The organism is Microbacterium sp. M1A1_1b (genome assembly GCF_053345565.1).
Window position 1 is genome coordinate 733121 of the sequence record NZ_JBKFAJ010000001.1, and the last position, 57671, is coordinate 790791.

Genomic DNA, 57671 nt, shown 5'->3' on the forward strand with positions numbered 1-57671 from the left:
CACGGGCCCGTCGATGCCCCGAGCGGTCAGGACGCTGACGAGCAGCCCGAGCAGGACGGCGACCGACACGTCGGTGACGATCTGGACGCGCAGCAGGGGACGGAACACCCGTCCACGGTACGTCGAGCCGGTCACCCGCGCGTCGTTCGCCGGGATGACCCGCACCCGCCGGTCAGAAGCCGAGCCGACCGAGCTGCTTGGGGTCACGCTGCCACTCCTTGGCGACCTTGACGCGGATGTTCAGGTAGACGTGGCGACCGCCGAGCAGCGCCTCGATCTCCGCGCGGGCCCGGGTGCCGACGTCCTTCAGGCGTTCGCCCTTGTGGCCGATGACGATGGACTTCTGGCTGTCCCGCTCGACGAACAGGTTCGCGAAGATGCGCAGCGGACCGTTCGGGTCGTCGTCGGGGTCCGGCTCGACCATGTCCTCGATGAGCACGGCGAGCGAGTGCGGGAGTTCGTCGCGGACACCCTCGAGCGCAGCTTCGCGGATGAGCTCCGAGATGCGTTCCTCGTCGGTCTCCTCGGTGATCGCCTCGGCGCCGTAGAGCGCCGGGGACTCGGGCATCAGCTTCGTGATCTCGCCGAGCAGGGCCTCGAGCTGCGTCCCCTTCGTGCCCGACGTCGGCACGATCGCGTCCCACTCACGCAGGGCGGACACCGCGAGCAGCTGCTCGGCGATCTTCTCCTTGCCAGCGCGGTCGATCTTGGTGACGATCGCGACCTTCTTGGCGCGCGGGAAGTGATCGAGGGTCTCGTTGATGAACCGGTCACCCGGGCCGATCGGCTCGTTCGCCGGCACGCAGAACCCGATCACGTCGACGTCGCCGAGCGTGGACTGCACCAGGTCGTTGAGCCGTTCACCGAGCAGGGTCCGCGGGCGGTGCACGCCCGGGGTGTCGACGATGATGACCTGCCCGTCGGGACGGTGCACGATCCCGCGGATCGCCCGCCGCGTGGTCTGCGGCTTCGACGAGGTGATCGCGACCTTCTCGCCGACCAGGGCGTTCGTCAGCGTGGACTTGCCGACGTTCGGCCGACCGACGAACGAGACGAAGCCGGCGCGGAAGACGGGGGTGGAGGCGGAGTCGGAGTCGGGGGTGCTCATGCGTGCGTCGTTCCTGTCGTGGTCGGTGCGGTGCCGTCGAACGCCCGCTCGGCGCCGGAGAGGGCGTCGGTGCGCTCGGCGAGCACGGAGATGAGGTGGCGGCGTTTGCCCTCGACGCGATCGGCCGTCAGCACGACGCCGGACACCGTCACGGACTCGCCGGCCGTGGCCAGGTGGCCGAGCTCCTTGGTCAGCAGGCCACCGGCGGTGTCGACGTCGTCGTCGTCGAGGTCGACACCGAACAGGTCGCCCAGGTCGTCGATCGGCATCCGGGCCGAGATGCGCCAGAGGCCGGCCGAGACCTCGACCCGGTCGATCACGGTGCGGTCGTACTCGTCGGAGATGTCACCGACGAGCTCTTCGATGAGGTCCTCCATCGTGACCAGCCCGGCGACCCCGCCGTACTCGTCGACGACCAGCACCAGGTGGTTCTTTGCCGCCTGCATGTGCCGGAGCGTCTCGTCGGCGTGCTTGGACTCCGGGACGAACTCGGCCGGGCGCAGCAGCGAGGTGACGACCCGTCCGCCGGCGTTCTTGCTCTCGTACAGTGCGCGGGCCAGGTCGCGCAGGTACACCACGCCCAGGACGTCGTCGCTGTCGCGGCCGGTGACGGGCATGCGCGACACACCGGTGGCCAGGAACTGCTCCATCACGGCGGACAGGGTGTGCGCGGCGTCCGCCGTGACCATGTCCGTGCGCGGGACCATGACCTCGCGCACCAGGGTGTCGCTGAACTCGAACACCGAGTGGATCAGTTCGCGGTCGTCGGCCTCGAGCACGTTGCTCTCGGTGGCTTCGTCGACCAGGGACAGCAGCTGCTCTTCGCTCGAGACGCTCGACGTGCTGCCGTTGCGCCCGGGGGTCACCCGGTCGCCGATCAGCACGAGCAGGTCGGCGAGCGGTCCGAGCACGATGCGCACACCGTGCACGAGTCCACCGGTCGCCCCGACCAGGGCGTCGGCGTGCGCCCGGCCGACGCTGCGCGGGCTGGACCCGACGAGGACGAACGACACCGCGGTCATGATCGCCGCGGACACGATGAGCGCGACCCACCAGGTGTCGAGCACCGTGAACAACGCGATGGTCACCAGGACGGCCGCGGCCGTCTCGGCGAGCACCCGGAAGAAGTTGAGCGCGTTGACGTGCGCCCCGACGTCGTCGGCGATGGCCTCGATCGCCCGTCGGCGCTTGTGCCCGCGGGCGATCTCGTCGAGGTCGGCTCGGGAGAGCACGCCGAGCGCGGCGTCCGACGCGGCGAGCAACCCGCCGAGGACGACGAGCACGAACGCCACCGCGAGCAGGACGGCGACGAGCAGCACTGCGGTCACCGCCCCCGACGCTGGGCGGCGAACGCGGTCAGGATCTCCCCCTGCAGCCCGAACATCTCGGCCTTCTCGTCGGGTTCGGCGTGGTCGAACCCGAGCAGGTGCAGGATCCCGTGGCACGTGAGCAGCAGCAACTCGTCGGTGGTCGAGTGCCCGGCGGTCTTCGCCTGCGCCTCGGCGACCTGCGGGCAGAGCACGATGTCCCCGAGCAGTCCGGCGGGGGTGGGGTCGTCCTCGGTGCCCGGTCGGAGCTCGTCCATCGGGAAGCTCAGGACGTCGGTGGGCCCGGGTTCGTCCATCCACCGCACGTGCAGCTGCTCCATGGCGCCTTCGTCGACCAGCACGATCGCGAGTTCGGCGTCGGCGTGGACGTGCATCGCGTCGAGCGCGAAGGCGGCGAGCCGCTGGACGGCGTCGTCGTCGATCTCCACGCCGGACTCGTTGTTGAGCTCGATGCTCACCGGGGGCCTCCTCGGGTGTCGTCCGTCGGCCAGGGGCTGCCCTGGCGGTCCTGCGGCGGGCGTCCGCGACGTTCCGCGCGGTTCACACCGGCCGGGTTCGGCGTCGGTGGGGTGCCGCGTCCGCCCGGTCGGTGTCCGGCCTGTTCGGCGAGTCGCTGCTCGTCGTAGACGGTGTAGGCGTCGACGATGCGCCCGACCAGGGTGTGTCGCACCACGTCTTCGCTGCCGAGCCGGGCGAAGTGGATGTCGTCCACCTCGGACAGGATCTGCGTGACGATCCGCAGACCGGAGACGTTGCCGGGCAGGTCGACCTGGGTGATGTCACCCGTGACCACCATCTTCGAGCCGAACCCCAGGCGGGTCAGGAACATCTTCATCTGCTCGGGCGTCGTGTTCTGCGCTTCGTCGAGCACGACGAACGAGTCGTTGAGCGTCCGCCCACGCATGTAGGCGAGCGGCGCGACCTCGACCGTGCCGGCCGCCAGCAGCTTCGGCACGAGCTCGGGGTCCATCATCTCGTTGAGCGCGTCGTACAGCGGCCGCAGGTACGGGTCGATCTTGTCCGTCAGGGTGCCGGGCAGGAACCCGAGCCGTTCACCGGCCTCGACCGCCGGCCGGGTCAGGATGATGCGGGTGACCTCGCGCCGCTGCAGGGCCTGGACGGCCTTCGCCATCGCCAGGTAGGTCTTGCCGGTCCCCGCGGGTCCGATGCCGAACGTGATGGTGTTCTCGTCGATGGCGTCGACGTAGCGTCGCTGCCCGTCCGTCTTCGGGCGGACCGACTTGTTGCGGCTCGACACGATCGGCGCACCGAACACGTCGGCGGGGCTGCGCGCTTCGTCGATGATGCGCGCCGAGGTCGGGATGTCGCCCTGGCCGATGTCCTGGCCACGCTTGACCATGCCGACGAGCTCGTCGACGAGCGCGCGGGCACGGGCCACGTCGCGCTCCGGGCCGGTGAGGGAGACCTCGTTGCCACGGACCAGGACCCGGACACCCGGGTACTGGCGTTCGACGGTCTTGAGCAACCGGTCCTGCGGACCGAGGAGCTGGACCATCGCGATCCCGTCGACGCTGAGTTCCGAGACCGCTTCGGTCTCGGTGGGTGCGGATTCGTCAGCTGGCAAGGGTGCCTTCCTGCAGGTCGCCTGCGAGTACGTGCGCGTGCACGTGGAACACGGTCTGTCCGGCGGCTTCGCCGGTGTTGAAGACGAGACGGTACTGTCCGCCAGCGCGCTCGTCGGCGATGCGCTGTGCGGTGGCCACGATGTGGGCGAGGAGTCCGGGATCCCCGGCGGCGAGCTCGGTCACGTTGGCGTAGTCCTCGGTCTTGGGGACGACGAGCACGTGCACGGGCGCCTTCGGGGCGACGTCCTCGAACGCGATGACCCGGTCGTCCTCGGCGACGACGGTCGCCGGGATCTCACGCGCGATGATCTTCGAGAAGACGCTGCTCATGGTCCCATCGTAGGACGCGCCACCGACCGGCACACCGGGCGTCACCAGCGTCCGAGCCGGGCCTGCAGCACCGCGAGGGCGGCCGGACCGGCGGTGGAGGTCCGCAGCACCGTGTCGCCGAGCCGGACCCGGACGGCACCAGCGGCTTCGAGCCGGTCGAGCTCCGAGCCGTCGATGCCCCCTTCGGGCCCGACGACCAGGACGATCTCGGTCGCGTCGGACGGCGGTTCCCAGGTCGCGAGCCGCACCGTGGCGGTCGGGTCGAGCACGACCATGACGACCCGGGCCTCCAGACCGGACGCACCGGACGCACCGGACGCGCCGGACGGACCCGATGGACCGGGCGCACCGGACGCACCCGACGCACCATGACCACCGGCGGCCACCGACCCCGCCAGCGCTGCCGTCGTCACGGGCGCCGACACCGACGGCACCCGCGAGCGGATCGCCTGCTTCGCCGCCTCGTGCGCGATCGCCGCCCACCGGGCCTGCCCCTTCGCGACCTTCGGGCCCTCCCACCGTGCGACGCTGCGCGCGGCCGACCACGGCACCACCCGGTCGACCCCGATCTCGGTCGCAGCCTGCACTGCCATCTCGTCGCGGCCGCCCTTGGCCAGTGCCTGCACGAGCGTCAGCAACGGGACCGGCACCGGCGAGGTGTCGAGCGACGCGACGGTCAGCACGAGCGTGTCCCGGTCCACGGACGCCACCGGTCCCACCACGACGGTGCCCTGACCGTCCGAGATGCGCAGGGTCTCCCCGACGCGGACCCGGGACACGGTGACCGCGTGCCGGCCCTCGGCGCCGTCGAGCGTCACCGCGCCGCCGACGGTCGCGCCGTCGAGCGAGTCGACCAGGTAGAGCGATGCCATCAGAAGTTGAAGAAGCGGTCGCGCAGCTTGCCGAACATGCCCTGCTGGAAGCGGGCGAGCTGCGGTGGCGCGGCCTTGTGCGACTTCGCCAGCTGCTCCACCAGACCGCGCTCCTTGTGCGAGAGCTTGGTCGGCGTGACGACCTGCACGCCGACGCGCAGGTCGCCGCGGCCGTTCCCGCGCAGCTTCGTGACGCCGCGGTCCTTGAGCACGAGCACGTCGGCGCTCTGCACACCCGGACGGATCTCGAGCTCGACCGGTCCGTCCAGGCCGTCGATCGTCGTGGTCGTGCCGAGCACGGCGTCGGTCATCGCGACCTCGAGGGTGGCGAGCAGGTCGTCGCCGTCGCGGCTGAAGACGTCGTGGTGCCGCACGCGGATCTCGAGGAACAGGTCACCCGAGGGTCCGCCGGCGGGACCGACCTCGCCCTGCCCGGACATCTGCAGGCGCAGGCCGGAGTCGACGCCGGCGGGCACGTCGACCGGGATGGTCCGACGCGCGCGGACGCGCCCCTGGCCCTGGCAGGTCGGGCACGGGTTCGGGATGACCGTGCCGTAGCCACGGCAGGTGCCGCACGGTGCGCTGGTGACCACGTTGCCGAGCAGCGAGCGGACCTGACGCTGGATCGAGCCCGACCCGCCGCAGATGTCGCAGGTGCGCGGACCGGTGCCGGGCGCGCAGCACGAGCCGTTGCACGTCTCGCAGAGCACCGCGGTGTCGACCTCGACGTCCTTGTGCGTGCCGAAGACCACCTCGTCCAGGTCGACCTCGATGCGCAGCAGGGCGTCCTGCCCCCGCTCGGCGCGGCTGCGGGGGCCGCTGCCGCGTCCGCCGCCGGCACCGCCACCGAAGAAGGCGTCGAAGATGTCGCTGAACCCGCCGGCACCGCCACCACCGAAGGGGCTGTCGGCCGAGGGGCCGGCGTCGTAGCGCCGGCGCTGCTCGGGGTCGCTCAGCACGTCGTACGCGTGCGTCACGTCCTTGAAGCGCTCGGCCGCGTCGGGGCTCGGGTTCACGTCGGGGTGGAGTTCGCGCGCGAGGCGTCGGTACGCCTTCTTGATGTCGGCGTCGGCCGCGTCGCGCGGGACACCGAGGACGTCGTAGTGGTCTGCCACGTGTTCCTCAGGAGGTTTCGTCGGTCGTGTGGATGGATCGGTCTGGAGGCCCGGGGCGCGTCCGCCTGGTCGCGCCCGTCCCCGGGATGGTCGTCAATTCTCTCCGAGCAGCCTGGACAGGTACCGCGCGACCGCGCGGACCGCGGCCATGTTCGACCCGTAGTCCATGCGGGTCGGCCCGAGGACGCCCAGCCGGGCGACCTCGCCGCCGGCCGCGACGTACCCGCCGGCGACGATGCTGGTGGCATCGAGCCCGTACTCGGCGTTCTCGACGCCGATCCGTGCCGTGACGGCGGCGTCGTCGAGCTGCATCTCCCCGAACAACCGGAGCAGGGTCACCTGTTCCTCGATCGCTTCGAGCACGGGGAACAGCCCGCCGGAGAAGTCCGACTCGCTCTTGGCCAGGTTGGCAGCGCCCGCCATCAGCAGGCGGTCCTGCCGGTTGGCCGCGACCTGCTCGATGAGCGTCGCCACGACGACCCCGGCCAGGGTCTGCGACTCGGGGCGGATCTGCGCGGGGACCGCTCGGAGTGCCGCGGGGACGTCGTGCAGCAACAGCCCGACGGACGCACCGTTGAGCACGGCGCGCAGTTCGCCCAGGGCCGGTTCGTCGAGGCCGACGTCGGTCTCGAGCACGCGCTGCTCGACGCGGGCGGTGTCGGTGATCAGGACGACCATGAGCCGGGTGTCGCCGAGGCGGACGAGTTCGACGTGCTGGACCCGTGCGCGCGCCATCGACGGGTACTGCACCAGGGCGACCTGGTTGGTCAGCTGGCTGAGCAGCCGCACCGTGCGGCTCAGGACGTCGTCGAGGTCGTTCGACGCGCCCAGGAAGGTCTCGATGGCCTGACGCTGCGCGCTCGACAGGGGCCGGGCAGCGGCCAGGTGGTCGACGAACAGCCGGTAGCCCTTGTCCGTGGGGACCCGCCCGGACGACGTGTGCGGCGCGATGATGAGCTGTTCGTCCTCGAGCAGGGCCATGTCGTTGCGGATCGTCGCCGCGCTGACCCCGAACGCGTGACGCTCGACGATGGTCTTCGAGCCGACGGGCTCGCGCGAGGCGACGTAGTCACGCACGATGGCCTTGAGGACCTCGAGGGAACGTTCACTGACCATCGGGATCCTTCCTGTCGGACTGGCGGTGCACGGGCTCTGGCACTCGGACGTGTCGAGTGCTGATCCTACGCCCGGGCACCGACGTCCCCACACTCCAGCGCACCGGTGTCGATACGCTGTCGGCCATGAGCTACGGACAGCCGCCGAACGGACCCCAGGGCTACGGACAGCAGCCCGGCGGGGGGCAGTACCAGCCGCCGCAACCGATGACCCCGGAAGACCAGCGCCTCTGGGCGACGCTGACGCACATCGGCGGCATCTTCTTCAGCTTCGTCGCGCCGCTCGTGGCGTACCTCGTGCTGCGTGACCGGGGACAGTTCGTCCGCGAGCACACGCGCGTCGCGCTGAACTTCTACATCACGATGGCGATCGCCGACGCGATCGGTGCGATCACGAGCTGGCTGGGGATCGGCGTGCTGATCATCCTGGCCGTGCGCGTGGTCACGATCGTGTTCGGGATCATCGCCGCGGTCGCCGCCAACCAGGGCCGGCACTACCGCTACCCGCTGGCGATCGAGTTCGTCAAGCAGTGAGCCCGGCCCGCCGCTAGTCGAGCAGCTCGCGCACCACCGCGTCGGCGAGCAGCCGGCCCCGCAGGGTGAGTTCGAGCCGGCCGGGGGCACCCGGCCGGCCGAGCGCACTGCGGCCGTCCACGAGTCCCCGTGCGATGAGGCCCGCGACCCGGCCACGCGCCTGCGGGCGGAGGTCGTCGGTCGTCAGCTCACCGCGGACCCGCGCGGCGAGGAGCACGCGCTCGACGTAGCGTGTCTCGTCGTCGATGCTCTCGCGTCCCGCCGCCGGTGACGCGTCGGCGAGCACCCGGGCGGCGTACGCGGCCGGGTGCTTGACGTTCCACCAGCGGGTGCCCGCCACGCTGGAGTGGGCGCCCGGGCCGATGCCCCACCAGTCGTGGCCCTTCCAGTAGGACAGGTTGTGGCGGCTGGCGTGCGCGTCGCCGCGCGCCCAGTTGGAGACCTCGTACCAGCCGTAGCCAGCGTCCCCCAGGACCTGGTCGGCCAACTCGTACATGTCGGCGGCCAGGTCGTCATCCGGTGCCGGCAGGTCACCGCGCGCGACGGCACGCCCCATCGCGGTGCCGTCCTCGACGATGAGCGAGTACGCCGACACGTGATCAGGGGCGCAGGCGATCGCCGCGTCGAGCGAGGTTCGCCAGTCGTCCAGGGACTCCCCCGGCGTCGAGTAGATCAGGTCGAGCGAGACGTCGAGCCCCAGCTGCTTCGCGAGGTCGACGACGATCGGCACGCGCTCCGGGTCGTGGGTGCGGTCGAGGGTGGCGAGCACGTGCGGCACCGCCGACTGCATGCCGAAGCTCATCCGGTTGAACCCGCCGGCACGCAGGGTCTCGAGTGCTGACGCGTCGACCGAGTCGGGGTTCGCCTCGGTCGTGACCTCTGCCCCCGGCAGGATCCCCCACGTGTCGTCGATCGCCCGGAGGATCATCGCCAGGTCGCTCGCCGGCAGCATCGTCGGGGTGCCGCCCCCGAAGAAGACGGTCGACACCGGCCGCCGGGGCACACCGGATCGGTCGAGCACCGACGCCGCCCACGCGATCTCGCGCACGGCGTGCCCGGCGTAGTCGTCACGGCGCACCCCGCGCAGCTCGGAGGCCGTGTAGGTGTTGAAGTCGCAGTACCCGCAGCGCACCCGGCAGAAGGGCACGTGCACGTAGACGCCGAACGGCACGTCCCCCGCTTCGGGCCGCGGCACCAGGAGTCCGTCCGCGGGTGCCGGATCAGCGATCGGGAGAGCACTCGGCATGGAGACCATTCTCCGCCATGATGGAGCCATGGAGCACCACCCCGTCCCGACCACGGTGCTGTGGGACATCGACGGCACCCTCGTCCGCAACGCGACGTCGCCGGGCAACCTCTACCACCAGGCGCTCGAGCGTGCGACCGGCGCCGACCTCCCCCAGCTCGTCGGCCACCAGCACGGCCGCACCGACGCCGGCATCATCGCCGAGCACGTCCGCGCGCACGACCTGGGCGACGACGTGATCCCGCTGGTCAGCCGGCACCTGCGCGACCTGTCCGAGGAACGGCACCGCTCGGGTGAGCACCGCGTGGCTGCTCCCGGTGCCGCCGCACTCGTCGCACGCTTCGCCACCCTGGGGTGGCGCAACGGCCTGCTGACGGGCAACTCGGCCTACCGTGCGCGCGTGAAGCTCTCCGGCGCCGGGTTCGACGTCGACGCCTTCGACTGGGAGCACTCGTACTTCGGTGACGAAGAAGTGGAGCGTGCGGGCGTCACCGCGCTGGCCGCCGCGGACCTGGTGGGCACCCGTGCCGTGATCGTCGGCGACACCCCGCGGGACGGCAACGCCGCCGATGCCGCGGGGATCCCGTTCCTGGCCGTCGCGACCGGGGTCTACGACGTCGATGCCCTGCGGCACACGAACGCCGTCGCGATCGCACGCGACTGCGTCGCCGACGCCGCACTGATCGAGGACGCGATCGCGGCGCTGCCGCCGCTGCGCTGACCTAGTCCCCGCGCAGCGCCCCGAGGTACTGCTCGGCCATGACCCGCTGCTGCCGACGCAACAGCGGTGCGACGAACCGCCACTTCGCGCTGGCCGGCCGCGAGAACTGCCGGATCTGCAGCCACACCGAGCCGTCCGCGGTGCGCTCGACGACGAAGGACTCCTCGCCCGACAGCGGGTGGCCCTCGAGCGTGCCGTAGGCGAAGCCCTTGCGGTCGGCCTCGTCGATGATCGACACGACCCGGACCGGCGCATGGACCGTCTGGCCGAACGCGTGCATCGTCAGCACCGCGCTGGTCCCCGCGGTGACGAGCGGGGTGCCGTCCGCGGCGAACTGCTCGACCCGGGGTGCGCCGATCGAGGCCGGCTTGATCGGCACGCCCTGCTCGTCGAACGTGACCGGGTTGTAGCGGACCTCGTCGTCGTCCGGGGCCTGGTCGACCCGGACGCCGATGCCGCTGCGCTCCTGGATCTGCCACGTGAGCGTCTGCGTGACGGCGGTCTCGAACCGCTGGTCGCCGTGGCCGATCCGCGCGCGGGACTCGGCCGGCGTGAAGCCCTCGGGCGGGTAGGTCATCAGGTCGGGTGCCTGGGTCGCACCGACGGCGCCGTACGTCAGTGCGGTCAGGTAGCCGCCGCGGTTGCTCACTTCTTCTTCTCCTCGACGTCGCCCGACAGTGCCGCGATGAAGGCCTCTTGCGGGACCTCGACCCGGCCGATCGTCTTCATGCGCTTCTTGCCCTCCTTCTGCTTCTCGAGGAGCTTGCGCTTGCGGGTGATGTCACCGCCGTAGCACTTCGCCAGGACGTCCTTGCGCATCGCCCGGATGCTCTCGCGGGCGATGATCCGGGCACCGATCGCGGCCTGGATCGGCACCTCGAACTGCTGCCGCGGGATGAGCTTGCGCAGTCGCTCGGTCATCAGCGTGCCGTAGGCGTACGCCTTGTCGCGGTGCACGATCGCGCTGAACGCGTCGACCTGGTCGCCCTGCAGCAGGATGTCGACCTTGACCAGGTCGGCCGCCTGGTCGCCGACGGGTTCGTAGTCCAGGCTGGCGTAGCCCTGCGTCTTGCTCTTGAGCTGGTCGAAGAAGTCGAACACGATCTCGCCGAGCGGCATCTGGTAGCGGATCTCGACGCGGTCCTCGCCCAGGTACTCCATCCCGAGCAGGGACCCACGCCGCTGCTGGCACAGCTCCATGATCGCGCCGACGTAGTCCTTCGGCGCCAGGACGGCGGCGCGGACCATGGGCTCGCGGACCTCGATGATGCGGCCGGTCGGGAACTCGGACGGGTTCGTGACCTCGGTGACGGTGTTGTCCTCGTTCGTGACCTCGTAGACCACGCTGGGCGCCGTCGTGATGAGGTCGAGGCCGAACTCGCGGGACAGGCGTTCGGTGATGATCTCGAGGTGCAGCAGGCCGAGGAAGCCGCAGCGGAACCCGAACCCGAGCGCGACGCTGGTCTCCGGTTCGTAGACGAGCGCGGCGTCGGACAGCTTGAGCTTGTCGAGCGCTTCGCGCAGGTCCGGGTAGTCGGAGCCGTCGATCGGGTACAGGCCCGAGAACACCATCGGCTTCGGGTCCGTGTAGCCGGGCAGGGCCTGTGTCGCGGGTCGCTGGGCACTCGTGACGGTGTCGCCGACCTTGGACTGCCGGACGTCCTTCACACCGGTGATCAGGTACCCGACCTCGCCGACGGACAGGCCCTTCGTGGACTTCGGCTCGGGGCTCGACACCCCGATCTCGAGGATCTCGTGCGTCGACTTGGTGGACATCATCTGGACCTTCTCGCGCGGGGCGATCGAGCCGTCGATCATGCGGACGTAGGTCACGACGCCGCGGTAGCTGTCGTAGACGGAGTCGAAGATCATCGCGCGCGGGGCCGCGGCAGCGTCGCCGACGGGGGCCGGCACGGTGCGCACCACACGGTCGAGCAGCTCGGGCACGCCGACACCGGTCTTGCCCGACACCCGCAGGACGTCCTCGGGCTTGCCCCCGATCAGCTGCGCGAGCTCGGCCGCGTACTTGTCCGGCTCGGCGGCCGGCAGGTCGATCTTGTTCAGGACCGGGATGATCTCGAGGTCGTTCTCGAGCGCCAGGTACAGGTTGGCGAGCGTCTGGGCCTCGATGCCCTGTGCGGCGTCGACGAGCAGGATCGCGCCCTCGCACGCAGCGAGCGACCGCGACACCTCGTACGAGAAGTCCACGTGCCCCGGCGTGTCGATCATGTTCAGCGCGAAGGTCTCGCCGTCGAGCTCCCACGGCATACGGACGGCCTGCGACTTGATCGTGATGCCGCGCTCGCGCTCGATGTCCATCCGGTCGAGGTACTGCGCGCGCATCGCCCGGTCCTCGACGATGCCGGTGATCGACAGCATGCGGTCGGCCAGCGTCGACTTGCCGTGGTCGATGTGCGCGATGATGCAGAAGTTGCGGATCGCCGCGGCCGGAGTCGCGGCGGGCTCGAGCGGGGTGGCTGCTTGTGGGCTCACGGTTCCTCGTCGGTGGGTGCTGCTGGGTGGCGCGCCCGTGGGCAGGACGGCTGACGTCGATTGTCCCATGCCCCGGACCAGGACCGGACGGGAGGCGCGGTGCGGCCTGGCACCGCGCCTCCCGTCCGCCTGTCCCGACGCCGTCCTGCACCGCTCACGGTCGCGCGTCCGCGCGCCGGGTGCCGGCGGCGACGACGCGGATCACATGGTCTCGCCGGAGAACTGGAAGTCCACGTCGAAGGTGCCCGGCGAGGCGCTGTGCCGGACAGTCAGCGGCGCGGTCCACCGCAGCTGTCCTCCGGCCGGCAGGTGCACGCTTGTCCCCGTGCCCAGGACGGTGCCGCGCACCGACGTGCCTCCGGGACCGAGGACGACCGTGGCGGAGAGCGCCGGTGCAGTGGTCCACGGGTCGTCCGGACCGGCGCGGTACGCACCGACGAGCGAGCGCGTGCCCACCGCGAAGCTCGTGCCCTGGGGTGCTGTCGCTTGGAACACGGCCTGCCGCAGGCCGTCGATCGGTGCCGTGGTCGTCATCCCGAACGACACGTCCACCGTGTCGCCGATCCGGACCGTCGCCGGGGTGCCGTCACCGACGGGTGCGATCCCGCCGTTGACGGGCGGCGTCACCGTGCCGTCGCCGGTCAGGAACGACGTGTCGACCGTGCCGATCGGGTACCCACTGCCGTCGTCGCCCTCGAGCACGTCGTCGTTGCCGCCGCGGTTCCCCGTCCCGATGTGGAACCCGGTCAGCACGTTCTGCAGCGCCAGGCCGCCGTCGTGGGCAACCCACCGCCAGTCCTGCACTGCCGAGCCGTTGCACGGCGCGACGGAGAAGACCAGCCCGTACCCGGTCAGACACGCCGTCGGTGCGCTCGCGACGGAGAGCGGTCCGACGCTGTCCAGGGCCGGTGTGGTCCACGCCGGCCCCCGGGCAGCGGCGGCAGCCGCCGACGTGCCGGCGAGGGCGCGACCGGCGTACCCGTTCTCGACCGCGGCGGCGAACCACTGCAGCTGCCCGGTGGAGTTCGAGGGCACCGTCGAGAACACGAGCGGTCCGGTCAGGCGCGCTGCCGTCGGCGGTGCGTCCGTCGGGGCGACGTTCGACGGGGCGGTGTCCGACGGGGCGGTGTCCGACGGGGCCGTGTCCGACGGAGTCGCGAGCGCGGGCTCCGCGCTCGGCGTGAGGGCGACAGCAGCGGCGATGGCGGCGGGGAGGACCACGGCGGTCGTCGCCGCGACGGAGACCGCGCGGAGCAAGCGGCGCACGGAGATGTTCCTGTCGTTCGGCACCGTGGTCAGTCCGTCTGCCCGGAGATCGTGAAGGCCAGGTCGTACGTGCCCGGTGTCGCGCTGTTCCGGACGGTCAGCGGAACGGTCCACCGGATCTGGCCGCCGGCGGGCAGGTGCACGCTGCTCGTGGCCGGGACGGTCCCGACGAGCGAGGTCCCCCCGGCCGCCAGGCGCACGGTGGCGGACAGCGCCCCGGACGTCACCCACGGGGCGTCCGGGGCGGTGCGCCACGCACCGACGATCGTGCGGGTCCCCACCACGAACCCGGCACCGGCGGGTGGCTTCGCGGTGATCCCGATGTCCTGCAGCGCGTCGATCGGTGCCGTGGCCGTCATCCCGAACGACACGTCCACGGTGTCGCCGATCCGGACGGTCGCCGGGGTGCCGTCGCCGACCGGCGCGATCCCGCCGTTGACGGGCGCCGTCACCGTGCCGTCGCCGGTCAGGAACGACGTGTCGACCGTGCCGATCGGGTAGTGCGTGCCGTCGTCGCCCTCCAGGACGTCGTCGTTGCCGCCGCGGTTGCCCGTGCCGAGGTGGTGGCCGGTCTGCACGTTCTGCAGTGCCAGGCCGCCGTCGTGGGCCACCCATCGCCAGTCCTGCATCGCCGAGCCGTCGCACGACTCGACCTGGAAGTAGCCGGTGAGGCACGAGGTCGGTGCACTCGTGACGGAGAGCGGCCCGACGCCGTCGAGCCCCGGGGTCGTCCACGCCGGGCCTCGGGCTGCGGCGGCGGCGGCACTCGTGGCGGCGAGCGCGCTGCCGTGGTACCCGTTCTCGACCGCGGCGGCGAACCACTGCAGCTGCCCGGTCGTGTTCGACGGCACGGTCGAGAACACGAGCGGCCCGGTCAGGCGCGCCGCCGTCGGATCGGCCCTCGACGGATCGGTGTTCGTCGGGGCGGTCGTCGTCGGTGCGTTCTTCGTCGGGACGGCCTTCGTCAGGACGGCGTCGGACGGGGCCGCAGGGGCGGGCACCGCGTTCGGAGTGAGGGCGACAGCAGCGGCGACCGCGGCAGGGACGACCACGACGGCGGTCGCTGCGATCGAGACCGCGCGCAGCAGCCTGCGCGGGGATGGGAGGTGGAGCACGTGATGGTCCTGTCGTTCGGTGGGGCCGGGTCAGTTCGTGGTGCCGGGTCAGTTCGTGGTGCCGGGTCAGTTCGTGGTGCCGGCGATGGTGAAGGTCAGATCGGACGTCCCCGGGGTCGCGGTCGCCGACGCCGTCAGCGGCACCCGCCATCGCAGGTCGGCTCCCTCGGGGAGCTGCACCGCGGCAGTCGGCTCGGCGATCGTGCCGGTGAACGTCCGCCCGTCCGCCGACACCGACCCGGCCGCCCGGAGTGCGGCCTGCGTGGCCCACGCGTCGGACGACGCCGGTCGGAGCGCGCCGTCGAGCGCGGTGAGCGCCGGGTCGAACGTCGTGCCGACGGGCGCCTGCACCGTGATCGTCGTGGCGTGCAACGCCGTGATCGCCGACGTCGTGCGCATGCCGACGAAGACGTCGGTGGTGCCGCCCGGGGCGACGGACGCCGGGGTGCCCTGTCCGAGCGCGTCGATGCCGCCGTTCGCGGGCGGGGTGACGGCACCGCCGCCGTCGGGCGTCAGGCGCGACAGGTCGTACAGGCCGGCGAACCCGACGCGGGGGAACCCCTGCAGGTAGTCGGAGTACGTGGCGTCCAGCGCCCCGGTCGACAGGTACCTCCCGGTGGCGGGGTTCTGCAGGGTGGTCCCGCCCGGGATCGTCGTCCACGCGAATTGCTGCTCGGGTGAGCCGTCACAGCGGAGCACGTGGTAGACGACGCCGTACGTGTCGTCCGTCAGACAGCCGTCGTCGGACGTGCGGATGAGCGGTCCGGTTCCCCCGACCACCGGCGTGGTCCACTCGTCCCCCTGCGGGAGTGCAGACGCAGTCGTCGCGAACTCCGCGAACGCCGATCCCTGCTCCTCCCCCTTGGCGACGAACCAGTTGGTGCCGTCGGCGTTCGAGAAGACGAGTTCACCGCGCAGCCGGTCGTCCGCGGGCTGTGCGTCGGTCGCCGGGGCCGCCGGGCTCGCCGGTGTCGCGGTCGCCGGGTCGGCTGTGCTCGCCTGCTTGGCGAGCACAGCGGACGCGAGCGTGGCCGCGACGACGGTCGCGGTCACGAGTCGGTGTGGGGATGGGCGGAAGGGCATGGTTGTCCCGTCGTGCGTCGATGTGGTCGGTGTGTGCTGAGGGTCGGATGCGGATGCGGGTGCGGGTCGTGGTCGGTGCCTGTCGGGCACTCGCCCCGTCAGTCCGTGGTGCCGCTGATGGTGAAGCGCATGTCGACGGTGCCCGCGGGCGTGCTCGCGCCGGCGACGAGCGGGGCGCTCCACCGCAGCTCGGTGCCCTTCGACAGCCGCAGCTGCGTCCCGGTGTCGCTGATCGTGCCCTGGAACGTGGTGCCGTCGGCCGAGAGCGATCCCGACACGGTCAGCGCCGGCTCGGCCGTCCACGGGGCCGCGGCGTCCGACCGGACGGAACCGGCGAGGCTGGCAGTGCCCGGCCGGAACGACAGTCCAGCGGGTGCCGTGACCGTGACGCTCGACCGGTGCAGCACGCCGACGGCCGCGGTGGTGGTCATGCCGAACGCGACGTCCACCGGTTCCCCGGGCGCGACGGTCGCGGGGACGCCGATGCCGACCGGGTCGATCCCGCCGTCCGTGGGCGCTGTGCCACCAGACAGACGGGTCGTGTCGATCGCGCCGGCGTAGTAGGCACCGATCGATCCCTGCAGGGAGTCGTCGTACCCGTTCGAGGCGGTCCCGAGGAACGTTCCGGTGTCGACGTTCCGCAGTCCGCGTCCGTTCGGCACGGTGTCCCACGAGTACCGCTGTGCGTCGCTGCCGTCGCACGCGACCAGGATCATGGCCGGGTCGTGCATCTGCAGGCAGCGGCCCGGGTCCTCCGCCGGTGAGATCACACCGGTGGCACCCTCGGCGGGGACGGTCCAGGTGCTGCCGGTGGGCAGACCCGCTTCCGTTGGCGACCAGAGGGCCTCCACGAACCCCTGGCCCTCTCGTGTGTCGCCGGCGATGAACCAACCGCCGCCACCGCCCTCGAACAGCGTCTCGAACGCGAGCTCCCCGGTCAGCCGGTCGTCGGCTCGCGGGGCCGCGGGCGTCCCCTGGGACGGCAGCGCCTGCACCGAGACGATCGCCGCGGACACGAGCGTGACGGCAGCTGCGGTCAGGGCGATCCCGGAACGGGACCGGCGTGTGCGGTCGGCGCTCATCGGTTCGCCCCTGCGAGCGTGAACTCCAGGTCGTCGGTACCGGCGGCCGCCCCGGCGTCGGCCGTGACGTCGATCGTCCAGCGCAGCTCGGCGCCCGCGGGCAGCCGGACCGGGCTGCCCGTGTCGGCGATCGTCCCGGTGAACGTCCGCCCGTCCGCGGCGACGGAGCCGTCGACCCGCAGTCCGGGGTCGAACGTCCAGCCGTCGGTCGCGGCGGCGCGAGTCACGCCGTCGATGCTCGTCAGGTCCCGCGCGAACGTGGTGCCGGTCGGCGCGTGCACGGTCACGGTCGTCGCGGGCAGGGCGGCCACGGGCGCGGTCGTCCGGGCGCCGAAGTGCACCGCTGCCGAGTCCCCCGCGGCCACCGTGGCCGGTGCGCCCTGTCCTGCCGGGTCGAATCCACCGTTCGCCGGCGGAGTCGTCGCGCCCGCCGACCGCAGGAACGACGTGTCGACCACGCCGACGGGGATCGTCGAGCCGTCGTCGCCCTCGAGCAGGCCGTCGCCCGAGGTGCTGCTCGTCCCGACGTGAAAGCCCGTGTCGACGTTCTGCAGCGCGGTCCCGCCGGGCACGTCCACCCACGTCCACTGTTGCGGCGGCGTGGTGTCGCACGGGTGCACGGTGAGGACCTGGCCGTGCCCCGACAGGCACGACCCGGGGTCGTCGACGGGCGTGAGCGTCCCCGTCCCACCGAGAGCGGGCGTCGTCCACTCCGCTCCACTGCCAGCGGCGTCGATGGCGCTCGAGCCGGCGTTCGCCAGGCCGAGGCCCTGGTCGACCGCCGCCGCGAACCACAGCGTCCGGCCGGCCGGCGCGGTCGAGAAGACGATCGGGCCCACCAGCCGGTCGTCAGCGCGAGCCGAGGCCGCGGCCGACCGGGCGTCGGGTGTCGCGTCGGCGACGGCCGGTCCGGCGACGGCCGACGCGGCGACCGCGCTCGACAGCAGCAGTGCGGCGACGACGGTCGCGGCCGTCGTGGGGCGAGGCGGGCGGATGAAGGGGGTCATGCGGCAGGTCCAGTCGTGCGGGGGCAACGGAGCCGTCCCGACGCGTGACCACATCCGGACGAACACTTCGTATTCTACATATTGGGTAGCCGACCCGTGACACCGACGACACGACCCGTGCGCGTTGTCCCGCTCCCGCCGTCCTGGTAGTGTTGCTTGCTGGCTTGCGCGTTCCCCGCCCACGGGTGGAACGCGAGACGACCAAGGGCCCCTCTACCCAGCGGTCGCATTCACCCGTACGAGACGAAGCAGGAGCACCACATGGCGAACATCAAGTCGCAGATGAAGCGCATCAAGACCAACCTGAAGGCCCAGGAGCGCAACAAGGCCTACAAGTCCGAGCTCAAGACGCTCATCCGTCACACCAACGAAGCCGTCACCGCTGGCGACAAGGAGAAGGCTGCTGCCGCTCTGGTCACCGCGACGAAGAAGCTCGACAAGGCCGTCAGCAAGGGCGTCCTCCACAAGAACCAGGCAGCGAACCGCAAGTCGGCCATCGCGAAGAAGGTCGCGTCGCTCTGACGCACCGATCCCCTCGGAAGCCCCGCACCCTTCGGTGCGGGGCTTCCGTCGTTTCCGGGGCCCGTCTGGTTCTGCCGCTTCCGGACGGAGGCGCGACCCGCCTCAGCGCGCCTCGCCGCGTCGGGCGATGGTCCGGACCATGACCTCGAGTGCGTAGTGGGCGTCGCGCGACCCGCCCTTCACGGCGGTGTCGGCCTCGGCGATGCTGATGATCGCGTTCGCGAGCCCTGACTCGCTCCACCCGGCGACGTCGCGCTGTGCACGCTGCACCTGCCACGGCGCCATCCCGAGGGCGGCGGCGGCCTGCCCGCTGGAGCCTCGGAACGCACTGACCTTGGCCATCGTGCGGATCTTGCTGGCGAACGCGGCCACGATCGGTACCGGGGCCTCTCCGGTCGCGAGCGCATGCCGCAGTTCCACGATCGCGGGCGCGGACCGCCCAGCGAGGGCGATGTCGGCGACCTTGAACGCGTTCGTCTCGACCCGGCCGCCGTAGTACTTGTCGACGACCTTGTCCGTGATCTCCTGTGCTTCGTCCGCCAGGAGCTGCCGGCACGCGGCTGCCAGCTCGGCGAGGTCGTCCGCGAAGGCGGCGACCAGGGTCCGCACGGCCGACGGCGCGATCGCACGACGGGCAGCACGGAACTCGGCGTTGACGAAGTCGATGCGGTCGGTCTCGCGCTTGAGCTCGTCGCACTGCACCTCGATGCCGCCCCCGACACCGCCGCGAATCGTGTCGAGCAGCTTCTTGCCGCGCACGCCACCGCCGTGCCGGAGCACGAGGGTGACGTCGTCTGCGGGGGCGCCGAGGTACGAGATCGTCTCGGTGATGAACGCGTCGGTGCACTTCTCGACGTTGGTGACCCGCACCATCCGCGGTTCGCCGAACAACGACGGGCTGGCAAGGGTCGCCAGCAGGCCCGGCGCGTACTGGTCGGCTTCGAGGTCGTGGACCTCGAGCGCGGGGTCTTCGCCGACGAGCAGGTCGCGCAGCATGCCGGTGGCGCGCTCGGCCAGGAAGGTCTCGGGGCCGGTGACCAGCACGACGGGCGCGGGACGGATGCCCGACCACGGGACTTGATCGATCTTCGCGGCGGCGCGCGCGGGCTTCTTGGCGGGCATGCGTTCCTTCCGGTGGTGCGGGACCGAGTCTACGGGCCGCCGCCGACGAGGGCTGCCCTGCGGGGTCGGACGGCCGGTCGTCGTGCCGCTCGGTCCAGACCTGGGGTCCGTCGGGGCCGCGGCGAACGACGATCGTGCCCTGCAGGTCGGTGCGGAACGGGGTCGTCCCCGCGGCCGCCAGCATCGCGAGGGCGCGTGCCGTCGGATGCCCGTAGGTGTTGTCCGCACCGACACCGATCAGGCCGACCGGGGCCGCAAGCTGCCGGTACAGTGCCGGGTCCTGGTCCGCGGACCCGTGGTGCGACACCTTGACCACGTCGACGCTCCCCGGCTCCGTCGTGCCCAGGAGCCGCCGCTGTGCCCGCTCGTCCAGGTCGCCGAGCAGCGTCGTGGACAGGCACGCGTCGCACCCGGTGGCACCGGACGTCGTGACGACGATGCTCGCGGCGTTCCCGCTGTCCGTGTCGCCGGCCGGCGGCCAGACGACCCGCCACGCGAGGGTGCCGAGCATGCCCGCGGTCTGGTCGTCGGCGCGCCGAACGTCCACCCCCGCACGCACCAGGTCGTCCACGACGGCCTGGTCTGCGGGACGACCGGTCGGGCCGACCAGGGCGACGTCGGACTGCGCGGCGACCTCGGCCACGGCGTCGACGTGGTCGCGGTCGAAGTGCGTCAGGACCAGCAGGTCGACGTGGTCGATGCCCAGCAGGTCGAGGCAGCTGCGCAGACGGTCCGGGTCGTCGCCCACGTCCACGAGCGCCGTCGCTGCTCCGTTGCGCAGCAGGGTGGCGTCGCCCTGCCCCACGTCGCATGCCGCCACGCTCCAGTCCGCCGGCAGCGATGCCCGCACGACGATCGTCGGCACCACCGTCGACGCGACCCCGACCACCACGACGACCCCCGCCACCAGCAGCACCCGCACGCGCACCACGGCGCGGACCAGGACGGCGACGACGACCGCCGCGCTGACCACGACGGCCGCCCCCACCCCCACGATCCCGACCGGCCAGGGGACGGACGCCGCCGGGAGCGCGGCGGCAGCGTGGGCGAGCACCCCGATCGCCGCGGCCGGCGCCCAGGCGACCGCTGCGAGCACCGATGCACCCCCGGCCCAGACAGGCGCGAGCAGGCAGGCGGCGAGACCGAGCACGGTGACCACCGGCGCCAGTGGCTCGGCGAGCAGGTTGGCCGGGACCGCGTAGGTCGGCAGCGCGGCCGACAGCGGGATCGTGAGCGGCCAGCAGGCGACCTGCGCGGCGATCGGCACGGACACGGCCGTGGCGATCGGGGGCCAGCACCACCGACTGACGATCGCGGTCAGCGGCGGAGCCACGACGACGATGCCGGCGGTCGCCAGCACGGAGAGCCCGAAGGCGAACGAGCGCGCCGTCCACGGGTCGACCACGAGCATGCCGAGCGCGGCCAGGCTGATCAGCGGCAGGCCGCGCACCGGGCGTCCGACCAGGTGGACGACGAGCACGACGACGGCCATCACGGTCGCGCGCAGGATCGAGGGATCCGGTCGCACCAGCACCACGAACCCGAGCAGCACCGCGACGGCACCGGCGGCTCGTGGGACCCGTCCGAGTCCGACAGCCCGACCGAGCAGGACCACCAGGGCGACGACGACCGCGCAGTTCGACCCGGAGACCGCCGTCAGGTGTGTGAGCGCGCTGGTCTCCATCGCGGCACGGGTGTCCGGGTCGAGGCCGCTCCGGTCACCGATCGCGAGTCCCCGCAGCAGCGCACCGCCGGGCTGCGGCAGGTGCGCGGTCACGGCGGCGAAGGCCGCCCGGACGTCGTTCGTCGCGCCGAGGAACCCCGTGGCGTCCGTCACGGCGGGCGTCCCGCGCAGGAACACCACGAACGCCGTCGCAGATCCGGGGTCGTCGGGTTCGACCGCGGCCGACCCCGTCACTGTCGCGCCCGCACCGACGGTCCGGTGCCGTTCCGTGTCGAGCGGCGGGACGACCCGCACCGGCACGTCGAGGTGGGTCGTGTCCGCGAGCGCGTGCAGCGTGCCGAGGACCGAACGGTCGGGTGCGGCCAGGTCGCGGTCGAGGACGACCTGCACCGGGACGCTCCCGGCCAGTCCGTGGTGCAGGACGGCGGGACTGCGACGGACGTCACCGACGGCCACCGCGACCCCGACCAGGGCGACGAGCAGTCCTGTCACGCCCGCCAGCGCCGCGACCGCCCGCAGACGACCCGGCCCGGACCGTCCGGACGCCAGCAGCACCGCGCCGACCACCGCACTGGACAGGACGACCCACCACGCGGTGTGCGGGAGCCCGACCAGCACCGCAGCCACGACCCACGCGGTGGCGACCGGCCCGGCGATCCGCAGGTCGGTCACGCCCGCTGCGACGATCACACGCGCACCAGTGCTTGCAGCTCGGCGAAGCGGACGTCGCCGATGCCGCTCACCTCGAGCAGGTCCTGCGGCGACGAGAACCCGCCGTGCGCGTCGCGCCAGGCCAGGATCCGCTGCGCCAGTGCGGGACCGATGCCGGGCAGGGTCTCGAGCGCTGCCTGGTCCGCGGTGTTCAGGTCGACGACGGTGGTCGCGGTGTCGCCGCCCTCACCACCCGGCGAGGGAGCACCGCCACCCCCGTCACCGTCGAGCGCGGCCGGGATCTCGGTCTCCCCGACACGCGGGACGTACAGGCGCTCACCGTCCACGAGCGCCCGCGCCAGGTTCAGCCGGGCCAGGTCGGCGTCCGGCTCGGCTCCGCCGGCGGCGTCGAGCGCGTCGGCGACCCGGCTGCCGCTCGGCAGGGACACGAGTCCGGATCGAGCGACGGCACCGAGCACGTGCACGACGACCGGCGTGGCCGAGGCGGACGCCGCGCCCGACGGCGGGCCGGACGTGCCGCCGACGCCGCCGCCGCTGCCGCTGCCGCCACCGGACGGCGAGACCCCCGCATGTGAGGAACCGGATGGACCGGGCGACACCGGGGCAGCCCCCGAGACCGATACCGTGCCGCCGCCACCGCTCCCCCGCGCGCCGACCACGATGACCACCAGAGCGACCACGACGACGACCGCCGACAGCACGATCGCGGCGCGCGGGCTGAGCGTGAACCGGGACATGCCGGAACGCTACGGAGCCCGGCCGTCCGACCGGGCTCCGTGGCATGCGGCTGTGGAGTGGCGTCGACCGCCCCGGGGATGTGGAGGAGGCGCTACCCCTTGATGGCGATGTTCACGAGCTTCGGCGCCCGGACGATCACCTTCACGACCTCGCGGTCACCGATGTACCGCTGCACGTTGGCCGAGGCCCGCGCGAGCTGCTCGAGCTCGTCGGCCTCGATCGACTTCGACACCTCGAACGAGTCACGCACCTTGCCGTTGACCTGCACGACCGCGGTCAGGGTCTCCTGCACGAGCAGCGTCGGGTCGGCCTTGCGCCACCCGTACGTCGCGACGGTCGTGTCGTACCCGAGCTGCTCCCACATCTCTTCGCCGGTGTACGGCGCGAAGACGCTCAGCCCGAGCGCGATGGTCTCGGTCGCCTCGCGCACCGCGGGGTCACCGGCGCCGGGACCGCTGTCGATCGCCTTGCGGGTCACGTTCACCAGGTCCATCAGCCGCGCGATCACGACGTTGAACTTGAACGACTCCATCATCCCGGGGGCGTCGGCCAGGAACCGGTGCGTGACCTGGCGCAGCCCACGGTCGCCATCCGCCCACACGGCGTCGGGCGTCGAGGTGACGTCGGTCGCCAGGCGGTAGGCCCGGGCGAGGAAGCGCGCCGAGGCGGCCGGCGAGACGTCCTCCCAGTTGATGTCGTCCTCGGGCGGACCGGCGAAGCCCATCACCAGTCGGATCGCGTCGACGCCGTGCGCGTCGAGCTCGTCACCGAGCGAGACACCACCCTTGGACTTCGACATCTTCGAGCCGCCCGACAGCACCATGCCCTGGTTGAGCAGGGCCGAGAACGGCTCGGTGAAGTCGAGGTAGCCCAGGTCGAACAGCACCTTCGTGACGAACCGCGCGTACAGCAGGTGCAGGATCGCGTGCTCGACCCCGCCGATGTACTGGTCGACGGGTGCCCACTTGTTCACCAGCGCCGGGTCGAAGGCCCGGGTGTCGTCGTTCGCGGACAGGAAGCGCAGGAAGTACCACGACGAGTCCACGAAGGTGTCCATCGTGTCGGCGTCGCGCTTGGCGGGCGTGCCGTCGACCGGGTTCGGGACGTTCACCCAGTCCGTGGCGCCACCGAGCGGCGACGTGCCCTTCGGCTTCAGGTCGAGCCCCTCGGTGGAGGGCAGCACGACGGGCAGCTGGTCCTCGGGCACCGGGTACTCGGTGCCGTCCTCGCCGTGGATGATCGGGATGGGCGTGCCCCAGAAGCGCTGGCGCGAGATGAGCCAGTCGCGCAGGCGGTACGTCTTGGCGGCACGACCGGTGCCGCGCTCGTCGAGCAGGGCGATCGCTGCGGTGATGGCGTGCTGCTTCGACATGCCGTCGAGCGGCCCGGAGTTGATCATCCGGCCCTGGCCGGTCAGCGCCTGGCCGGTCGACGCGGGATCGAGCGTCGGCAGGTCGAAGTCGTCGAGCGTCGCGCCCTCGGGGATCACCGGGATCGCACCGGTCACCGGCTGGTTGGTGTCGACCACGACCCGCACGGGCAGGTCGAACGCCCGGGCGAAGTCCAGGTCGCGCTGGTCGTGCGCGGGCACGGCCATCACCGCTCCGTGGCCGTAGTCGGCCAGCACGTAGTCGGCGGCCCAGATCGGCAGCCGTTCGCCGGTGAGCGGGTGGATCGCGAAGCGACCGGTCGGCACGCCGGTCTTCGGGCGGTCGGCGTTCTGCCGGTCGATCTCGGAGGTCTTCTGCGTCGCCACCAGGTACGACTCGAATCCCGCGCGGGTCTCCTCGGGGACCGACGGGTCGGCGATCAGTTCGGCGGCCAGGTCAGAGTCCGGCGCGACGACCAGGAACGTCACGCCGTGGATGGTGTCCGGCCGCGTCGTGAAGACCGTGACCGGCTCGTCGCGGCCCTCGATGACGAAGTCGACGTCGGCCCCGACGGACCGGCCGATCCAGTTGCGCTGCATCGCGATGACCTTGGACGGCCACCGCCCCTCGAGCTGGTTGAGGTCGTCGAGCAGGCGGTCGGCGTACTGCGTGATGCCGAAGTACCACTGCGTCAGCTTCTTCTTGACGACGACGGCGCCGGAGCGGTCCGAGGTGCCGTCGGGCAGCACCTGCTCGTTCGCCAGCACGGTCTGGTCCACCGGGTCCCAGTTCACCCAGCTGTCCTTGCGGTAGGCCAGGCCCTTCTCGTACATCTTCAGGAACAGCCACTGGTTCCACTTGTAGTACTCGGGGTCCGAGGTGTGGATCTCGGTCGACCAGTCGAACGACGGCGCGTACCGCTTGAACGAGGCCTTCTGTTGCTCGATGTTGGCGTACGTCCACGCCTTGGGGTCGACGCCGCGCTTGATCGCCGCGTTCTCGGCGGGCAGCCCGAACGAGTCCCAGCCGATCGGGTGCAGCACGTTGAAGCCCTGCTGCCGCCAGTAGCGCGCCACGAAGTCACCGAGCGCCCAGTTCTCGGCGTGGCCCATGTGCAGGTCGCCGGACGGGTACGGGAACATCTCGAGGATGTACTTCCGGGGTCGGCGGTCGTCGTGGTCGGTGGTGAAGAGGCCGAGCTCTTCCCAGCGGCCCTGCCACTTGTCCTGGATACGACGGAAGTCGTAGGCGGTCGGGTCCTCGACGTGCTGCTCGATGGTCACGGAACTCTCAATCGGTCTGGAGGCGCGGTGCACGCCGTCGGGGACGGGCGCCGGTCACCCAGATTACAAGGCACGAGCGACGGTCGCGGACGCGCCCGGCTCACGTGACGAGGCGGCCGTCCCGCATCCGGAGCGTCCGGGTCACCAGGTCCGCCGGGACGGGCACGTGTGAGACGACGAGGACGCTCCGACCGGCGCCCCGAGCGGTGGTCACCAGGTCGCGCAGCACACGGTCGCCGAGGTCGGGATCGACGTCGGCCGTCGGTTCGTCGAGCACCAGCACCGGGAACGCGTGCAGCAGCGCCCGCGCCAGGGCGAGCCGGTGCGCCTGTCCGCCGGACACCAGCCCACCGCGCTCCCCCACGCTCGCGTCCAGGCCGCCCCGAGCCCGGACCCAGGCGGCGAGGCCCACCCGGTCAAGCACCGCGAGCAGGTCGTCGTCCGTGGCGGTGTCCCGCGCGAACAGCAGGTTCTGCCGGATCGACTGGTCGAACACGAACGGGTCCTGCTCGATCAGCCCGATCCGCGCGCGGACGGCGTCGGGGTGCATCGCACGCGCCTCGACACCGTCGAGCGTGCAGCTGCCCCGGTGGTCGACGAACCGGACCAGGGCGTCGACCAGGGTGGACTTGCCGGCACCGCTCGGCCCTTCGAGCACGACGACCTCGCCCGGGTGCAGGTCGAACGACACGTCCTGCACGGCTGCTCGTTCCGCACCGGGCCAGCGCACCGTCATCCCCCGCACCGACAGGGTCACCGGCCCGTCGACCACCAGGTCGGCCGGGTCCGCGGGCTCGGCGGGCTCCTCGACCAGTCCGTCCGGCAGCTCGGACGGCACGACCTGGTCGACCCGTTCCGCTGCAGCCCGGACCCGTCGGAGCGTCAGCACCGCGAGCGGCACCGTGCCGACGACCTCGAACAACGCGAGCGGGACGAACACCGCCAGCGCCCAGAGCGGCCCGTCCAGGGCACCCGAGGCCACGTTCGGTGCCCCGACGGCCAGGATCCCGATCACGGCGCCGCCACCGACGAGCCCGACGAGCGCGCCCACGAGCGACTCCACCGTCGCGCGACGACGCACCGCGCGGGTGACCCGCCGGTCGAGCTCCTCGACGTGCCGCAGCCGTTCGTCGAGCGTGCCGTAGGCCGCGAACACGTCGAGCGTCCGCACGGTGTCGAGCACGAGATCGGCGACGCGGCCCCGGTCGGCGGCCGTCGCGCGGTCGCTCGACCGGGCGATCGACGCCGTCACGACCGAGCCCACCAGCGCCGCGACCAGCAGGGCGACGAGCAGCACGAGCGCTGCGGGCAGCGACACGAAGGCCACGGCGACGACGGACAGCACGGCGGTCGTGCCGGCCGACACCAGCGGCCCGACGACGCGGATCGGCAGGTCCTGCAGCCGGTCGGTGTCGGTGACCAGCCGGGTGACCAGGTCACCACGACCGGTCGTGCCGAGCCCGGCCGGCGCGACGGACGCCAGCCGGCGGTACATCTCGGTCCGGACGACGGCGAGCTGGCGGAAGGACGCGTCGTGCCCGGCGAGCCGGTCGACGTACCGCAGCGCGGCCCGTCCGAGTGCGAACGCGCGGACCCCGACCATCACGAGCGTCAGGTACAGGATCGGCGGGTGCTCCGCGGCGCGCGTGATGAGGTAGCCGCTGGCAGCCAGCAGCGCCACCGCGCACAGCGCACTGAGCACGCCGGCGGCGACCGCCTTCGCCCAACCGGACCCCGTCGGCATCGCGAGCCGCAGGACCGAGCCGGGCCGGGCCTCCTGTCCGGTGCTCATGCGCGCACCCGGAGCGACGACGTGGCGACCGAGCCGGACGCGTCGACGGTGACGTGGACGTCCGCTGCGGCGACGACCGCCGGTCGGTGGCTGACGACCACGACGACCGCACCCTGGTCGGCGAGTCGGCGGATCGAGCGGACGACCTCGGCCTCGGCGTCGGCATCGAGGGCCGACGTCGGCTCGTCGAGCAGCACGAGTCCGGTGCCGACGCGCTGGTGCCGGTACAGCGCTCGCGCCACGGCGACCCGCTGCGCCTGGCCGCCGGACAGGCCGGCACCGCCGGAACCGACCGGGAGGTCCGGGTCGAGTCCCAGCCCCAGCGCACCGAGTGCGGTCCGCACGTCTTCGGGCGCGGGGGTCGCGCTGAGCGCGACGTTCTCGGCGACGGTGCCGCGCACCAGACGCGGGCGCTGGTCGGCCCACGCGATCCGGTCCGCGCGGGTCGTGCCGGCCGACCCCGGCACCGTGACGACGCCGTCGTGCGGCAGGACCCCGCGGATCGCGGCGATCAGGCTCGACTTGCCCGAACCGCTCGGGCCGGTCAGCGCGACGACCGTGCCGCGGGGTGCCTCGAGGTCGACGGGGCCGATCAGGGTGTCGTCGCGGCGCACGGTGACCCCGCGCAGGACGAGGACGTCCGTCGCGGGTTCGTGCTCGGGCTGGGGCTCGGCAACCGGGGCGTCCGCGTCCGCAGCGTCGTCGAGGACGTCGAGCACGGCCCCCGCGGCCGCGACGCCGTCCTGCGCCGCGTGGAAGTCGGCGCCGACCTGCCGGATCGGGGCGAACGCCTCGGGCGCGAGCACCAGCACGAACATCGCCGCACCGAGCCCCATCGACCCGTCGACCAGCCGGATGCCGATCGTCACCGCGACCAGCGCGACCGACAGGCTGGCGGCGAGTTCGAGGGCGAAACCGCTGACGAACGACAGCCGCAGCAGGCCGATCGTGCCGCGGCGGTACTCGTCGGTGATGATGCCGATGCGGCCGACCTGTCGCCGGGCGCGGCCGAACACCTTGAGCGTCGCGAGCCCCTCGACCGCCTCGGTGAAGGCGCCGCCCAGTCGAGCGAGCGCGTCGGCCTGGCGTTGCTGCATCGACTGGGTGGCCATCCCGATCAGGGCCATGAACACCGGGATCACCGGCAGGGCACACAGCACGATGAGGCCGCTCGTCAGGTCCCCCACGCCGATCGCCACCAGCAGCAGGGGCGTGGCGACCGCGGTGAGCGCGAGTTGCGGCAGGTACCGGCCGAAGTAGGCGTCGAGCGCGTCGAGCCCCGGGCCGAGCGTCGTGGCGAACCCCGCGCTCGAGCGCTCCGCCAGCCACGCGGGCCCGCGCGCCGCCGCGCGGGCCAGCACCCGCGTGCGCAGTTCGCTCTTGACGGTGGCCGCGGCACGGGCCGCCAGGTCGTCGGTCGCCCACGCCGCGACCGCACGGACCACGAACGCGGCGCCGAGCAGCGCGAGCGTCGGGACGAACGCGGCCGGCACCACCCCGCCGTGCCGGACCACGTCGACCACCTCGGTCACCGCCGCAGCGATGCCCCAGGCGATCCCGACGGTCGCCACGGTGCGGAGCAGCCCCGTGGTAGCGGCGGCCAGGACGAAGCCCCGAGCGGACCGCGACAGACGCAGCAGACGCGAATCGAGCGGCTTCATCGTGGGGCCTCTTCCCGGTGGGTCAGTGTGCGGCGGCGGTGACGTGGGCGCGGGTGACGCGCTTGCGGAAGATCCAGTAGGTCCACGCCTGGTAGGCCAGGACGAGCGGCACGAAGACCAGCGCCACCCAGCTCATCACCGTGAGCGTGTAGGTCCCACTGCTGGCGTTGACGACCGTCAAGCTGTTCGCCGGGTCGTTCGACGCGGGCATGACGTCCGGGAACACCGCCGTGAACATCGCGAGCACCACCGCGGCGATCGTGACGGCCATCAGCGCGAACGCCCGGCCCTCGCGACCCCAGGCGGCGCAGAGCACCGCGAGCACCAGGGCCAGGGCGGCGACCACGGAGAGCACCAGGCTCGCCGGGGTGGCACGGACGACCGCCATGCTGACCAGGAACGCCGCTGCGACGACGATGGTCACGATGCCGGCGCGGGTGGCCAGGCGTTTCGCCCGGGCACGGATGTCGCCCTCGGTCTTCAGGGCGATGAACACGACGCCGTGCGTGAAGAACACCAGCAGCGTCGCCAGCCCGGTCAGCACCGCGAACGGGTTGAGCAGGTCGAACACGGTGCCGGTGTAGTTGTGCCCGGCGTCCATCGGGATCCCCCGCACGACGTTGCCGAACGCGACGCCCCACAGGAACGACGGCAGGGCGCTGCCCACGATGATCATCAGGTCGAACCTGCGCTTCCACGCGAGTTGCTTGTCCTGGTGCCGGTACTCGAAGGACACCCCGCGGACGATGAGTGCCGCCAGGATCAGCAGGAGCAGCAGGTAGAAGCCGGAGAACATCGTGGCGTACCACTCCGGGAACGCCGCGAACAGGCAGGCGCCGGCGACGATCACCCAGGTCTCGTTGAGGTCCCAGACCGGGCCGATCGTGTTGATCATGACGCGGCGGTCGGTGTCGTCGCGGCCCAGGAACGGCAGCGCCATCCCGACACCGAAGTCGAAGCCGTCCAGCACGAAGTACCCGACGAAGAACAGTCCGACGATCGCGAACCACAGAACGGGCAGGTCCATCTCAGTACACCGTCACTTCGTGCTTGACCTCGCCGGTGGTCTCGTCGACCTCGGCCGGCGCCGCGGGACCCTCTTGTGCGACCTTCTTGATGAGCCGGAACTCGACGACCGCCAGGCTGCCGTAGATGAGCGTGAACACGACGAGCGAGATCAGGACCTCGAGCCCCGTGACGTTCGGCGACACCCCGTCTGCGGTCTTCAGCAGCCCGAACACCAGCCACGGCTGCCGGCCCATCTCGGTGAAGATCCAGCCGACGATCATCGCGGCCATCGGCAGCGGCACCGCCCACGTCGCGATCCGCCACACCCAGCGCTGCGTCGGGAACCGGCCCTTGCGGGTCAGCCACAGGCCGGCGAGGGACACCATCACGGCGCCGACGCCCAGCGCGATCATCCAGCGGAACGACCAGTAGGTGACCCAGATGACCGGCTTGTAGTCGCCGGGGCCGTAGACCTGGCTGTACTCGGCCTGCAGGTTGTTGATCCCCTCGACCGTGCCCGTGAACGTGTGCGTCGACAGGAACGACAGCAGGTAGGGCACCCGGATCGAGAACAGCTCGTGCACGCCGTCGGGTGTGCCGAGCGTGAAGATCGAGAACGAGGCGTCCTTGCCGGTCGCCGTGTTGTACAGCGCCTCGGCCGAGGCCATCTTCATCGGCTGCGTGTCGACCATCGTGAGGCCGAGCTGGTCCCCGGTCAGCACCGTGAGCGCACCGGCCGCGACCATCGTCCACAGGCCGAACTTCAGCGCCGGCAGCATCGTCTCCAGGTGCTGGTTGCGCGCCAGGTGGTACGCCGCGACCGCGATGATCACGCCGGCCGCGACCATGAAGCAGGCGAACAGGGTGTGCGGGAAGGCCGCCAGTGCGACCTTGTTCGTCAGGACGGCCCAGATGTCGGTCAGCTCGGCGCGGCCCTTCGCCTGGTTGATGACGTACCCGACCGGGTGCTGCATGAAGGCGTTGGCGGCGATGATGAAGTACGCCGACATGATCGTCCCCGCGCTGACGCACCACATGCTCGCCAGGTGCAGGCCCTTCGGCAGGCGGTCCCAGCCGAAGATCCAGATGCCGATGAACGCGGCCTCGAAGAAGAACGCCAGGATGCCCTCGAGCGCCAGCGGAGCGCCGAAGACGTCCCCGACGAAGCGGGAGTAGTTCGACCAGTTCATGCCGAACTGGAACTCCTGCACGATGCCCGTGACGGTGCCCATCGCGAAGTTGATGAGGAAGATCCGGCCGAAGAACCGGGTGAGCTGCAGGTAGTGCGCCCGGCCCGTGCGGTACCACGCGGTCTGGAAGACCGCGACGACCACCGCCATCCCGATGGTGAGCGGGACGAACAGGAAGTGGTAGATCGTCGTCAGGCCGAACTGCCAGCGCGACAGGATCAGGGGATCGAGGATGTCGTTCATGCGGCTGGACCGGTCGGGCACGCCGCGCGCAGGTGCTGCACGTCAGTTGCTTCCTGTAGGAGGGCACTTGTTGCCGTCACACCGTCGGGACACCTCCACGTTACCCATCGGACACGTCGTTCGACAAGTTGTAGAAGACTGCGGTGCACGAACGTGCACAGCCACTGCACGGCACAACCGTGCGGAACTGGTGTGCCTGTGATGCGCTCCTGATGTACCTCCGCGAACGACGACAGGTGCCGGGCTGCTGCCCGACACCTGTCGTTGTACTACCGGATCGTGCTGACTACAGCAGACCCTTCTCGGTCAGGAAGTCCTTGGCGATGGTGGACGCCTTCTCCTTGTCCGAGGTGCTCTTCGTGTTGAGCTCGATGAGCGCATCGGTCGTCAGGACCTTGCTCACCTTGTCGATGTCGGCAGCGGCCTTGTCGCTGACCTTGCTCGAGACGACCGGCGTGACGTTCTGCGGCAGGATCAGGTTCTTCGGGTCCTTGAGGGACACGAAGTCGTTCGCCTTGATGCTCGGGTCGGCGCTGTAGATGTCGGCGAGCTGCACCGTGCCGTCCTTGAGCGCCTTGACCGTCAGCGCCCCGCCCGAGTCCTCGATCGCCTTGAAGTCGACGTCGACGCCGTACTCGGACTGCAGCCCCTTCGGGCCGTACGGCCGGGTCTGGAACTCGGAGTTCGCGCCGACGGTGAGCTTGTCGCTGACCTTGGACAGGTCGGACAGGCTGGTGACGCCGTTCTTCTCGGAGAAGTCCTTGGTCACGGTGTAGCTGTCCTGGTCGGTCGCCTCGGCGGCGTCGAGGGCGCGCAGGCCCTTCGGCAGCGCCTTCTCGAGGCCAGCTGAGATCTCCGACGCGGTCTTCGCGGTCGAGTTCTTGTCGTAGTACTGCAGCAGGTTGCCGCTGTACTCCGGCATGACGTCGATCGCGCCCTTCTGCAGCTGCGGGAGGTAGACCTCGCGCTGGCCGATGTTGAAGTTGCGCTTGACGCTGAAGCCGTCCTTCTCGAGGACCTGGGAGTACAGCTCGGCGATGATCTCGTTCGAGTAGTACTGCTGCGAGCCGACGACGATGGTCTTCGAGTCGGACGAGGCGCTGGAGCCGCTGTCGAGCGGGCTGCTGGACGAGCAGCCGGCAAGCGCAGCTGCGACGCCCACGGCCAGCGCTGCGGCGATGCCGGCGCGGATCTTGGGTGCTGTGATCACGAGGGGGTTCCTTCCGGGATGGGATTGCGGGCTCGCTCGCGCGATCCCTTGCGTCCCCCCGCGGTCCGGCCGGAGACGCCCGCGGGCACCACCGCCCGCTGCAACAGGGAGAAGACGATCTCGAACGCGATCGCGAGTGCGATCACGAGGATGGAGGCGCCGAGCATCTCGGCGTAGTCCTGGGTCTTGAGCCCGAGGAACACGTAGCCGCCCAGGCCACCGGCGCCGACGTACGCGGCGAGCGTGGCCGTTGCGACGACCTGCAGCACGGCGGCGCGGATGCCGCCGATCAGCAGCGGCAGCCCGAGTGGGACCTCGACCTTGGTCAGGATCTGCCACCCGGTCATGCCCTGGGCACGGGCGGCGTCGACGGTGACCGGCTCGACGGACTCGATGCCGGAGTAGGCCCCCGCGAGCACCGACGGGATCGCCAGGATCACCAGCGCCAGCAGCGGTGCCTGCAGGCTGACGCCGAGCACCAGGCCGAACAGGGTCAGCACGCCCAGCGTCGGCAGGGCGCGGATGCCGCCGGACAGGGCGATGGCCACGCCACGGGCACGACCGGTGTGCCCGATGAGCCAGCCGAGCGGCACGGCGATGACCGACGCGATGAGGACGGCGAGCAGCGAGATCCAGATGTGCTCCCAGAGCCGGGTCGGGATCGCGTTGTAGCCGGAGTAGTTGGTCGGGTCGAACACCCAGGCGAAGGCCTGTCCGATGATCACGAGGTCACCTCGGCCGCCTGCAGCACACGACGCGCCTGCCGCTTGGTGACGGTGGTCTTCCGGGTCCACGGCATCACGAGCCGGCCGAGCAGCACGAGCAGCCCGTCGATCGCGAACGCCAGCACCAGGACCATCACGATGCCGGACACGATCTCCTCGGTGATGCCACGACCGATGCCGTCCGTGAACAGGGACCCGAGGCTCTGGATGCCGAGCACCGCGCCGACCGTGGTCAGCGAGATCGTCGACACCGCCACGACGCGCAGGCCGGCGAGCAGCACCGGGCCGGCGAGCGGCAGGTCGACGCGGAAGAACCGCTGCGCTCCGGAGTAGCCCATCGCCGTCGCCGCGGACACCGTGGGCGCATCGACGGACTCGAGCCCGTCGACCGTGGACCGGACCATCAGCGCGAGGCCGTAGAGCGTCAGACCGATGACCACGTTGACCGGGTCCTGCAGACCGGTGCCGAGGATGCTCGGCAACGCGATGAACAGCGGCAGCGACGGGATCGCGTAGAGCAGCCCGGCGACGGTGACGATGCCACCGCCGACGCTGCGCGTGACCGGACGGCCACCTGCCCGGCGCAGCCGGACGACCAACCAGCCGATCGGGATCGACAGCAGGAAGCTGATGACGATCGGCGGGATCGCGATCGTCAGGTGTGCGACGACGTCGTCCCAGATCGTGTCGGTGTTGGCGAGCACCCAGTTCACCGGGCGCTCCCACCCTGCGCCGGAGCACCCGTTGCGTCGGAGGACGCAGCGGCCTTGTTCGTGGCGGACGGTTCACCCTGCACGGCGGCAGCAGCGTCGACCACCGGAGCGGGGCCGGTGAGGACGCCGGCCGCGCGACCGTCGCCGTCGACGACGATCGGACCGGTGGGGGTCTGCTCGATGCGCAGCGCACGGCGACCGCGACCGGCACCGATGAAGTTGGCGACGAAGTCGTCGGCGGGCTCGGAGAGGATCTGTGCCGGGGTGCCGAGCTGGGCGATCTCGCCGCCCTTCTTCAGGATGACGACCTGGTCGCCGAGCTTGAAGGCCTCGTCGATGTCGTGCGTGACGAACACCACGGTCTTGCCGAGCTCACGCTGCAGCCGGATCAGCTCGTCCTGCAGGTCGTTGCGGACCAGCGGGTCGACCGCACCGAACGGCTCGTCCATCAGCAGGATGTTCGGGTCGACCGCCAGCCCGCGGGCGACCCCGACGCGCTGCTGCTGTCCGCCCGACAGCTGCGACGGGTACCGGTCCGCGAACGCCCGGTCGAGTCCGACCGTGTCCATCAGCTCGAGTGCGCGCGACCGCGCCTCGGCCTTGGCGACGCCGGTCAGCAGCGGCACGGTGGCGATGTTGTCGACGACCTTGCGGTGCGGCAGCAGGCCGGAGCTCTGCATGACGTAGCCGATGCTGCGGCGGAGCTTGACGGGGTCGACGTCGGCGACGTCCTTGCCGTCGATGGACACGGAACCCGACGAGGGGTCGACCATCCGGTTGATCATGCGGAGCAACGTCGTCTTGCCACAGCCGCTGGACCCGACGAAGACCGTCGTGGTTCGGGAGGGGATGACGAGGTCGAACCGCTCGACGGCGTTGGTGCCGTCCGGGTACGTCTTGCGCACGGAGCGGAATTCGATCATGGGGTGGGTGCCCTTCTGGTGGGAGGTAGCCCGACTCCGAGTGAGAGTACCCGTCAGGACCGACACCGGTTGCACCGCGTGTCGAATCGTGACGTGTCGCGGACAGCCCGGCTCCGCCGGAGGACGCTCAGGAGGCTGCGACGACCTTCTCGAGGTAGCCGCGGCTCATGACGCGGTACGCCTCGATCAGCGCGGTGTCCGGGTGTTCACGGTCGCGGTGCGCACGAGCGAGCAACGCGTGCGAGGACTCGGCCAGGACCACCCAGGCGCGGGTGACGTCCTCGTTGTCCGGCATGCCGAAGCGTTCGTGCAGGATCCCGCCCACGGCGGCACCGAGCGCCGCCATCCGGTCGTCGTCGGCGCCGACACCGGCGTCCGCCGGGTCGCCGAACCGGATCGCCCGGAAGCCGGGCTCAGTCCGGTACATCTCGCTCGTCATGTCGATGAGCGCGTCGCAGGCTTCCTGCCAGGTCGTGGCCGCGCTGGCCTCGAGGGCCTGCACGAACCGGGCAGCCAGACGCTGCGTGGAGCGGATCGCCAGGGCTTCGACCACGGCGATGCGGTCCGGGAAGTACCGGTAGACCGTGCCGATGGACGCCCCCGCCCGCTCGGCGACCATGGCCGTGGTGAGCCGTTCGAACCCGATCTCGTCGATCACCGCAGCAGCGGCGTCGAGGAGTCCGGCGAGGCGCGCCGAACTGCGGGCCTGGACCGGCTCGTTCCTGAGCAGTGATGATCCCCCCGGCAGTGCGTTCGAAACCTCGGTGACGAGCACGTGAACTCCTTCTCGCGGCGACCGCGGGCTGATTGTGTGACGGGGCAACTCTCGCAGAGCCCGCCTGGAACATCGCTGCGATTCACAGGGTGTCGGAACCGGATCGTGGACCGATCCACGCTGGTCGGGACCGGATCGCCCGACGATCGACGGGTGTCGGGGCGGATCGTGGACATCCGGACGCCCCCGCATGGGATGATGGGCCGATGCCCGACCCGACGTCCCACGAACCGTCGTTGGCCGAGCCCATCCTGCACCGAGCCGCCCGGATCGAGGACGCCGTGCAGGAGTTCCGTGAACAACGCGCTCGGCGTCGCGGCCAGGTACCGACGGTGATCCCCTACACGGGCTACGGCGCACCGGGGTGGATCCGCGTGCTGTGCCGCGTCCTGCTCACCCGTCGTGGGCTGGCGTCCGACGTGTCGTACGAGGGCGTCCGCGGGTGGAAGTCCTTCACGAGCGTGGCCGTCGACCACGCCGAGGTGACCGTCACCGCCGGCGGGTCGTCGCACACCGTGCAGTCCGACCGGGGCGGGGTCGTCGACGCCATCGTGCCGATCGACCTCGAGCCGGGGTGGCACACCATCCGCCTGACCGCCGGTGGCCAGCGCGACGTCGAAGCGGACGTGTTCGTCGTCCACCCCGACACCCGCTTCGGCCTGCTGTCCGACATCGACGACACGGTGATGGTCACGGCGCTCCCCCGCCCGTTGCTGGCCGCGTGGAACTCCTTCGTCGTCACCGAGCACGCGCGCCGACCGGTGCCGGGGATGTCCGTGCTGTACGAGCGGGTCCTCGCGCAACACCCCGGCGCACCGACGGTCTACCTGTCGACCGGGGCCTGGAACGTCGCACCGACGCTGCAGCGCTTCCTGACGCGCAACATGTACCCGTCCGGCACGCTGCTGCTCACCGACTGGGGGCCCACGCACGACCGGTTCTTCCGGAGCGGGCAGATGCACAAGCGCGAGAACCTGCGACGTCTGGCGCGGGACTTCCCCGACGTCCAGTGGCTGCTCGTCGGCGACGACGGGCAGCACGACGAGTCGCTGTACGGCGAGTTCGCCCGTGAGCACCCCGACAACGTCGCCGGGGTCGCGATCCGTCAGCTCTCCACGAGCGAGGCCGTCCTGGCCGGTGGCCGGTCCCGCGCGCAGGAGCGTTCCCGCGACTCGAGCGCCCCGTGGGTCTTCGCCCCGGACGGTGCCGGCCTGTGGAAGGAACTCGGACGCATCGGGCTCGCCGACCTCGGCGACCAGCCAGAAGTCTGAGCCCACCCTCAGTCGATCACTCCGGCAACCGGTGGACCATCGGCGGTCGGTGGTTCGATCAGGGGCATGGCCCAGCGAATCGAAGACCACGCGATCATCGGCGACTGCTACTCGGCGGCGCTCGTCGACCGCGCCGGCACCATCGACTGGGCGTGCCTGCCCCGCTTCGACAGCCCCTCGACGTTCGCGGCGCTGCTCGGCGACGAGCACGACGGACACTGGACCCTCCGACCGACGGACCCGGACGCCACCGCCCACCGGCACTACGCGAAGGACTCGCTGGTGCTGCGCACGGTGTGGACGACCGCCACCGGAGTCGTCGAGGTCACCGAGTTCATGCCGATCGGGGCACACCGGGCCAGCATCGTGCGCCGGGTCCGTGGGCTGCGCGGCTCCGTCGACCTGCGCCAGGTCCTGCGCATCCGGTTCGACTACGCGCGGGCGCTGCCGTGGGTGCGCCAGATCGGCGACGACGACGGGCCGGCCCTGCTGGCGACCGCCGGACCGGACTCGGTCCTGGTCCGTGGCTGCCGCTTCCACGCCGACGACCACCGGCACGTCGCCGACGCGACCGTGCACGACGGCGACGTCCTGGACACGGTGCTCACCTGGTACCCCTCGCACCGCGAACCCCCCGAGCCGCTCGACGTCGACCAGGCGCTCGCCCGGACGACCGACTGGTGGCACACGTGGGCCGGCAAGACCCAGGTCGACGGCCCCTACGCCGACGCCACCCGGCAGTCGCTGCTGTTCCTCCGGGCGATGACCCACGCCGAGACCGGTGGCGTGGTGGCCGCCGTGACCACGAGTCTGCCCGAGGACCCGGGCGGCGAGCGGAACTGGGACTACCGGTACGTGTGGCTCCGGGACGCCTCGCTCGCCCTGGCCTCGCTCATCGCCCACGGTTACCAGGACGAGGCCAAGCACTGGCGAGGCTGGCTGCTCCGCGCGATCGCCGGCGACCCGGCCGACGTGCAGATCATGTACGGGATCGCCGGCGAGCGGGAGCTGCCCGAGCGCGAGCTCGACGAACTGTCCGGGTACGCCGGTTCCCGGCCGGTGCGCATCGGCAACGGCGCCTTCACGCAGTACCAGGGCGACGTGTTCGGCGAGGTCCTGGCGGCGCTGCACGACGCCCGCGAACTCGGGCTCGAGGAGAACGCGGACTCGTGGGCGCTGCAGCGGGCCCTGCTCGGGTACGTCGAGCAACACTGGAAGGAACCCGACAACGGCATCTGGGAGATGCGCGGACCCCGCCGGAGCTTCACACACTCGCGCGCGATGATCTGGGCCGCCTTCGACCGCGGCGTCGCTGCGGTCGAGGAGTTCGGGCTCGAGGGACCGGTCGCCCGCTGGCGGCAGCTCCGCGACGCCGTCCGTGCCGAGATCGACGAGCACGGGTGGAACGCTGACCGCGGGGCCTTCCGGCAGCACTACGACACCGACGAGGTCGACGCCAGCCTGCTCGTGCTCCCCCAGATCGGCTTCTGCAAACCGGACGACCCGCGGATGCTCGGCACGGTCGCCGCGATCGAGCAGGACCTGCGCGTCGGCGACGACGGGCTCGTGCTGCGCTACCGCACCTCGTCCGGCTTCGACGGCCTGACCGGCAGCGAGCACCCGTTCCTGGCGTGCTCGTTCTGGCTCGTCGAGCAGTACGCGGCGTCGGGGCGGGTCGACGACGCCGAGCGCCTGATGGACGTCCTGGTCGGCTACGCCAACGACGTCGGCATGCTGTCCGAGGAGATCGACGTCGCCACCGGCCACCACATCGGCAACACCCCGCAGGCACTGTCGCACCTGACGCTGGTGTCGGCGTCCGACGCGATCAACCGTGCACGCGGCACGGCGGCCGGCCACCGCACGCGCGTGTCCCAGCACGACGGCTCGACCCGGTCCGCAACGGGCGAGGGCGAGCGCGCCGGCACCCCGGCCTGAGGCCGGACCGCGCACGGCGGGTCGAGCCGCGCGTTGGTGGTCGGATCTTCCAGCCACCAACGCACGTTCCGGAGACAGACGGGAGGCCCGGTGCCAGCTGGCACCGGGCCTCCCGTTCGTCAGGTGGTCAGTCCGTCAGGACGACGACTCCCAGTCCGCCGGACCGCGCGAACCGGCGCGGTACTCCTCGAGCGGGACCTCGTCGGCCTTCCAGGCCGCGACGACCGGCTCGACGATCTCCCAGCAGCGCTCCGCGACGTCGCCGCGGATCGACAGCAGCGGGTCGTCGTGGAAGATGCCGTTGAGGACCTCGCCGTAGGGGGTCAGCTCGCCGTCGCTGAACGACGACGACAGGGTGACCTGCCCCATCTCGAACGGGTTGCCGCCGCCGTTCGCCGACACGGTCAGCTCGATCTCGTCCGGGTTCAGGACGATGCGCAGTGTGTCCGCCTTCGGCCGACCGCTCAGGCCCGAGGGCAGGCGCGTGACGGGCTTGAAGGTGATCAGGACCTCTTTCCGGCTGGCGCCGAGGGCCTTGCCGGAACGCAGGGTGAAGGGCACGCCCTTCCACCGCGCGGTGTCGACCTCGACCGAGATCTCGGCGAGCGTCTCGGTCTCGCGCGACTTGTCGACGCCGTCCTCGTCCTGGTAGGACGGCAGTTCCTTGCCGTCGATCGTGCCCGCCGTGTAGACGGCCCGGCGGGAGGCGACCTTGGGGTCGTTCCCCTTGAGCTGCGTCGAACGGAGCGCGCGGGCCAGGGACGAGCGGAACTCGACGGCGTCGATGTCAGCCGGAGCGTCCATCGTCACGATGCCCAGGATCTGCAGCAGGTGCGACTGGATCATGTCGACCATCGCACCGGCCTCGTCGTAGTACTGCGCGCGGTTCTCGAGGCCCAGGGTCTCGTCGTAGAAGATGTCGACCTTCTCGATGTTCTCCGCGTTCCAGATGGGCTCGAACAGGCGGTTCGCGAAGCGCAGACCGATGATGTTGAGCACCGTGGTGCGGCCGAGGAAGTGGTCGGTGCGGTGGACACGCTCTTCGGGGACGATCTTCAGGACGGTCTCGTTGAGCGCCTTCGCACTGGCGACGTCGGTGCCGAAGGGCTTCTCGAACGCCAGGGTCGTGCCCTCGGGGAGCTCCACCTCTCGCAGCGCCTCGCAGATGTCGGACGCGATCTGCGGCGGCAGCGCGAAGTACAGGATCGGCTCGTTGTCGGCCGCGTCGAGCAACGCCTTCAGGTGCTTCGGGTCCGTCGGGTCGCCCTGGATGAACGAGGTCGACTCGAGGGTCGCGTCGACCTCGGGTCCCTTGACGTCCTGCGACGCGAAGGACTTCGTGACGATGTCCTTCCACTGCTCGGGGGATCGCTCGCTGCGGCCCGTCCCGATCAGCTGCACGGGCACGGCTCGACCACTCTGCAGGAACGTGCCGAGGCCCGGCAGGAGCAGGCGGGAGGCGAGGTCGCCCGTCGCGCCGAAGATGATGAGGGTGCGCTTGTCGGTCACCTGAGGTGACTCCTTTCGCGAGGTTGTGGGGGTCCGTGTGGCTCAAGCCGCACGTGGACCGGTTGATTCCCCCTCGGGGGAAGTGCTCCGGACGCAGTTCGGGCGGCACCGAGGTGGTGCCGCCCGAAGCGCGTCAGATGCGGATCAGTGTCCGAAGTTGCCGCGGTAGTACTCGAAGACCCAGCCGACCAGGGTGATCGCCACGAAGGCGAGCCCGAAGGGCACGATCCACAGGCCGGCTGCGACACCGAGGAAGGTGATCGCGGTGGCACCGGCGAGCAGGATCGGCCACCAGGACCAGGGGCTGAAGTGCCCGAGTTCGGCGTCGCCGTCCTCGATGTTGGCGTCCTGACGGTCTTCCGGCAGGTCGCCGCCCTGGGCGGAGAGCACCCGGCCGAGGTAGAACGCGATGAACGCGGACATCAGACCGACGAGCCCGATGCCGACGGTGCCCACTGGCTCCCAGCGACCGTAGTTGATGTAGAACCAGATCGTGTACGCGGCATCCGCGACGACGAAGAACCCGAAGAGGATCCAGAACAGGTTGACGTTGGCGCGCATCGCCTTACTTCACCTCGCCCTTCGCGGCGTCGTAGGTCGGGGCATCAGGGGCGTCCTTCGCCGGGCCCACACCGATCGGCACACCGGCCTCGGGGTGGTTCAGGTCGAACGCCGGGGACTCCGAGCGGATGCGCGGGATCGACGTGAAGTTGTGCCGCGGCGGCGGGCAGGACGTGGCCCACTCGAGCGAGCGGCCGTAGCCCCACGGGTCGTTGACGGCCACCTTGGGAGCGTTCCGTGCGGTGACGTAGACGTTGAAGATGAAGGGCAGGAACGAGATGCCCAGGATCATCGCGCCGATGGTCGACAGCTGGTTCATCCACGTGAACCCGTCGTTCGGCAGGTAGGTCGCGTAGCGACGCGGCATGCCGATGACACCCAGCCAGTGCTGGATCAGGAACGTGGTGTGGAAGCCGATGAACAGCAGCCAGAAGTGGATCTTGCCGAGACGCTCGTTGAGCATCCGCCCGGTCCACTTCGGCCACCAGAAGTAGAACCCGGAGAACATCGCGAACACGACGGTGCCGAACACCACGTAGTGGAAGTGCGCCACGACGAAGTACGAGTCGGACACGTGGAAGTCGAGCGGCGGCGACGCCAGGATGACACCCGTCAGACCACCGAACGTGAAGGTGATCAGGAAGCCGATCGCCCAGAGGATCGGGGTCTCGAACGTCACCGAACCGCGCCACATGGTGCCGACCCAGTTGAAGATCTTCACGCCGGTCGGGACCGCGATGAGCATCGTCATGAGCGAGAACCACGGCAGCAGCACCGAACCGGTGACGTACATGTGGTGCGCCCACACCGTGACCGACAGGGCCGCGATGGAGATGGTCGCGTAGACCAGCGTCTTGTACCCGAAGATCGGCTTGCGGCTGAACACCGGGAAGACCTCGGAGACGATGCCGAAGAACGGCAGCGCGATGATGTAGACCTCTGGGTGGCCGAAGAACCAGAAGAGGTGCTGCCAGAGCAGGGCCCCGCCGTTGGCCGGGTTGAAGATCTGGGCGTCGAACACGCGGTCGAGTCCCAGGCCGAACAGCGCAGCAGCCAGCACCGGGAAGGCCATCAGCACGAGCAGCGACGTCACGAGGGTGTTCCACGTGAAGATCGACATGCGGAACATGGTCATGCCGGGGGCACGCATCGTGATGATCGTCGTGATGAAGTTCACCGCGCCGAGGATCGTCGAGAAGCCCGTCAGGCCGAGCCCGAACACCCACAACGTGCCGCCGAGCCCTGGTGTGAACGTCGTGTCACTCAGTGGCGCGTAGGCGAACCACCCGAACGACGCCGCGCCCTGCGGGGTGAGGAAGCCACCGACGGCGACGAGCGCGCCGAAGAAGTAGAGCCAGAACGCGAAGCCGTTGAGGCGCGGGAACGCCACGTCGGGCGCACCGATCTGCAGCGGCATGATCGCGTTCGCGAAGCCCGAGAACAGCGGCGTCGCGAAGAGCAGCAGCATGATCGTGCCGTGCATCGTGAACAGCTGGTTGTACTGCTCCTTCGTGGCGACGACCTGCAGGCCGGGCTCGAAGAGCTGCGCGCGGATCACGAGTGCCATGACGCCCGCGAGCAGGAAGTACAGGAACGACGTGATCAGGTACATGTACCCGATGGTCTTGTGGTCCGTGGAGGTGATCCACCGGACGATGATGTTGCCCTTCCGACCGACCTTGGACGCCTGGAAGTCCGGCGTCGCGGTCGCTGTCGGTTGGCCGACGAATGACGTGGTCATCTGGCGAGCCCCTACTTGTCGTCCGACGCCGTGACGGGCGCCTTGTTGTCAGGCTGGTTCGTGTTGGTGTTGTACTCGTTGCCGAGCAGTCCGACCTTGCCCTGGTCCTTGAGCGTGTCGAGGTAGTCCTGGTACTTGGCGGGCGACACGACCTTCACCTGGAAGAGCATCAGGGAGTGGTACTCGCCGCAGAGCTCGGCGCACTTGCCCTGGTACGTGCCTTCCTTCTGGGGGATGAAGTACTCGTAGTTCGTCTTGCCGGGGAGCATGTCCTTCTTGTAGAGGAAGTCGATGACCCAGAAGGAGTGGTCCACGTCGCGCGAGTCGAGCTCGATCTTGACCTTCTTGCCGACCGGCAGGTAGAGCGTCGGCAGCTGCGACTCGTCGATCGAGCCGTTGCCGTTCTCTTCTTCCTGGGCCTGGATGCCCTGGTAGTAGACGCTCTTCGAGGGGTCGTTCTGGTCGATGTAGTTGAAGTCCCACGCCCAGCGCTTGCCGTACACGTGCACCGTGGTGTCGGGCTGCGCGAACGGCTTCTCGATGGCGGCTTGGTCCTTGGCAGTGAAGGCGAAGAAGCCGAGCACCAGGATCAGCGGCACGATCGTGTAGAAGATCTCGAGCGGCATGTTGTAGCGCATCTGCACGGGCAGGCCGGTCTGGCCCTTCCGGCGGCGGTACACGATCGCTGCCCAGATGATCAGGCCCCAGACGATGAGACCGACGGCCAGCAGGACGATCCAGCTGGTGGTCCACAGGCCGACGACGCGGCTGGTGTGGTTGGTGACGTCCTTCGTCTCCTCGGTGCCCGGGAGCCATCCGTTGAGCTGCTGCTGCGAGCAGCCCGCCAGTGCGATGACCAGACCGACGGCCACCGGGACGGCCGCCCAACGTATACGGCGATTCGAACGCACTGTTACCTCTCGGAAGAACTGAAGCCGTGGGCTCAGCCCGTCGGAGACCGACGGCGGATCACCGAGGCGATCCATGGCTGGCTCCCAGCTTGGTTGGGACACTCCTAGCTTACTCGCAGCTGGTGACACTCAGTGCACACGCGACACGCCTGGGGGCCGGTTCCGCGCGGTCGCAGCACGCGTTTTCCCTGGTCACCGCGGGCTCGATGCGGTCACCGGATGTTCCCGACGCAGAACGCGGACGGGGAGCGACCATGTCGGTCACTCCCCGTCCGCGCGTGTGCCGGAAGTCGGTCCGGATCAGTGGAAGCTGTCACCGCAGGCGCAGCTGCCCTGGGCGTTCGGGTTGTCGATCGTGAAGCCCTGCTTCTGGATCGTGTCCTCGAAGTCGATCGTGGCACCGTCGAGGTACGGCACGCTCATCTTGTCGACGACGACCTCGACCCCGTCGAACTCGGCGGTGGTGTCACCGTCGAGCAGGCGCTCGTCGAAGTAGAGCTGGTAGATCAGGCCCGAGCAGCCACCGGGCTGGACGGCCAGGCGCAGACGCAGGTCGTCGCGGCCTTCCTGCTCGAGGAGGCTGGCGACCTTGCCCGCGGCGGCGTCACTGAGCTGCACGGCGTGCGTCGCGCTCGTGGTGGTGTCCGTCGCGATCGCGTTCGTCGCGGTGGCTTCGCTCGTGATGGTGTCGCTCATCGCGCGTCTCCCTCCGGGCGGTGCAGATCACCGCCGTCGTCTCGATTGTAAGCACCGCCCCCGACGGTCCGCACCATCCGGCGGCTGCCTGTGGAGAACCGGGACCGCACCACGGGCGGACAGGAGGCTCGGGGCGGGGTCGCGCCGGGCCTCCTGTCCGGTGGTCGGGCCGTCAGGCGCGCGTCGCCAACCGGGCCAACAGGATCGTCTCGCTGGCGATCGCGCGGTGCAGCACCCCGAGGTGCTGCGACTCGTTCGGGCTGTGCGCCCGCGTGTCGGGGTCCTCGACGCCGGTGACCAGGATCTGCGCGTCCGGGAACTCGGCCGCCAGGTCGGACACGAACGGGATCGAACCACCGATGCCCTGCTCGACCGGGGCGGCACCCCAGCCCTCGGCCATGGCGGTCCGCGCCTCACGCACCGCCCAGCCGCTCGTGTCGACCAGGAACCCGTCGCCGGCGTCCGGCTCGCTGATCTCGACGCGCGCTCCGAACGGCGTGTGCGCGCGGATGTGGCGTTCGACGGCGGCCGCGGCCTCGCGTGCCGACTGTCCAGGAGCCACCCGCACCGACACCCGGGCGGCGACGGTGGGCAGCAGCGTGTTCGAGGCGTTCGCGACGCTCGGCACGTCCATGCCCGTCACCGTGATCGACGGCTGGAACCAAATGCGGGACAGCACGTCACCGGTGCCGACCGGGCGGACACCCTCGACCAGCGCGGCGTCCTTCGCGAGTTCGTCCTCGGACCGCTCGGGCACGGGCGCGTCGTACGCCGTCAGCCCCTCGACCGCGACCGAGCCCTGGTCGTCGTGCAACGAGGCGAGCAGGCGCACCATCGGCAGCATCGCGTCCGGCGCCGCTCCCCCGAACATGCCGCTGTGGCTGGCGTGCTCGAGTGTCGTCAGGGTCAGCTTGAACGTCACGTTGCCGCGGAGCGAGACGGTGATCGCCGGGACCTCGGTGGACCAGTTGTCGCTGTCCGCCACGACGATGACGTCGGCCGCCAGGTGCGCCTTCTGCTCGCGCAGGAAGGTGCGGAACGACCGGGAGCCGAACTCCTCTTCCCCCTCGACGAACAGGACGACGCCCAGGTCGAGGTCGTCGCCGAAGCGGGCGTGCAGTGCGCGGAGCGAGGCGATGTGCGTCATCACGCCGGCCTTGTCGTCCGAGGCACCGCGGCCGTACAGGCGGTCGCCGCGGAGCGTGGGCTCGAACGGCGGCGTCTCCCACAGGGCGTCGTCGCCCTGCGGCTGCACGTCGTGGTGGGCGTAGAGCATCACCGTCGGTCGGCCGTTCCGCGCCGGTCGGACGGCCAGGATCGCGGGCTGTCCGAGTTCGACGCCCTGGTGCTCGATGCCGGTCGCGTCGGATGCACCTGACGGGGTCTCGCCCTCGACCGCGCTCCGGACGATGCGGACCTCGTCGAACACGCCCGTGCCGCGCGCGAGTTCCGCGACGGCCTCGGCGTTCCGGCGCACGTGCGCGGGATCGAACGCGGACCACGACACCGACGGGATCCGCACCAGGGCGGACAGGTCCGCGATCGTCCGGGGCAGGTCGCCGTGCACCTGTTCGCGGAGGGCGTCGAGGAGCTCGGGGTCGGTCGCGGGTGCGGACTGTTGGGTGTCGGTCATGCCCGGTAATCTAGAGGACGACAAGCACCGGGGCTCCCCTCGGCGCACCGCTCACCGACAGCAGGAATCACCGTGGCCAAGGCAGCACCCAAGACCAACACGACAGCAGAGCCCTCGGAAGAGGAACTGCTCGAAGCGGGCAAGGGCCGTCCGACGCCGTCCCGTCGCGAGCGTGAAGCCGCCAACCGCCGTCCGCTGGTGGGCAACACCCCGGTGGACAAGAAGGCCGCCCGTGCTCGACTGAACTCCGAGCGCGAGAAGGCCCGCGTCGGCATGGCCAACGGCGAAGAGCGCTACCTTCCCGCCAAGGACCGCGGCGAGCAGCGCCGGTTCGTCCGCGACACCATCGACTCCCGCTGGAACGTGGGCGAGGTCATGATGCCCGTGCTGGTCGTGTTCCTGATCGTCGGGTTCGTGGCGGCGCAGACGGCGGCAGCCTCGTACGCACTCCTGCTCGTCTGGGCCTTCGTGGCGCTGTTCCTGCTGGACTGCGTGATCCTGTGGGCCATCCTGCGCAAGAAGCTCACCGCGAAGTTCGGCTCCATGCAGAAGGGCACGTTCCTCTACATCCTGACGCGGGCGTGGCAGCTGCGCTTCCTGCGCCTGCCGAAGCCGCAGGTCAAGCGCGGGCAGCACCCCGCGCTCTGAGTCGCGTTCCGGAAGCGCCGTCGGCCTGGCCGGCGGCGCTTCGTCGTGCGTGGGGCCCGGGGTCGGTGCGGGGGGCCTCCGTCCGTCGAGTGGTCACGACACCCCGGCGGCGTTCCGCCGAGCGGTCACGATTCGTCGCGCCCGACGCCTGCAACCGACGATTCGTGACCCCTCGGCGGACGTGAGCGGGGTGTCGTGACCCATCGTGGCGGGCGTGGCGAGCGGGCGGGACGCCCCCCCACACCGGACAGGAGGCTCGTGGCGGCACCGCCCCGCGCCTCCAGTCCCGCGGCTGGTCACAACACCCCGGCGGCTCTCCGTCGAGCGGTCACGATTCGTCGCACCCGACGCCCGCGACCGACGAATCGTGACCCCTCGGCGGACGTGAGCGGGGTGTCGTGACCACTCGGGCAAGCGGGCGTGCGGCCCGGCGGGCACGCACCTGCGGGTGCAGCACGCGCCTCAGCGCGCAGCGCGCCGCAACCGCCGCCGGCGCAGCCGGTTGATCCGCGTCGCCCAGGTCGGCCCCTCGTACAGGAACGCGGTGTAGCCCTGCACCAGGGTGGCTCCGGCATCGAGCCGCGCCTGCACGTCGGCCTCGGAGGTCACTCCCCCGACGGCGATGACGCAGAAGTCGTCCGGCACGGCAGCCCGCACGCGCCGCAGCACGTCGAGCGACCGCGCGGCGATCGGCGCCCCGGACAGCCCGCCGGCACCCATGGCGTCGACGGACGCGGCCGAGGCGGTCAGCCCGGACCGGTCGATCGTGGTGTTGTTCGCGATCACGCCGGCGAGTCCGAGCTCGACCGCCAGACCGGCGATCGCCGCGATCTGCTCGTCGGTCAGGTCCGGCGCGATCTTCACGAGCACGGGCACCCGACCGGCAGCGTCCTTGACGCCGGACAGCAGCGGGCGGAGCTGGTCGAGTTCCTGCAGACCACGCAGGCCGGGCGTGTTCGGGGAGCTGACGTTCACCGCGAGGTAGTCCGCGAACGGTGCGAGCAACCGGGTCGACTCGAGGTAGTCGTCGAGGGCGTCCGCGACGTCGACGACACGGCTCTTGCCGATGTTCACGCCGATGACGGGGCGCCCCGGGTGCCGGCGGGCACGTTCGAGCCGGCGTGCGGCAGCGGCCGCACCACGGTTGTTGAAGCCCATCCGGTTGATCAGCGCGCGGTCGCCGATGAGCCGGAACAGCCGCGGCTTCTCGTTGCCCGGCTGCGGCTTCGCGGTGATCGTGCCGACCTCGACGTGCCCGAAGCCGAGCAGCCCGAGGCCGACGATGCCGCGGGCGTCCTTGTCGAAGCCCGCTGCCAGCCCGAAGCGCGAGGGGAAGTGGATGCCCATCGTCGTGACGCCGTCGGCGGCCGCCGGGCGGGAGTACCGCTCGACCGTGCCGGCCAGGAACGGCACGTGCGGCAACCACCGGATGACGGCGAAGGCGATGTGGTGCGCGCGTTCCGGGTCCATGTTCGCGAACACGGACCGGAACACGACCCGGTAGCCGTTGCGGACGAGTCGTTCCCCGACCCCGCTCACGCGTCGGCCCCGGCCGCCGAGCGACCGCCGGCAGCGCCGTGGTGGTCGACGCGCAGCTGGCCGATCGCGGACTCGAAGTCCTCGAGCGAGTCGAACGCCTGGTAGACGCTGGCGTAGCGCAGGTAGGCGACCTCGTCGAGCTCACGGAGGGGATCGAGGATCGCCAGGCCGATGTCGTTCGCGTCGATCTGGCTGGCGCCGGACGAGCGCACGATCTCCTCGACGCGCTGCGCCAGCACGGCCAGATCCGAGTCGGTGACCGGACGCCCCTGGCAGGCCTTGCGGACACCGGAGATGATCTTCTCGCGCGAGAACGGCTCGAGCACACCGTTGCGCTTGACGACGTTCAACGAAGCGGTCTCGGTCGTCGAGAACCGCCGACCGCAGTTCGGGCACTGACGTCGGCGTCGGATCGACGTGCCGTCGTCGCTGGTTCGGGAGTCGACGACGCGGGAGTCGGGGTGGCGGCAGAAGGGGCAGAACATGGCAACCCCAGGCTATCGGTTCACGCGCTCCGTCACGGCGGCGGCGTGCGCGGGCAGCTGCTCCTCGGTCGCCAGGGCGACGATGTGCGGGGCGACCTGTCCGAGGGCGGCCGCGGTGTACCGGACGACCTGCTGCGGGCGCAGGAACGTCGACGCCGACAGCCCGGACCCGAAGCGCGCCTGGCCGCCCGTCGGCAGCACGTGGTTCGACCCGGCCAGGTAGTCCCCCAGGCTGACCGGGGTGCTCGGACCGACGAACACGGCCCCGGCCGCGTCGATGTCGGCGAGCACGGCGTCGTCGTCCGCGGTCTGGATCTCGAGGTGCTCCGGCCCGTAGGCGTTGCTGACAGTGGCGGCGTCGGCGAGCGAGTCCACCAGCACGACGGCAGACTGCGGTCCGTCGAGTGCGGTCTGGAGGCGCGCAGCCGTCCCCAGCACGGCTGTCCGTTCGGGGATGGCGGCTTCGACCGCATCGGCGAACGCCGCCGACGTGGTCACCAGGACGCTGCCGGCCTGCTCGTCGTGCTCGGCCTGGCTGACGAGGTCGGCGGCGACGAAGCCCGGGTCGGCGGTGTCGTCCGCGATCACCAGGATCTCGGTGGCCCCGGCCTCGGAGTCGATGCCCACGACGCCACGCACCAGGCGCTTGGCCGCGGCGACGTAGTTGTTGCCCGGACCGGTGACCAGGTCGACCGGTTCGAGGCCGATCTCGGTCACGCCGTACGCCAGCGCGCCGACCGCGCCGGCACCGCCCATCGCGTAGACCTCGTCGACACCGAGCAGCCCGGCCGCGGCCAGGATCGTCGGGTGCACCGCGCCGCCGTGGTGGCGCTGCGGCGGGGACACCAGGGCGATCGAACGGACGCCGGCGACCTGCGCGGCGACGACGTTCATGACGACGCTGGACGGGTAGACGGCCTTGCCGCCGGGAACGTACAGCCCGACGCGGCGCATCGGCTGCCAGCGCTGGTGGACCTCGGCACCGTCGGCGAGGGTGGTCACGGACGGGGCGGGGACCTGGGCCGCGCTGGCGGCACGGACACGGCGGATGGCCTCGTCGAGGGCGCTGCGGAGTTCGGCGCTCAGGCCGGCGACCGCGGCGGCGATGTCGGCAGCGGGGACGCGGACGTGCGCGGGCGCGCCGCCGTCGAACCGGTCGGCCTGCTCGCGGAGCGCCGTGGCACCACGCTCGCGGACGTCGTCGACCAGTGCCCGTGCCGCGTCGACGGCTGCCCCGATGTCGCCCGCAGCACGCGGCATGAGACGGAGGAGTTCGGCGCGGGCGGGCAGGCCGCCACGGAGGTCGATTCGCTGCATCATGAGACGACCAGCGTACCGGCGGCACCCTGCACGAGCGCGTCGACGACCGGCCGGTGGTGGTCGGCCTGGCCGTGGTCCCACGCCCCCAGCTCGTGCAGCGTGACGATGCGGAAGGCCAGTGCGCGGACGAGCAGCTGCGACCACTCCGGCACGCCGGTCCCGAGCGCCCGGAGCCGGTCGAGCGGCACGCCGTGCCAGCACACCGCGTCCACGGCGGCGATCGCAGCACCGAGCCCGGCGGGTCGCCAGTACGGTGCCCAGTCGAACACGGCCGGCGGCTGCCCGTCGGCGAACAGCACGTTGCCGAGCAGGTCGCCGTGGATCAGCTGCGACGGTGACGTCACCGGGCGGAACGCCGCGGCGAGCCGGTCGAGCGTCGGGTCCGCCGGCAGTGACCCGTCCCACACCAGGCGGTCGGCCGTCGCCCAGGGGCCGTCGAGCCGGTCGAGGAACGCCGGACGCGGCAGCCCCGCCACCGACCGGTGGAACGCCGCCCCCGCAGCGATGACGTCGCCCACCCGGGTCGGGTCGGTCGTGCCGTCGAGCCACTCCCAGGCCTCGTACCCACCGGCGAGCCAGCCACCGCCCGTCGTGGGCACCGGGCGTGGCGTCCGGAACGCGGCCGTGTGCGGAAGGCGCGCCAGCGTGTCGGACCGCCACCGGGCCTCCGTCGCGTCACCGTGCGGCCGGACCACGACGTCGCCCGCGCGCCACGTCTGCCCCTGGCCACCCAGCAGCCGCTCGAGCGGCGCCCCGGCCACGCCGAACGCGCACAGCACCGCGTCCGACGGACGCGGTGCCGTGAGCTCGGTCATCGCCTAGACCAGGCAGCGCGGCCCGAGCAGGCTCTTCAGCTCGCCGAACAGGTCGGGCGTCAGGTTGACCGGGAACGGCAGCTCGAACGTGCGGGCGACGTCGTCCTTGAGCAGCCGGAGCCGGACCTCGGTGTCGCCCGTGTGCCGGCCGAGCACCGCGGCGAGCTCGGTGACCGTCGTGGTGGTCGCCTGGCGCTCGGGCAGGGTGAGCGTGAGCGGGCCGGAACCCATCACGTCGCCCAGGTTCGGCTGGAACATGCTCACCGCGTGCAGGGCCTTGCCGTCGTCGCGGACGTTGACGCGACCGCGCAGCACGACGATCGAGTCCGCCACCAGCGACGGCCCGAACTCCTGGTACGTCTTGCCCAGGAACATCACGCCGATCTCGCCGCCGAAGTCCTCGATCTGGACGATGCCGTACGGGTTGCCGCTCGTCTTCGCCACGCGGTGCTGCACGCTCGTCAGCAGTCCGGCCACCGTGACGGTCTCGCCCTCGACCGAGTCGTCCGCGCCGAGCAGGTCGGCGATGGTGATCGACTGGTGCTTCGCGAGCTCGATCTCGAGCCCGGCCAGCGGGTGGTCGGAGACGTACAGCCCGAGCATGTCGCGCTCGAACGCGAGCTTGTCGCGCTTGGACCACTCGGGCCGTTCGGGCACCTGCGACACCGCGGCCATGGCGGGTTGCTCTTCGGCGACCTCGGCGAACAGCGAGTCGAAGTCGAACCCGACGTTGCCGTGGACCTCGTCGCGCTTGACCTTGACGGCGGCTTCGACCGCACCCTCGTGGATCTCGACCAGCGCGCGGCGGCTGTCCCCGAACTCGTCGAACGCACCGGCCTTGATGAGCGACTCGACGGTCCGCTTGTTGGCGGACGAGATCGGGATCTTCCGCAGGAAGTCGTGGAACGACTCGAACGTCCCCTTCTCGGTGCGGGCCTTGACGATGTCGTCGACGACGTTGAAGCCGACGTTGCGGATCGCGCCCATGCCGAAGCGGATGTCGTTGCCGACGGCCGCGAAGAAGCCGATCGACTCGTTGACGTCCGGGGGCATCACCCGGATGCCCATGCGGCGGCACTCGTTCAGGTACAGCGCGAGCTTGTCACGGGCGTCGCCGACGCTGGTGAGCAGCGCGGCCATGTACTCGGCCGGGTAGTGCGCCTTGAGGTACGCCGTCCAGAACGACACCACACCGTACGCCGCCGAGTGCGCCTTGTTGAACGCGTAGTCGGAGAACGGCAGCAGGATGTCCCACAGCGTCTTGATCGCCGCGGCGGAGTAGCCGTTGTCGAGCATGCCCTTCTCGAAGCCGGCATACTGCTTGTCCAGCTCGGACTTCTTCTTCTTGCCCATCGCGCGGCGCAGGATGTCGGCCTGACCGAGCGAGAACCCGGCGACCTTCTGCGCGATGGCCATGACCTGCTCCTGGTAGATGATCAGGCCGTAGGTCGTGCCGATGATGTCCTTGAGTGGCTCTTCGAGCTCGGGGTGGATCGGCGTGATCGCCTGCTCGCCGTTCTTGCGGAGGGCGTAGTTGGTGTGCGAGTTCGCCCCCATGGGCCCCGGGCGATACAGGGCGATGAGCGCGGAGATGTCCTCGAAGTTGTCGGGCTTCATCAGGCGCAGCAGTCCGCGCATCGGGCCGCCGTCGAGCTGGAACACGCCGAGGGTGTCACCGCGCTGCAGCAGGGCGTACGCCTCGGGGTCCTCGAGCCCCATGGTCTCGAGGTCGAGGTCGGTCCCCCGGTTGCTCTTGATGTTGTCGAGCGCGTCACTGATGATCGTCAGGTTCCGCAGCCCCAGGAAGTCCATCTTGATGAGCCCGAGGGACTCGGACGCCGGGTAGTCGAACTGCGTGACGATCTGGCCGTCCTGCTCCCGCTTCATGATCGGGATGATGTCGATCAGCGGGTCGCTCGACATGATGACGCCGGCGGCGTGCACGCCCCACTGCCGCTTCAGGCCTTCAAGTCCCAGCGCCGTGTCGAACACCGTGCGGGCCTCGGGATCGGTCTCGACGACGGTGCGGACGTCGACGGCCTCCTTGTAGCGGGGGTGCTCCTTGTCGAAGATCCCGGTGAGCGGGATGTCCTTGCCCATCACGGGCGGCGGCATCGCCTTGGTGAGCTTCTCACCCATGCCGAACGGGAAGCCCAGCACGCGCGACGAGTCCTTGAGCGCCTGCTTGGCCTTGATGGTGCCGTACGTCACGATCTGCGCGACGCGTTCGGACCCGTACTTCTCGGTGACGTACTTGATGGCCTCGCCGCGGCGCCGGTCGTCGAAGTCGACGTCGAAGTCGGGCATCGAGACGCGGTCCGGGTTGAGGAACCGCTCGAAGATCAACCCGTGCCGGATCGGGTCGAGGTCGGTGATGCGCATCGCGTACGCCACCATCGAGCCCGCACCGGAACCACGGCCGGGACCGACGCGGATGCCGTTGTCCTTGGACCAGTTGATGAAGTCGGCGACCACCAGGAAGTAGCCGGGGAAGTTCATCTGGTTGATGATGCCGACCTCGTAGTCGGCGCGCGCCTGGACCTCGTCCGAGATGCCGCCGGGATAGCGGTACTGCAGCCCCTTCGCCACCTCTTTCTCGAACCAGCTGTGCTCGGTCTCGCCCTCGGGCACCGGGAACTTCGGCATGTAGTTCGCCGCGGTGTCGAACTCGACGTCGCAGCGCTCGGCGATGAGCAGCGTGTTGTCGCAGGCCTCGATGTTGTCGCGGAACAGGTGCCGCATCTGCTGCGGGGTCTTCAGGTAGAACTCGTCGGCGTCGAACTTGAACCGGTTGGGGTCGTTGAGCGTCGAGCCGGACTGCACGCACAGCAGTGCCGCGTGCGACTTGGCGTCGTGCGCGTGCGTGTAGTGCAGGTCGTTCGTGCCGACCAGCGGCAGGCCCAGGTCCTTCGCCAGCCGGATCAGGTCGCTCATGATCCGGCGCTCGATCTCGAGCCCGTGGTCCATGATCTCGGCGAAGTAGTTCTCCTTGCCGAAGATGTCGCGGAAGTCGGCCGCGGCCTTGATCGCCTCGTCGTACTGCCCCAGACGCAGGCGGGTCTGGACCTCGCCCGACGGGCAGCCCGTCGTCGCGATGATGCCCTCGTGGTGCTCGCTGAGGAGTTCGCGGTCCATGCGCGGCTTGAAGTAGTAGCCCTCGAGCGAGGCCTTCGACGACAGCCGGAACAGGTTGTGCATGCCCGTGGTGTTCTCGGCGAACATCGTCATGTGCGTGTACGAGCCCGCGCCCGACACGTCGTCGCCGCCGCCGTCGCCCCAGCGCACACGGGTCTTGTCGGAGCGGTGCGTGCCCGGGGTGATGTAGGCCTCGGTCCCGATGATCGGCTTGACGCCGCCGGCCTTGGCGGCCTTCCAGAACTCGAACGCGCCGAACATGTTGCCGTGGTCGGTCACGGCCACCGCCGGCATGCCCTGGGCAGCCGTCTCGGCGACCAGGTCGTTCAGTCGCGCGGCGCCGTCGAGCATCGAGTACTCGCTGTGCACGTGCAGGTGGACGAAGGAGTCGGAACTCGCCACGGGGCCTCCGGTCGAACGAACTGCGTGTGGGACTCGGACAGCCTAACCGCGGGCGGTGACACCCACGGGCGTGTCGTCTGGACCGTCCGCGTGTCAGACCGACGCGGCGCGGATCTGGTCGAGCGCTGACCGCAGGTCGTCGGGGTACGACGCCTGGAACTCCACCCAGTCGCCCGTGCGCGGGTGGTGGAACCCGAGCCGGACCGCGTCGAGCCACTGGCGCGTCAGCCCGAGCTCGGCGGCGAGCACCGGGTCGGCGCCGTACATCGTGTCCCCGACCAGCGGATGCCGGGTCGCGGCCAGGTGCACGCGGATCTGGTGCGTGCGACCGGTCTCCAGGTGCACCTCGAGCAGCGACGCCGACCGGAACGCCTCGAGCGTGGCGTAGTGCGTCACGCTCGGCTTGCCGTCGGACGTGACCGCGAACTTCCAGTCGCTCGAGGGGTGCCGGCCGATGGGCGCGTCGATGGTGCCCGAGGTCGGGTCCGGATGCCCCTGCGCCAGGGCGTGGTAGACCTTGTCGACCGTGCGCTCCTTGAAGGCGCGCTTCAGGTGCGTGTACGCCAGCTCGGTCTTCGCGACCACCATCAGCCCGGACGTGCCGACGTCCAGCCGGTGCACGATGCCCGCACGCTCGGCGGCACCCGAGGTCGCGATCGTGAAGCCCGCAGCGGCGAGCCCGCCCGGCACGGTCGGGCCGTCCCACCCGGGCGACGGGTGCGCGGCCACGCCGACGGGCTTGTCGACGACGACGATGTCCTGGTCGTCGTGCACGATCGTCATCCCCGGCACGACGGCAGGCACGATGCGCGGTGCTTCCTTCGGGGTCCACTCGACCTCGAGCCACGAATCGGTGTGCAGGCGGTCGGACTTGTCGACGACGGCTCCGTCGACCCGCACGCCACCCGCGGCGACGACCTCGGCCGCGAACGACCGGCTGAAGCCCAGGAGCTTCGCGATGGCGGCGTCCACGCGCTCACCGGCGAGCCCGTCCGGCACGGGGAGTTGGCGGGACTCGCTCACGTCGCGTCGTGTCCCAGCGGGTCAGGACGGGAGGCCCGGGTCGTGTCGGCCACGTCGGTGACCGTTCCGGACTCGGGGACCGCGGCGTCCGTGGCGGACCCGGCACGGTCCTCCCGGCCGGCGCCGGCCAGCGTCGTGTTCGTGTTCTTGCTCTTGCTCTTGTCCGAGACCGTCCTGGTGCCGTCGAGGTTCACCCCGAAGACGACCAGCAGCACGAAGACCACCATGCTGATGCAGATGAACGAGTCGGCGACGTTGTAGATCGCGGGCATCATCCACGGCGTCGAGATGAAGTCGACGACGTGCCCGCGGCCGAAGCCGGGCTCGCGGAAGAGTCGGTCGAGCAGGTTGCCGAGCGCCCCGCCGAGCAGCATGCCGAGCACGATCGCCCACCACATCGACCGGATGCGCCGGGCGAACACGATGATCGCGACGACCACGGCCGCCGACACGATCGAGAACACCCACGTCATGTTCACCGCGAACGAGAACGCGGCACCGGGGTTGCGGACGTACAGGAACTGCAGGGCGCCGCCGAGCACCGGGACGACCTGCCCGTACGGCAGGTTCGCGACGACCAGCGCCTTCACGATCTGGTCGAACGCCACCACCACGACAGCGGCGAAGGCCAGTGCCGCGATCGCGCGGACACTGACCTTCGCTCGTTGGTCTTGCTGCTGGGTCAACTCAGTTGCCGAAGCCCTGCGCCGAGGCCGGCGCGGGGGTGAGGCCCGACTGCTCGGTGCTCGACGACGCGTCGAGCTCGCTCAGCTGGCCCTGGATGTAGCTCTTGAGCTGGGCGCGGTAGTCGCGCTCGAAGGTGCGCAGCTCGTCGATCTTGCCCTCGAGCTGACGCTGCTCGCCCTCGAGCACCTGCACGCGCTGGCGGTTGGTGTTCTCGGTGTCAGCGATGATCTGACGCTGCTTGGCCTCGGCTTCGGAGACGAGACGCGCTGCCTGGGCCTGGCCCTCGGCGATGAGCGCGTCGCGCTTCTCGACGCCCTCGCGGACGTGCTCCTCGTGCAGGCGACGTGCGAGCGTCAGCAGGTTGGTCGTGCCCTCGGTGTCGTCGTCCGGGTTGACCGTGGTGGTCGGTGCGGCGGCGGCGACCGGAGCCGGCTCCGGAGCGGCGGCGACGGGGGCCGGCTCGGGCTCGGGCTCGGGGGTCGGAGCGGGAGCGGGCTCTGCGGCGGCGGCCGGCTTGGGCGCCGACTCGGCGGCCTGCAGGCGCTGCCGGAGCTCCTCGTTCTCCTGGGTCAGACGGCGCAGCTCGACGACGACCTCGTCCAGGAAGTCATCGACCTCGTCCTGGTCGTAGCCCTCGCGGAACTTGGTCGGCTGGAACCGCTTGTTGACTACGTCTTCCGGCGTCAAAGCCATTTGCCGTCACCTCAATAGAACTGCTGAACGTGTGGAACCGAAACGTTGCGCCCGAACGTACCAGGCGCAGAACTCACGGTGCGGATGCCCACCTGCGCGGACATCGATCCCGTCAACCGTACACCGACGACCGACCGGAACCGTGATCGTGGACCGGGCGTGGCGCGTGTCGCGGCCAGCCGCGGATCGGGGAGGCGGGTCAGACCGTGACCGAGATGACCCGCACGATGCTCATCAGGATGATCGTGACGAGCATCACGATGGACCAGCCGAAGTCGAGTGCGACCGCGCCCATGCGCAGCGGCGGGAGCGCCCGACGGACCGTGCGGATCGGCGGGTCGGTGGTCGTGTAGACGACCTCGGCGACGACGAGCATGCCGCCGCGGGGACGCCACGAGCGGTTGAACGCCTGCACCATGTCCAGCGCGAACCGCCCCCAGAGCACGAAGAAGTACAGCAGGAGCAGGAAGTACAGGATCGTGAAGATCACGGACACGGTGCGGCTCGCTCGTCTCGGGTGCACGGCCCGGGTAGAGCACCGTGCACAGGGCGGGTGGGCCTGGGCGGCGCCACGGGGTCACGGGGACCCCGGGACGTGACGGCTCAGGACTGGGCGAAGAAGGACGCCTCGATGTCGGACTCTACCTCGGGCGCCTCACCGCTCACTGCGACGTGGGCGGGAGAGAGCAGGAAGACCTTGTTCGTGACGCGCTCGATCTTGCCGTACAGCCCGAGCGACAGGCCGCTCGCGAAGTCGATCATGCGACGGGCGTCCGACTCGGTCATCTGCGAGAGGTTGATGATGACGGGGATGCCGTCGCGGAAGCTCTCGGCGATGGACTGGGCGTCCTTGTACTCGCGCGGGTGGACGGTGAGGATCTCGTTCATTTCCTGGACCGGGGTCGCCTTCTGTGCGGTCGTGTGCGAGCGGCGGAGCGGGGTGACCTGCGCGCCGCGCTGGTGCTGGGTGTGCGGGACCTTCGTCTCGACGGGGGCCGCTGCGGGCGCTGCCGCGGGGGCTGCTGCCGCCGG

At 70.8% G+C, this 57671-nt stretch carries 51 protein-coding genes and 1 pseudogene (2 of these 52 running past the window's edge); 6 read left to right on the top strand and 46 right to left on the bottom strand.

Annotated features, from left to right (window positions below):
• From ACLBWP_RS03670 to hrcA, 9 genes are all read right to left on the bottom strand, one after another.
• Window positions 1–207 carry the 5' portion of a sensor histidine kinase gene (locus ACLBWP_RS03670; protein WP_447654105.1) on the bottom strand. The gene continues 1131 nt to the left of window position 1, outside the view, so the window shows 207 of its 1338 coding nt (coding positions 1–207); it begins with the start codon at window positions 205–207; its stop codon lies off the left edge, out of view.
• Window positions 173–1108 (bottom strand): GTPase Era, encoded by a 936-nt coding sequence (gene era / locus ACLBWP_RS03675; RefSeq protein ID WP_243560576.1) that lies wholly within the window; start codon window positions 1106–1108, stop codon window positions 173–175. Before era ends, ACLBWP_RS03670 begins: the two co-directional genes overlap by 35 nt.
• Window positions 1105–2436 (bottom strand): hemolysin family protein, encoded by a 1332-nt coding sequence (locus ACLBWP_RS03680; RefSeq protein WP_447654106.1) that lies wholly within the window; start codon window positions 2434–2436, stop codon window positions 1105–1107. Before ACLBWP_RS03680 ends, era begins: the two co-directional genes overlap by 4 nt.
• A complete protein-coding gene (gene ybeY, locus ACLBWP_RS03685; protein ID WP_243560580.1) occupies window positions 2433–2894 on the bottom strand; it encodes an rRNA maturation RNase YbeY in 462 nt (153 codons plus the stop codon). The genes ACLBWP_RS03680 and ybeY overlap by 4 nt, the downstream gene beginning before the upstream one ends.
• On the bottom strand, window positions 2891–4021 hold the full coding sequence (locus ACLBWP_RS03690; RefSeq protein ID WP_447654107.1) for a PhoH family protein: 1131 nt from the start codon (window positions 4019–4021) through the stop codon (window positions 2891–2893). The genes ybeY and ACLBWP_RS03690 overlap by 4 nt, the downstream gene beginning before the upstream one ends.
• On the bottom strand, window positions 4011–4352 hold the full coding sequence (locus ACLBWP_RS03695; RefSeq protein WP_243560582.1) for a histidine triad nucleotide-binding protein: 342 nt from the start codon (window positions 4350–4352) through the stop codon (window positions 4011–4013). The genes ACLBWP_RS03690 and ACLBWP_RS03695 overlap by 11 nt, the downstream gene beginning before the upstream one ends.
• Window positions 4353–4393: 41 nt before the next feature.
• Window positions 4394–5224 (bottom strand): RsmE family RNA methyltransferase, encoded by an 831-nt coding sequence (locus ACLBWP_RS03700; protein ID WP_447654108.1) that lies wholly within the window; start codon window positions 5222–5224, stop codon window positions 4394–4396.
• On the bottom strand, window positions 5224–6339 hold the full coding sequence (gene dnaJ, locus ACLBWP_RS03705; protein ID WP_243560586.1) for a molecular chaperone DnaJ: 1116 nt from the start codon (window positions 6337–6339) through the stop codon (window positions 5224–5226). The genes ACLBWP_RS03700 and dnaJ overlap by 1 nt, the downstream gene beginning before the upstream one ends.
• A gap of 93 nt (window positions 6340–6432) precedes the next feature.
• Window positions 6433–7455 (bottom strand): heat-inducible transcriptional repressor HrcA, encoded by a 1023-nt coding sequence (gene hrcA, locus ACLBWP_RS03710; RefSeq protein ID WP_447654109.1) that lies wholly within the window; start codon window positions 7453–7455, stop codon window positions 6433–6435.
• A gap of 125 nt (window positions 7456–7580) precedes the next feature.
• On the opposite strand from hrcA, the gene ACLBWP_RS03715 reads away from it, so the two are divergent.
• Window positions 7581–7988, top strand: coding sequence for a DUF4870 domain-containing protein (locus ACLBWP_RS03715; protein WP_447654110.1), 408 nt, complete (start codon window positions 7581–7583; stop codon window positions 7986–7988).
• A gap of 13 nt (window positions 7989–8001) precedes the next feature.
• Here ACLBWP_RS03715 and hemW read toward each other — a convergent pair whose 3' ends face one another.
• Window positions 8002–9234 (bottom strand): radical SAM family heme chaperone HemW, encoded by a 1233-nt coding sequence (gene hemW / locus ACLBWP_RS03720; protein WP_243560592.1) that lies wholly within the window; start codon window positions 9232–9234, stop codon window positions 8002–8004.
• A gap of 28 nt (window positions 9235–9262) precedes the next feature.
• On the opposite strand from hemW, the gene ACLBWP_RS03725 reads away from it, so the two are divergent.
• Complete coding sequence (locus tag ACLBWP_RS03725; protein ID WP_447654111.1) at window positions 9263–9955, top strand: HAD family hydrolase; 693 nt, start codon at window positions 9263–9265, stop codon at window positions 9953–9955.
• A gap of 1 nt (window position 9956) precedes the next feature.
• Here ACLBWP_RS03725 and ACLBWP_RS03730 read toward each other — a convergent pair whose 3' ends face one another.
• From ACLBWP_RS03730 to ACLBWP_RS03760, 7 genes are all read right to left on the bottom strand, one after another.
• Window positions 9957–10604 (bottom strand): DUF1990 family protein, encoded by a 648-nt coding sequence (locus ACLBWP_RS03730; protein WP_243560596.1) that lies wholly within the window; start codon window positions 10602–10604, stop codon window positions 9957–9959.
• Window positions 10601–12448, bottom strand: a complete 1848-nt coding sequence (gene lepA, locus ACLBWP_RS03735; RefSeq protein ID WP_447654112.1) for a translation elongation factor 4 — start codon at window positions 12446–12448, stop codon at window positions 10601–10603. The genes ACLBWP_RS03730 and lepA overlap by 4 nt, the downstream gene beginning before the upstream one ends.
• A 201-nt stretch (window positions 12449–12649) precedes the next feature.
• Window positions 12650–13714 (bottom strand): hypothetical protein, encoded by a 1065-nt coding sequence (locus tag ACLBWP_RS03740; protein WP_447654113.1) that lies wholly within the window; start codon window positions 13712–13714, stop codon window positions 12650–12652.
• Between the two features lie 29 nt (window positions 13715–13743).
• Window positions 13744–14829 carry a hypothetical protein gene (locus ACLBWP_RS03745; RefSeq protein ID WP_447654114.1) on the bottom strand — a complete coding sequence of 362 codons (1086 nt, stop codon included), beginning with the start codon at window positions 14827–14829 and terminating at the stop codon, window positions 13744–13746.
• 66 nt (window positions 14830–14895) lie between these two features.
• A complete protein-coding gene (locus ACLBWP_RS03750; protein WP_447654115.1) occupies window positions 14896–15912 on the bottom strand; it encodes a hypothetical protein in 1017 nt (338 codons plus the stop codon).
• Between the two features lie 98 nt (window positions 15913–16010).
• Window positions 16011–16994: a hypothetical protein gene (locus tag ACLBWP_RS03755; RefSeq protein ID WP_447654116.1), complete on the bottom strand. Its 984-nt coding sequence runs from the start codon at window positions 16992–16994 to the stop codon at window positions 16011–16013.
• Window positions 16991–18001: a hypothetical protein gene (locus ACLBWP_RS03760; protein WP_447654117.1), complete on the bottom strand. Its 1011-nt coding sequence runs from the start codon at window positions 17999–18001 to the stop codon at window positions 16991–16993. Before ACLBWP_RS03760 ends, ACLBWP_RS03755 begins: the two co-directional genes overlap by 4 nt.
• A 261-nt stretch (window positions 18002–18262) precedes the next feature.
• On the opposite strand from ACLBWP_RS03760, the gene rpsT reads away from it, so the two are divergent.
• Window positions 18263–18523: a 30S ribosomal protein S20 gene (rpsT, locus tag ACLBWP_RS03765; RefSeq protein ID WP_243560609.1), complete on the top strand. Its 261-nt coding sequence runs from the start codon at window positions 18263–18265 to the stop codon at window positions 18521–18523.
• 102 nt (window positions 18524–18625) lie between these two features.
• On the opposite strand, the gene holA is transcribed toward rpsT, so the two are convergent.
• The 13 genes and pseudogenes from holA to ACLBWP_RS03830 all read right to left on the bottom strand — a co-directional run bounded on the left by holA (window position 18626) and on the right by ACLBWP_RS03830 (window position 35632).
• Entirely contained in the window at window positions 18626–19645 is a 1020-nt protein-coding gene (gene holA, locus ACLBWP_RS03770; RefSeq protein WP_243560611.1) for a DNA polymerase III subunit delta, read from the bottom strand.
• 658 nt (window positions 19646–20303) lie between these two features.
• Window positions 20304–21329 (bottom strand): annotated as a pseudogene (locus ACLBWP_RS03775) (ComEC/Rec2 family competence protein); the annotation flags it as partial.
• 686 nt (window positions 21330–22015) lie between these two features.
• Complete coding sequence (locus tag ACLBWP_RS03780) at window positions 22016–22738, bottom strand: ComEA family DNA-binding protein (RefSeq protein WP_447654118.1); 723 nt, start codon at window positions 22736–22738, stop codon at window positions 22016–22018.
• A gap of 92 nt (window positions 22739–22830) precedes the next feature.
• Complete coding sequence (leuS, locus tag ACLBWP_RS03785) at window positions 22831–25392, bottom strand: leucine--tRNA ligase (RefSeq protein ID WP_447654119.1); 2562 nt, start codon at window positions 25390–25392, stop codon at window positions 22831–22833.
• Between the two features lie 100 nt (window positions 25393–25492).
• Window positions 25493–27184, bottom strand: a complete 1692-nt coding sequence (cydC, locus tag ACLBWP_RS03790; protein WP_447654120.1) for a thiol reductant ABC exporter subunit CydC — start codon at window positions 27182–27184, stop codon at window positions 25493–25495.
• Window positions 27181–28845 (bottom strand): thiol reductant ABC exporter subunit CydD, encoded by a 1665-nt coding sequence (gene cydD, locus ACLBWP_RS03795; protein WP_447654121.1) that lies wholly within the window; start codon window positions 28843–28845, stop codon window positions 27181–27183. The genes cydC and cydD overlap by 4 nt, the downstream gene beginning before the upstream one ends.
• Before the next feature lie 22 nt (window positions 28846–28867).
• On the bottom strand, window positions 28868–29872 hold the full coding sequence (gene cydB, locus ACLBWP_RS03800) for a cytochrome d ubiquinol oxidase subunit II (RefSeq protein ID WP_447654122.1): 1005 nt from the start codon (window positions 29870–29872) through the stop codon (window positions 28868–28870).
• A 1-nt stretch (window position 29873) separates the two neighbouring features.
• Window positions 29874–31286, bottom strand: coding sequence for a cytochrome ubiquinol oxidase subunit I (locus ACLBWP_RS03805; RefSeq protein ID WP_243560624.1), 1413 nt, complete (start codon window positions 31284–31286; stop codon window positions 29874–29876).
• A 286-nt stretch (window positions 31287–31572) separates the two neighbouring features.
• Window positions 31573–32496 carry an ABC transporter substrate-binding protein gene (locus tag ACLBWP_RS03810; protein ID WP_447654123.1) on the bottom strand — a complete coding sequence of 308 codons (924 nt, stop codon included), beginning with the start codon at window positions 32494–32496 and terminating at the stop codon, window positions 31573–31575.
• Window positions 32493–33221 (bottom strand): ABC transporter permease, encoded by a 729-nt coding sequence (locus tag ACLBWP_RS03815; RefSeq protein WP_447654124.1) that lies wholly within the window; start codon window positions 33219–33221, stop codon window positions 32493–32495. Before ACLBWP_RS03815 ends, ACLBWP_RS03810 begins: the two co-directional genes overlap by 4 nt.
• The gene (locus tag ACLBWP_RS03820; protein WP_447654125.1) at window positions 33218–33934 is read right to left on the bottom strand and encodes an ABC transporter permease; all 717 of its coding nucleotides are present in this window, start codon (window positions 33932–33934) and stop codon (window positions 33218–33220) included. Before ACLBWP_RS03820 ends, ACLBWP_RS03815 begins: the two co-directional genes overlap by 4 nt.
• Complete coding sequence (locus ACLBWP_RS03825; protein WP_243560632.1) at window positions 33931–34857, bottom strand: ABC transporter ATP-binding protein; 927 nt, start codon at window positions 34855–34857, stop codon at window positions 33931–33933. Before ACLBWP_RS03825 ends, ACLBWP_RS03820 begins: the two co-directional genes overlap by 4 nt.
• 127 nt (window positions 34858–34984) lie before the next feature.
• A complete protein-coding gene (locus ACLBWP_RS03830) occupies window positions 34985–35632 on the bottom strand; it encodes a TetR/AcrR family transcriptional regulator (RefSeq protein WP_447654126.1) in 648 nt (215 codons plus the stop codon).
• Between the two features lie 206 nt (window positions 35633–35838).
• Here ACLBWP_RS03830 and ACLBWP_RS03835 point away from each other — a divergent pair, with 206 nt between their 5' ends.
• Window positions 35839–36903 carry an App1 family protein gene (locus ACLBWP_RS03835; protein ID WP_447654127.1) on the top strand — a complete coding sequence of 355 codons (1065 nt, stop codon included), beginning with the start codon at window positions 35839–35841 and terminating at the stop codon, window positions 36901–36903.
• A 66-nt stretch (window positions 36904–36969) separates the two neighbouring features.
• The gene (locus ACLBWP_RS03840) at window positions 36970–38841 is read left to right on the top strand and encodes a glycoside hydrolase family 15 protein (RefSeq protein WP_447654128.1); all 1872 of its coding nucleotides are present in this window, start codon (window positions 36970–36972) and stop codon (window positions 38839–38841) included.
• Between the two features lie 135 nt (window positions 38842–38976).
• On the opposite strand, the gene ACLBWP_RS03845 is transcribed toward ACLBWP_RS03840, so the two are convergent.
• From ACLBWP_RS03845 to ACLBWP_RS03870, 6 genes are all read right to left on the bottom strand, one after another.
• Window positions 38977–40350 carry a glucose-6-phosphate dehydrogenase gene (locus tag ACLBWP_RS03845; protein ID WP_447654129.1) on the bottom strand — a complete coding sequence of 458 codons (1374 nt, stop codon included), beginning with the start codon at window positions 40348–40350 and terminating at the stop codon, window positions 38977–38979.
• Window positions 40351–40494: 144 nt separating this feature from the next.
• Entirely contained in the window at window positions 40495–40911 is a 417-nt protein-coding gene (locus tag ACLBWP_RS03850) for a cytochrome c oxidase subunit 4 (RefSeq protein WP_447654130.1), read from the bottom strand.
• A gap of 4 nt (window positions 40912–40915) precedes the next feature.
• Entirely contained in the window at window positions 40916–42652 is a 1737-nt protein-coding gene (gene ctaD / locus ACLBWP_RS03855; RefSeq protein ID WP_243563698.1) for an aa3-type cytochrome oxidase subunit I, read from the bottom strand.
• Window positions 42653–42663: 11 nt separating this feature from the next.
• Window positions 42664–43563 (bottom strand): aa3-type cytochrome oxidase subunit II, encoded by a 900-nt coding sequence (gene ctaC / locus ACLBWP_RS03860; RefSeq protein ID WP_243563699.1) that lies wholly within the window; start codon window positions 43561–43563, stop codon window positions 42664–42666.
• A 300-nt stretch (window positions 43564–43863) separates the two neighbouring features.
• Window positions 43864–44259 (bottom strand): iron-sulfur cluster insertion protein ErpA, encoded by a 396-nt coding sequence (gene erpA / locus ACLBWP_RS03865; protein ID WP_243563700.1) that lies wholly within the window; start codon window positions 44257–44259, stop codon window positions 43864–43866.
• 172 nt (window positions 44260–44431) lie between these two features.
• Complete coding sequence (locus ACLBWP_RS03870) at window positions 44432–45892, bottom strand: M20/M25/M40 family metallo-hydrolase (protein ID WP_447654131.1); 1461 nt, start codon at window positions 45890–45892, stop codon at window positions 44432–44434.
• A 72-nt stretch (window positions 45893–45964) separates the two neighbouring features.
• Between ACLBWP_RS03870 and ACLBWP_RS03875 the strand changes: the two genes are divergently transcribed.
• Window positions 45965–46540 (top strand): DUF3043 domain-containing protein, encoded by a 576-nt coding sequence (locus ACLBWP_RS03875; RefSeq protein ID WP_447654132.1) that lies wholly within the window; start codon window positions 45965–45967, stop codon window positions 46538–46540.
• Window positions 46541–47002: 462 nt separating this feature from the next.
• Here ACLBWP_RS03875 and ACLBWP_RS03880 read toward each other — a convergent pair whose 3' ends face one another.
• The 10 genes from ACLBWP_RS03880 to ACLBWP_RS03925 all read right to left on the bottom strand — a co-directional run.
• Complete coding sequence (locus tag ACLBWP_RS03880) at window positions 47003–48079, bottom strand: quinone-dependent dihydroorotate dehydrogenase (protein WP_308221906.1); 1077 nt, start codon at window positions 48077–48079, stop codon at window positions 47003–47005.
• A complete protein-coding gene (nrdR, locus tag ACLBWP_RS03885) occupies window positions 48076–48564 on the bottom strand; it encodes a transcriptional regulator NrdR (protein WP_243563703.1) in 489 nt (162 codons plus the stop codon). The genes ACLBWP_RS03880 and nrdR overlap by 4 nt, the downstream gene beginning before the upstream one ends.
• Before the next feature lie 12 nt (window positions 48565–48576).
• Window positions 48577–49884, bottom strand: coding sequence for a histidinol dehydrogenase (gene hisD / locus ACLBWP_RS03890; protein ID WP_447654133.1), 1308 nt, complete (start codon window positions 49882–49884; stop codon window positions 48577–48579).
• Window positions 49881–50699: a hypothetical protein gene (locus ACLBWP_RS03895; protein ID WP_447654134.1), complete on the bottom strand. Its 819-nt coding sequence runs from the start codon at window positions 50697–50699 to the stop codon at window positions 49881–49883. The genes hisD and ACLBWP_RS03895 overlap by 4 nt, the downstream gene beginning before the upstream one ends.
• A gap of 3 nt (window positions 50700–50702) precedes the next feature.
• Window positions 50703–54185: a DNA polymerase III subunit alpha gene (gene dnaE, locus ACLBWP_RS03900; RefSeq protein WP_243563841.1), complete on the bottom strand. Its 3483-nt coding sequence runs from the start codon at window positions 54183–54185 to the stop codon at window positions 50703–50705.
• 144 nt (window positions 54186–54329) lie between these two features.
• Window positions 54330–55259 carry an RluA family pseudouridine synthase gene (locus ACLBWP_RS03905; protein WP_243563706.1) on the bottom strand — a complete coding sequence of 310 codons (930 nt, stop codon included), beginning with the start codon at window positions 55257–55259 and terminating at the stop codon, window positions 54330–54332.
• Window positions 55256–55945 carry a signal peptidase II gene (lspA, locus tag ACLBWP_RS03910; RefSeq protein WP_447654135.1) on the bottom strand — a complete coding sequence of 230 codons (690 nt, stop codon included), beginning with the start codon at window positions 55943–55945 and terminating at the stop codon, window positions 55256–55258. Before lspA ends, ACLBWP_RS03905 begins: the two co-directional genes overlap by 4 nt.
• A gap of 1 nt (window position 55946) precedes the next feature.
• Window positions 55947–56639, bottom strand: coding sequence for a DivIVA domain-containing protein (locus ACLBWP_RS03915; RefSeq protein WP_447654136.1), 693 nt, complete (start codon window positions 56637–56639; stop codon window positions 55947–55949).
• Between the two features lie 199 nt (window positions 56640–56838).
• The gene (locus tag ACLBWP_RS03920; RefSeq protein WP_447654137.1) at window positions 56839–57129 is read right to left on the bottom strand and encodes a YggT family protein; all 291 of its coding nucleotides are present in this window, start codon (window positions 57127–57129) and stop codon (window positions 56839–56841) included.
• 113 nt (window positions 57130–57242) lie between these two features.
• Window positions 57243–57671, bottom strand: the 3' portion of a protein-coding gene (locus tag ACLBWP_RS03925) for a cell division protein SepF (RefSeq protein ID WP_447654138.1). It continues 138 nt past the right edge of the window; only the last 429 of its 567 coding nucleotides appear in the window; the start codon falls outside the window, past its right edge; the stop codon is at window positions 57243–57245.

What these genes read in the sequence shown, in the direction of transcription:
- era (WP_243560576.1), bottom strand. Translation starts at nt 1,108, where the DNA reads ATGAGCACCCCCGACTCCGACTCCGCCTCCACCCCCGTCTTCCGCGCC.
- ACLBWP_RS03695 (WP_243560582.1), bottom strand. Translation starts at nt 4,352, where the DNA reads ATGAGCAGCGTCTTCTCGAAGATCATCGCGCGTGAGATCCCGGCGACC.
- ACLBWP_RS03700 (WP_447654108.1), bottom strand. Translation starts at nt 5,224, where the DNA reads ATGGCATCGCTCTACCTGGTCGACTCGCTCGACGGCGCGACCGTCGGC.
- hrcA (WP_447654109.1), bottom strand. Translation starts at nt 7,455, where the DNA reads ATGGTCAGTGAACGTTCCCTCGAGGTCCTCAAGGCCATCGTGCGTGAC.
- ACLBWP_RS03715 (WP_447654110.1), top strand. Translation starts at nt 7,581, where the DNA reads ATGAGCTACGGACAGCCGCCGAACGGACCCCAGGGCTACGGACAGCAG.
- hemW (WP_243560592.1), bottom strand. Translation starts at nt 9,234, where the DNA reads ATGCCGAGTGCTCTCCCGATCGCTGATCCGGCACCCGCGGACGGACTC.
- ACLBWP_RS03725 (WP_447654111.1), top strand. Translation starts at nt 9,263, where the DNA reads ATGGAGCACCACCCCGTCCCGACCACGGTGCTGTGGGACATCGACGGC.
- ACLBWP_RS03750 (WP_447654115.1), bottom strand. Translation starts at nt 15,912, where the DNA reads ATGCCCTTCCGCCCATCCCCACACCGACTCGTGACCGCGACCGTCGTC.
- ACLBWP_RS03755 (WP_447654116.1), bottom strand. Translation starts at nt 16,994, where the DNA reads ATGAGCGCCGACCGCACACGCCGGTCCCGTTCCGGGATCGCCCTGACC.
- ACLBWP_RS03760 (WP_447654117.1), bottom strand. Translation starts at nt 18,001, where the DNA reads ATGACCCCCTTCATCCGCCCGCCTCGCCCCACGACGGCCGCGACCGTC.
- rpsT (WP_243560609.1), top strand. Translation starts at nt 18,263, where the DNA reads ATGGCGAACATCAAGTCGCAGATGAAGCGCATCAAGACCAACCTGAAG.
- holA (WP_243560611.1), bottom strand. Translation starts at nt 19,645, where the DNA reads ATGCCCGCCAAGAAGCCCGCGCGCGCCGCCGCGAAGATCGATCAAGTC.
- ACLBWP_RS03780 (WP_447654118.1), bottom strand. Translation starts at nt 22,738, where the DNA reads ATGTCCCGGTTCACGCTCAGCCCGCGCGCCGCGATCGTGCTGTCGGCG.
- cydC (WP_447654120.1), bottom strand. Translation starts at nt 27,184, where the DNA reads ATGAGCACCGGACAGGAGGCCCGGCCCGGCTCGGTCCTGCGGCTCGCG.
- cydD (WP_447654121.1), bottom strand. Translation starts at nt 28,845, where the DNA reads ATGAAGCCGCTCGATTCGCGTCTGCTGCGTCTGTCGCGGTCCGCTCGG.
- cydB (WP_447654122.1), bottom strand. Translation starts at nt 29,872, where the DNA reads ATGGACCTGCCCGTTCTGTGGTTCGCGATCGTCGGACTGTTCTTCGTC.
- ACLBWP_RS03805 (WP_243560624.1), bottom strand. Translation starts at nt 31,286, where the DNA reads ATGAACGACATCCTCGATCCCCTGATCCTGTCGCGCTGGCAGTTCGGC.
- ACLBWP_RS03825 (WP_243560632.1), bottom strand. Translation starts at nt 34,857, where the DNA reads ATGATCGAATTCCGCTCCGTGCGCAAGACGTACCCGGACGGCACCAAC.
- ACLBWP_RS03835 (WP_447654127.1), top strand. Translation starts at nt 35,839, where the DNA reads ATGCCCGACCCGACGTCCCACGAACCGTCGTTGGCCGAGCCCATCCTG.
- ACLBWP_RS03840 (WP_447654128.1), top strand. Translation starts at nt 36,970, where the DNA reads ATGGCCCAGCGAATCGAAGACCACGCGATCATCGGCGACTGCTACTCG.
- ACLBWP_RS03850 (WP_447654130.1), bottom strand. Translation starts at nt 40,911, where the DNA reads ATGCGCGCCAACGTCAACCTGTTCTGGATCCTCTTCGGGTTCTTCGTC.
- ctaD (WP_243563698.1), bottom strand. Translation starts at nt 42,652, where the DNA reads ATGACCACGTCATTCGTCGGCCAACCGACAGCGACCGCGACGCCGGAC.
- erpA (WP_243563700.1), bottom strand. Translation starts at nt 44,259, where the DNA reads ATGAGCGACACCATCACGAGCGAAGCCACCGCGACGAACGCGATCGCG.
- ACLBWP_RS03870 (WP_447654131.1), bottom strand. Translation starts at nt 45,892, where the DNA reads ATGACCGACACCCAACAGTCCGCACCCGCGACCGACCCCGAGCTCCTC.
- nrdR (WP_243563703.1), bottom strand. Translation starts at nt 48,564, where the DNA reads ATGTTCTGCCCCTTCTGCCGCCACCCCGACTCCCGCGTCGTCGACTCC.
- hisD (WP_447654133.1), bottom strand. Translation starts at nt 49,884, where the DNA reads ATGATGCAGCGAATCGACCTCCGTGGCGGCCTGCCCGCCCGCGCCGAA.
- ACLBWP_RS03895 (WP_447654134.1), bottom strand. Translation starts at nt 50,699, where the DNA reads ATGACCGAGCTCACGGCACCGCGTCCGTCGGACGCGGTGCTGTGCGCG.
- dnaE (WP_243563841.1), bottom strand. Translation starts at nt 54,185, where the DNA reads ATGCTCGACGGCGCCGCGCGACTGAACGACCTGGTCGCCGAGACGGCT.
- ACLBWP_RS03915 (WP_447654136.1), bottom strand. Translation starts at nt 56,639, where the DNA reads ATGGCTTTGACGCCGGAAGACGTAGTCAACAAGCGGTTCCAGCCGACC.